At 73.0% G+C, this 55,984-nt stretch carries 53 protein-coding genes (2 of these 53 running past the window's edge); 35 read left to right on the top strand and 18 right to left on the bottom strand.

The genetic code is table 11. The annotated features are described in order from the left end of the window. A protein-coding gene (locus ACFWUY_RS14990; protein WP_384107341.1) for a C45 family autoproteolytic acyltransferase/hydolase crosses the window boundary here: on the top strand, positions 1 to 1,055 show its 3' portion. 28 nt of this gene lie to the left of the window's left edge; 1,055 of the gene's 1,083 nt are visible here — the last part of the coding sequence; its start codon lies off the left edge, out of view; its stop codon occupies positions 1,053 to 1,055. Between the two features lie 192 nt (positions 1,056 to 1,247). On the opposite strand, the gene ACFWUY_RS14985 is transcribed toward ACFWUY_RS14990, so the two are convergent. The 3 genes from ACFWUY_RS14985 to ACFWUY_RS14975 form a co-directional block, all read right to left on the bottom strand. After that, on the bottom strand, positions 1,248 to 1,931 hold the full coding sequence (locus ACFWUY_RS14985) for a gamma-glutamyl-gamma-aminobutyrate hydrolase family protein (protein WP_384107339.1): 684 nt from the start codon (positions 1,929 to 1,931) through the stop codon (positions 1,248 to 1,250). A 49-nt stretch (positions 1,932 to 1,980) separates the two neighbouring features. Beyond that, positions 1,981 to 3,474, bottom strand: coding sequence for an ethanolamine permease (gene eat, locus ACFWUY_RS14980; protein ID WP_384107337.1), 1,494 nt, complete (start codon positions 3,472 to 3,474; stop codon positions 1,981 to 1,983). 115 nt (positions 3,475 to 3,589) lie between these two features. Next, positions 3,590 to 4,318, bottom strand: coding sequence for a FadR/GntR family transcriptional regulator (locus ACFWUY_RS14975; RefSeq protein ID WP_384107335.1), 729 nt, complete (start codon positions 4,316 to 4,318; stop codon positions 3,590 to 3,592). Positions 4,319 to 4,408: 90 nt separating this feature from the next. Between ACFWUY_RS14975 and ACFWUY_RS14970 the strand changes: the two genes are divergently transcribed. The 4 genes from ACFWUY_RS14970 to ACFWUY_RS14955 all read left to right on the top strand — a co-directional run bounded on the left by ACFWUY_RS14970 (position 4,409) and on the right by ACFWUY_RS14955 (position 9,302). Beyond that, positions 4,409 to 5,773: a glutamine synthetase family protein gene (locus tag ACFWUY_RS14970; RefSeq protein WP_384107333.1), complete on the top strand. Its 1,365-nt coding sequence runs from the start codon at positions 4,409 to 4,411 to the stop codon at positions 5,771 to 5,773. A 43-nt stretch (positions 5,774 to 5,816) separates the two neighbouring features. After that, positions 5,817 to 7,172, top strand: coding sequence for an aldehyde dehydrogenase family protein (locus tag ACFWUY_RS14965; RefSeq protein ID WP_384107331.1), 1,356 nt, complete (start codon positions 5,817 to 5,819; stop codon positions 7,170 to 7,172). A gap of 5 nt (positions 7,173 to 7,177) precedes the next feature. After that, the gene (locus ACFWUY_RS14960) at positions 7,178 to 7,963 is read left to right on the top strand and encodes a 3-oxoacyl-ACP reductase (protein WP_384107329.1); all 786 of its coding nucleotides are present in this window, start codon (positions 7,178 to 7,180) and stop codon (positions 7,961 to 7,963) included. Between the two features lie 85 nt (positions 7,964 to 8,048). Further along, a complete protein-coding gene (locus ACFWUY_RS14955) occupies positions 8,049 to 9,302 on the top strand; it encodes a haloacid dehalogenase-like hydrolase (RefSeq protein ID WP_384107327.1) in 1,254 nt (417 codons plus the stop codon). 3 nt (positions 9,303 to 9,305) lie between these two features. Here ACFWUY_RS14955 and ACFWUY_RS14950 read toward each other — a convergent pair whose 3' ends face one another. Next, positions 9,306 to 10,508, bottom strand: a complete 1,203-nt coding sequence (locus ACFWUY_RS14950) for an amino acid deaminase/aldolase (RefSeq protein ID WP_384107325.1) — start codon at positions 10,506 to 10,508, stop codon at positions 9,306 to 9,308. A 670-nt stretch (positions 10,509 to 11,178) separates the two neighbouring features. Here ACFWUY_RS14950 and ACFWUY_RS14945 point away from each other — a divergent pair. Genes ACFWUY_RS14945 through ACFWUY_RS14935 form a run of 3 tightly spaced genes read left to right on the top strand, consistent with a single transcriptional unit; the run spans position 11,179 to position 14,231 of the window. Next, on the top strand, positions 11,179 to 12,291 hold the full coding sequence (locus ACFWUY_RS14945) for a hypothetical protein (protein ID WP_384107323.1): 1,113 nt from the start codon (positions 11,179 to 11,181) through the stop codon (positions 12,289 to 12,291). Beyond that, the gene (gene mycP, locus ACFWUY_RS14940) at positions 12,288 to 13,454 is read left to right on the top strand and encodes a type VII secretion-associated serine protease mycosin (RefSeq protein ID WP_384107321.1); all 1,167 of its coding nucleotides are present in this window, start codon (positions 12,288 to 12,290) and stop codon (positions 13,452 to 13,454) included. The genes ACFWUY_RS14945 and mycP overlap by 4 nt, the downstream gene beginning before the upstream one ends. 45 nt (positions 13,455 to 13,499) lie before the next feature. Beyond that, positions 13,500 to 14,231 (top strand): SseB family protein, encoded by a 732-nt coding sequence (locus ACFWUY_RS14935; protein ID WP_384107319.1) that lies wholly within the window; start codon positions 13,500 to 13,502, stop codon positions 14,229 to 14,231. Between the two features lie 8 nt (positions 14,232 to 14,239). On the opposite strand, the gene ACFWUY_RS14930 is transcribed toward ACFWUY_RS14935, so the two are convergent. After that, positions 14,240 to 14,626 (bottom strand): DUF1844 domain-containing protein, encoded by a 387-nt coding sequence (locus tag ACFWUY_RS14930; protein WP_384107317.1) that lies wholly within the window; start codon positions 14,624 to 14,626, stop codon positions 14,240 to 14,242. Between the two features lie 354 nt (positions 14,627 to 14,980). On the opposite strand from ACFWUY_RS14930, the gene infC reads away from it, so the two are divergent. From infC to ACFWUY_RS14880, 10 genes are all read left to right on the top strand, one after another. Beyond that, the gene (gene infC / locus ACFWUY_RS14925) at positions 14,981 to 15,652 is read left to right on the top strand and encodes a translation initiation factor IF-3 (RefSeq protein ID WP_384107410.1); all 672 of its coding nucleotides are present in this window, start codon (positions 14,981 to 14,983) and stop codon (positions 15,650 to 15,652) included. A 123-nt stretch (positions 15,653 to 15,775) separates the two neighbouring features. Beyond that, positions 15,776 to 15,970 carry a 50S ribosomal protein L35 gene (gene rpmI / locus ACFWUY_RS14920; protein ID WP_015032399.1) on the top strand — a complete coding sequence of 65 codons (195 nt, stop codon included), beginning with the start codon at positions 15,776 to 15,778 and terminating at the stop codon, positions 15,968 to 15,970. 106 nt (positions 15,971 to 16,076) lie between these two features. Further along, positions 16,077 to 16,463 (top strand): 50S ribosomal protein L20, encoded by a 387-nt coding sequence (gene rplT, locus ACFWUY_RS14915; protein WP_052577579.1) that lies wholly within the window; start codon positions 16,077 to 16,079, stop codon positions 16,461 to 16,463. Positions 16,464 to 16,636: 173 nt separating this feature from the next. Continuing rightward, entirely contained in the window at positions 16,637 to 17,476 is an 840-nt protein-coding gene (locus ACFWUY_RS14910; RefSeq protein ID WP_384107314.1) for a TrmH family RNA methyltransferase, read from the top strand. A gap of 81 nt (positions 17,477 to 17,557) precedes the next feature. Then, positions 17,558 to 18,739, top strand: coding sequence for an ATP-binding protein (locus ACFWUY_RS14905; protein ID WP_384107312.1), 1,182 nt, complete (start codon positions 17,558 to 17,560; stop codon positions 18,737 to 18,739). A 156-nt stretch (positions 18,740 to 18,895) separates the two neighbouring features. Beyond that, the gene (pheS, locus tag ACFWUY_RS14900; protein WP_384107310.1) at positions 18,896 to 20,023 is read left to right on the top strand and encodes a phenylalanine--tRNA ligase subunit alpha; all 1,128 of its coding nucleotides are present in this window, start codon (positions 18,896 to 18,898) and stop codon (positions 20,021 to 20,023) included. Further along, positions 20,023 to 22,551, top strand: coding sequence for a phenylalanine--tRNA ligase subunit beta (pheT, locus tag ACFWUY_RS14895; protein WP_384107308.1), 2,529 nt, complete (start codon positions 20,023 to 20,025; stop codon positions 22,549 to 22,551). The genes pheS and pheT overlap by 1 nt, the downstream gene beginning before the upstream one ends. Before the next feature lie 284 nt (positions 22,552 to 22,835). Continuing rightward, a complete protein-coding gene (locus ACFWUY_RS14890) occupies positions 22,836 to 23,903 on the top strand; it encodes a PP2C family protein-serine/threonine phosphatase (RefSeq protein WP_384107306.1) in 1,068 nt (355 codons plus the stop codon). 318 nt (positions 23,904 to 24,221) lie between these two features. Then, positions 24,222 to 25,562 carry a transcriptional regulator gene (locus ACFWUY_RS14885; protein WP_384107304.1) on the top strand — a complete coding sequence of 447 codons (1,341 nt, stop codon included), beginning with the start codon at positions 24,222 to 24,224 and terminating at the stop codon, positions 25,560 to 25,562. Positions 25,563 to 25,624: 62 nt separating this feature from the next. Further along, complete coding sequence (locus tag ACFWUY_RS14880) at positions 25,625 to 26,155, top strand: NUDIX hydrolase (protein ID WP_384107302.1); 531 nt, start codon at positions 25,625 to 25,627, stop codon at positions 26,153 to 26,155. 105 nt (positions 26,156 to 26,260) lie between these two features. Here the strand turns inward: ACFWUY_RS14880 and ACFWUY_RS14875 are convergent, their stop codons facing one another. After that, positions 26,261 to 27,121 (bottom strand): 3-hydroxybutyryl-CoA dehydrogenase, encoded by an 861-nt coding sequence (locus ACFWUY_RS14875; RefSeq protein ID WP_384107300.1) that lies wholly within the window; start codon positions 27,119 to 27,121, stop codon positions 26,261 to 26,263. Between the two features lie 198 nt (positions 27,122 to 27,319). Here ACFWUY_RS14875 and ACFWUY_RS14870 point away from each other — a divergent pair, with 198 nt between their 5' ends. After that, on the top strand, positions 27,320 to 28,570 hold the full coding sequence (locus tag ACFWUY_RS14870) for a glycoside hydrolase family 10 protein (RefSeq protein WP_384107298.1): 1,251 nt from the start codon (positions 27,320 to 27,322) through the stop codon (positions 28,568 to 28,570). Here ACFWUY_RS14870 and ACFWUY_RS14865 read toward each other — a convergent pair. Further along, positions 28,546 to 28,749, bottom strand: a complete 204-nt coding sequence (locus tag ACFWUY_RS14865; protein WP_030551747.1) for a DUF1918 domain-containing protein — start codon at positions 28,747 to 28,749, stop codon at positions 28,546 to 28,548. The two genes, ACFWUY_RS14870 and ACFWUY_RS14865, sit on opposite strands and share 25 nt — an antisense overlap. 83 nt (positions 28,750 to 28,832) lie before the next feature. After that, positions 28,833 to 29,840: a DMT family transporter gene (locus ACFWUY_RS14860; protein ID WP_384107296.1), complete on the bottom strand. Its 1,008-nt coding sequence runs from the start codon at positions 29,838 to 29,840 to the stop codon at positions 28,833 to 28,835. On the opposite strand from ACFWUY_RS14860, the gene ACFWUY_RS14855 reads away from it, so the two are divergent. From ACFWUY_RS14855 to ACFWUY_RS14840, 4 genes are all read left to right on the top strand, one after another. Beyond that, complete coding sequence (locus tag ACFWUY_RS14855) at positions 29,839 to 31,275, top strand: PLP-dependent aminotransferase family protein (RefSeq protein ID WP_384107294.1); 1,437 nt, start codon at positions 29,839 to 29,841, stop codon at positions 31,273 to 31,275. The genes ACFWUY_RS14860 and ACFWUY_RS14855 overlap by 2 nt on opposite strands. 103 nt (positions 31,276 to 31,378) lie before the next feature. Beyond that, complete coding sequence (locus tag ACFWUY_RS14850) at positions 31,379 to 31,831, top strand: GNAT family N-acetyltransferase (protein WP_384107292.1); 453 nt, start codon at positions 31,379 to 31,381, stop codon at positions 31,829 to 31,831. A gap of 69 nt (positions 31,832 to 31,900) precedes the next feature. Next, complete coding sequence (locus tag ACFWUY_RS14845; RefSeq protein WP_384107290.1) at positions 31,901 to 32,476, top strand: histidine phosphatase family protein; 576 nt, start codon at positions 31,901 to 31,903, stop codon at positions 32,474 to 32,476. 155 nt (positions 32,477 to 32,631) lie between these two features. Next, positions 32,632 to 33,795, top strand: coding sequence for a methyltransferase (locus tag ACFWUY_RS14840; RefSeq protein ID WP_384107288.1), 1,164 nt, complete (start codon positions 32,632 to 32,634; stop codon positions 33,793 to 33,795). Between the two features lie 79 nt (positions 33,796 to 33,874). On the opposite strand, the gene ACFWUY_RS14835 is transcribed toward ACFWUY_RS14840, so the two are convergent. From ACFWUY_RS14835 to argG, 5 genes are all read right to left on the bottom strand, one after another. Further along, on the bottom strand, positions 33,875 to 34,279 hold the full coding sequence (locus ACFWUY_RS14835; protein WP_384107286.1) for a VOC family protein: 405 nt from the start codon (positions 34,277 to 34,279) through the stop codon (positions 33,875 to 33,877). Positions 34,280 to 34,424: 145 nt separating this feature from the next. Then, the gene (locus ACFWUY_RS14830; RefSeq protein WP_384107284.1) at positions 34,425 to 36,023 is read right to left on the bottom strand and encodes an ABC-F family ATP-binding cassette domain-containing protein; all 1,599 of its coding nucleotides are present in this window, start codon (positions 36,021 to 36,023) and stop codon (positions 34,425 to 34,427) included. A 151-nt stretch (positions 36,024 to 36,174) separates the two neighbouring features. Beyond that, complete coding sequence (locus ACFWUY_RS14825) at positions 36,175 to 37,050, bottom strand: sigma factor-like helix-turn-helix DNA-binding protein (protein WP_384107282.1); 876 nt, start codon at positions 37,048 to 37,050, stop codon at positions 36,175 to 36,177. 83 nt (positions 37,051 to 37,133) lie between these two features. Further along, a complete protein-coding gene (locus tag ACFWUY_RS14820) occupies positions 37,134 to 37,733 on the bottom strand; it encodes a hypothetical protein (RefSeq protein ID WP_384107280.1) in 600 nt (199 codons plus the stop codon). Between the two features lie 147 nt (positions 37,734 to 37,880). Further along, positions 37,881 to 39,326 (bottom strand): argininosuccinate synthase, encoded by a 1,446-nt coding sequence (gene argG / locus ACFWUY_RS14815; protein WP_384107278.1) that lies wholly within the window; start codon positions 39,324 to 39,326, stop codon positions 37,881 to 37,883. Positions 39,327 to 39,443: 117 nt separating this feature from the next. Here argG and ACFWUY_RS14810 point away from each other — a divergent pair, with 117 nt between their 5' ends. The 6 genes from ACFWUY_RS14810 (at position 39,444) to ACFWUY_RS14785 (ending at position 45,474) form a co-directional block, all read left to right on the top strand. Continuing rightward, on the top strand, positions 39,444 to 40,277 hold the full coding sequence (locus ACFWUY_RS14810) for a hypothetical protein (RefSeq protein WP_384107276.1): 834 nt from the start codon (positions 39,444 to 39,446) through the stop codon (positions 40,275 to 40,277). A gap of 306 nt (positions 40,278 to 40,583) precedes the next feature. After that, on the top strand, positions 40,584 to 41,612 hold the full coding sequence (argC, locus tag ACFWUY_RS14805) for an N-acetyl-gamma-glutamyl-phosphate reductase (protein ID WP_384107274.1): 1,029 nt from the start codon (positions 40,584 to 40,586) through the stop codon (positions 41,610 to 41,612). Beyond that, positions 41,609 to 42,775: a bifunctional glutamate N-acetyltransferase/amino-acid acetyltransferase ArgJ gene (argJ, locus tag ACFWUY_RS14800; RefSeq protein ID WP_384107272.1), complete on the top strand. Its 1,167-nt coding sequence runs from the start codon at positions 41,609 to 41,611 to the stop codon at positions 42,773 to 42,775. Before argC ends, argJ begins: the two co-directional genes overlap by 4 nt. After that, a complete protein-coding gene (gene argB, locus ACFWUY_RS14795) occupies positions 42,772 to 43,707 on the top strand; it encodes an acetylglutamate kinase (RefSeq protein ID WP_384107270.1) in 936 nt (311 codons plus the stop codon). Before argJ ends, argB begins: the two co-directional genes overlap by 4 nt. Positions 43,708 to 43,721: 14 nt before the next feature. Continuing rightward, the gene (locus ACFWUY_RS14790; protein ID WP_384107267.1) at positions 43,722 to 44,936 is read left to right on the top strand and encodes an acetylornithine transaminase; all 1,215 of its coding nucleotides are present in this window, start codon (positions 43,722 to 43,724) and stop codon (positions 44,934 to 44,936) included. A gap of 7 nt (positions 44,937 to 44,943) precedes the next feature. Beyond that, positions 44,944 to 45,474, top strand: coding sequence for an arginine repressor (locus ACFWUY_RS14785; RefSeq protein WP_384107263.1), 531 nt, complete (start codon positions 44,944 to 44,946; stop codon positions 45,472 to 45,474). Positions 45,475 to 45,602: 128 nt separating this feature from the next. Here the strand turns inward: ACFWUY_RS14785 and ACFWUY_RS14780 are convergent, their stop codons facing one another. Then, the gene (locus tag ACFWUY_RS14780; protein WP_384107259.1) at positions 45,603 to 46,202 is read right to left on the bottom strand and encodes a pyridoxamine 5'-phosphate oxidase family protein; all 600 of its coding nucleotides are present in this window, start codon (positions 46,200 to 46,202) and stop codon (positions 45,603 to 45,605) included. 62 nt (positions 46,203 to 46,264) lie between these two features. Beyond that, a complete protein-coding gene (locus tag ACFWUY_RS14775; RefSeq protein WP_384107257.1) occupies positions 46,265 to 48,193 on the bottom strand; it encodes a hypothetical protein in 1,929 nt (642 codons plus the stop codon). 161 nt (positions 48,194 to 48,354) lie between these two features. Between ACFWUY_RS14775 and argH the strand changes: the two genes are divergently transcribed. Beyond that, positions 48,355 to 49,782, top strand: coding sequence for an argininosuccinate lyase (gene argH / locus ACFWUY_RS14770; protein ID WP_384107255.1), 1,428 nt, complete (start codon positions 48,355 to 48,357; stop codon positions 49,780 to 49,782). A 23-nt stretch (positions 49,783 to 49,805) separates the two neighbouring features. Here argH and ACFWUY_RS14765 read toward each other — a convergent pair whose 3' ends face one another. After that, positions 49,806 to 50,318 (bottom strand): HAD domain-containing protein, encoded by a 513-nt coding sequence (locus tag ACFWUY_RS14765; RefSeq protein WP_384107253.1) that lies wholly within the window; start codon positions 50,316 to 50,318, stop codon positions 49,806 to 49,808. An 84-nt stretch (positions 50,319 to 50,402) separates the two neighbouring features. On the opposite strand from ACFWUY_RS14765, the gene ACFWUY_RS14760 reads away from it, so the two are divergent. Beyond that, complete coding sequence (locus ACFWUY_RS14760) at positions 50,403 to 50,954, top strand: TetR/AcrR family transcriptional regulator (RefSeq protein ID WP_384107250.1); 552 nt, start codon at positions 50,403 to 50,405, stop codon at positions 50,952 to 50,954. Next, on the top strand, positions 50,951 to 52,498 hold the full coding sequence (locus tag ACFWUY_RS14755; protein WP_384107248.1) for an MFS transporter: 1,548 nt from the start codon (positions 50,951 to 50,953) through the stop codon (positions 52,496 to 52,498). The genes ACFWUY_RS14760 and ACFWUY_RS14755 overlap by 4 nt, the downstream gene beginning before the upstream one ends. Positions 52,499 to 52,567: 69 nt before the next feature. Here the strand turns inward: ACFWUY_RS14755 and ACFWUY_RS14750 are convergent, their stop codons facing one another. Continuing rightward, positions 52,568 to 53,239, bottom strand: a complete 672-nt coding sequence (locus tag ACFWUY_RS14750; protein ID WP_030204643.1) for a lysophospholipid acyltransferase family protein — start codon at positions 53,237 to 53,239, stop codon at positions 52,568 to 52,570. A gap of 220 nt (positions 53,240 to 53,459) precedes the next feature. Here ACFWUY_RS14750 and ACFWUY_RS14745 point away from each other — a divergent pair, with 220 nt between their 5' ends. The 3 genes from ACFWUY_RS14745 (at position 53,460) to ACFWUY_RS14735 (ending at position 55,847) form a co-directional block, all read left to right on the top strand. Further along, positions 53,460 to 54,632: a glycerophosphodiester phosphodiesterase gene (locus ACFWUY_RS14745; RefSeq protein ID WP_384107246.1), complete on the top strand. Its 1,173-nt coding sequence runs from the start codon at positions 53,460 to 53,462 to the stop codon at positions 54,630 to 54,632. A 107-nt stretch (positions 54,633 to 54,739) separates the two neighbouring features. After that, positions 54,740 to 55,324, top strand: a complete 585-nt coding sequence (locus ACFWUY_RS14740; protein ID WP_384107243.1) for a sigma-70 family RNA polymerase sigma factor — start codon at positions 54,740 to 54,742, stop codon at positions 55,322 to 55,324. A gap of 37 nt (positions 55,325 to 55,361) precedes the next feature. Continuing rightward, positions 55,362 to 55,847 carry a GNAT family N-acetyltransferase gene (locus ACFWUY_RS14735; RefSeq protein ID WP_384107240.1) on the top strand — a complete coding sequence of 162 codons (486 nt, stop codon included), beginning with the start codon at positions 55,362 to 55,364 and terminating at the stop codon, positions 55,845 to 55,847. A 1-nt stretch (position 55,848) separates the two neighbouring features. On the opposite strand, the gene ACFWUY_RS14730 is transcribed toward ACFWUY_RS14735, so the two are convergent. Then, positions 55,849 to 55,984: the 3' end of a hypothetical protein gene (locus ACFWUY_RS14730; RefSeq protein WP_384107238.1), read on the bottom strand. Its footprint extends 293 nt past the window's final position; 136 of the gene's 429 nt are visible here — the last part of the coding sequence; the start codon falls outside the window, past its right edge; its stop codon occupies positions 55,849 to 55,851.

Below are 55,984 nucleotides of genomic sequence, written 5' to 3'. Positions count from 1 at the left end.
CCGGGGACACGCCCCGGCGACGCGGCGAGGACCGGGGCCGGCAGGCCCGCGCCGGCATCGCGCGCGCGTGGCGGGTGTACGAGGAACTCTTCACGACCGTCGCCGCCGGAAACGCCCGGTCGCTCGACGTGCCCGCGCTCGCCCTCCGCACCGTCGACACGACCCGTGCCTGGGCGCCGGAACTCGTCGAGGAGATGGAGGGAGTCGCCGAGGGCGCGGGGCTGCCGTTCTGGACGGTCGCCGCGCTCAACGCGCGCACCGAGATCCTCGCCGAGGCCGGCGCGCCCCGCACGGGCGAATGCTCCACCCTCGTCCACGGCGGCACCCGGACCACCGGCGGCCAGTGCTGGGACTGGCACGACGAACTCGCCGACGCCTGGCACCTCCAGACCGTCACCGGAGACGTCCACGGCTTCGCCGGGATCACCGAGCACGGCATCCTCGCGAAGATCGGTGTCAACGAGGCCGGTGTGGGCGTGCTCTTCAACATCCTCGGCCACGCGGAGGACGCGACCGGCGGAGTCCCCGTCCACCTGGTGGCCCGTCAGGTCCTCGGCACGGCGGGGTCCTTCGCGGAGGCGGTCGGGATGCTGACGGGAGCCCCCGTCTCGGCCTCCACGGTCATCACCGTGGTGACCGCGGACCGGGCCGCTTCGGTGGAACTCGCCCCGGCCGGCTCGGCCGTGGTCGAACCGGACGACCGGGGCTGGCTGGTCCGTACGAACCACTTCCTCGCCCCCGCCCTCACCGTCGGCGAGCTGCGCGGCCGCCGGGAGCCGGAGACGTACGACCGCCACCGGCTGCTCGCGGAACGGGTCCTCGGGCACACCGGCCCGCTCGGCCCCGACGCGCTCGTGAACCTGCTCGCCGCCCACCGCGACGACGGGGCCGAGGTCTGCTGCCACGCCCCCGCCGAAGGAGACCTGGGCAGCCGCTGGGCGACCCTCGCCACGGTCGCGGTCGATCCGGCCGAGCGGCGCCTCATGGTGCACGACGGCGGCCCCTGCACGGCGGGCCCGGAGACCTGGACCCGGATCGAGGCACCGGGACGCTGACGCCGGCCGGCCGGGAGGCGCCCCCGGCCGGGCCCAGGCCCAGGGCAGTGCCAGGGCCAGGCCCAGGGCAGTGCCAGGGCCAGGCCCAGGGCAGGACCAGGATCAAATACCAGGCCAGGACCAGGTCAAAGTCGCCCGCCGTAGGCCCGGTGCCGCACAGGGGGCCGCCACCCCCCCGGCGTACCCCCGTCACTATCGGCGGGCCGCCGCCTCCACGAGGCCCCGCATCACCCGTGGGTCCTCGCCCATCTCCGGATGCCACTGGACGCCGAGGGCCCACGCCGGGGCGGCCAGTTCCACCGCCTCCACCGTGCCGTCCTCCGCGTACGCCGAGGCGGCGAGCCCCGTGCCGAGCCGGTCCACGGCCTGGTGGTGGTAGGTCGGGACCTCGGTGAGTTCGGGCACCAGGGAGGCGTACCGGCTCCCCGGCACCGGCTTCACCGCGTGCCGGCCGATCACCCCGACCGCCTCCACGTGCCCGTCCAGGTGCTGGACGAGCGTCCCGCCAAGGGCCACGTTGAGGAGCTGCATGCCCCGGCAGATGCCGAGCAGCGGGGTCCCGGAGGCGAGGGCGGCGTCGATCAGGGCGAGCTCCCAGGAGTCCCGCTCCCTGGCGGGCGGGCCGGTACGGGGGTCGGGCTCGGCCCCGTACCGTACGGGCTCGACGTCCGCCCCGCCCGCGACGACGAGGCCGTCGAGCCGGGCCACGACCGCCGCGGCGGCGGCCGGCCGGTCCGGCGGCAGCATCGCCGCGAGCCCCCCGCTCTCCTGGACGAGCCTCGGGTACGGCGCGGGAAGCAGCGCGGCCCGCATCTCCCACACCCCCCACCGGGCCTGGTCGAGGTAGGTGGTCACGCCGATGAGCGGCTTGGTCACGAAAACGTCCTCCAGAGGTGCGGAGCATCGGTGGGTCGGTCGCGTCGGATCAGCCGCGTTCGAGTTCGGCCTCGGCCGCGGCGAGCGCCGCGAACTCCTCCTCGGGCGCGGAGGCCACCAGATGATGTCGACTGTAGAACGCGAAGTAGGCGAGGGCGATCACGTACACCCCGAGGGCCATGAAGGCCGCCGTCCGGTCCACCAGGAAGGTCGCGACCAGGGCCGACAGGGCCAGGACGAAGGCCACGGAGGAGGTCACGATCCCGCCGGGCGTGCGGTACGGCCGGTGGAGCCCCGGTTCGCGGCGCCGCAGCACGATGTGGGAGAGCGCCATCAGGGCGTACGAGATGGTGGCGCCGAACACGGCGATGTTGAGCATCCGGGCCCCGTCCCCGGTCCCGGCCGCCAGCGCGAAGCCGATCGCGCCCGGGACGAGCAGCCCCAGGTACGGCGACTTCCGGCGGCTGGTGAGGGAGAGGAAGCGGGGCAGGTAGCCGGCCCGGGAGAGGGCGAAGAGCTGGCGCGATCCCGCGTAGATGAGGGAGAAGAAGGAGGCGACCAGACCGGCGAGGCCCGCGTAGTTCACGAAGCGGCTGAGCGCCGTCGGGTCGCCGTCGCCCTGGAGCGCCACCACGAGGGGGTTGCCCGCCTCCTGGACGGCGGCCGAACCGCGCGCTCCGGTGGCGGCGAGGAAGGTCATGACGGCGAGCAGCACCAGGACGCCCATGGAGATCGCGAGCGCCCTCGGCATCGACCGCACCGGGTCCTTCGCCTCCTCGGCGGCGAGCGGCACGCCCTCCACGCCGAGGAAGAACCACATGCCGAAGGGGAACGCGGCCCAGATCCCGAGCAGGCCGAACGGCAGCCAGGAGTTGGATCCGAAGGCCTCGCCGTCGACCGGGATGTCGTTCAGCCCGCCGACGTGGAAGTCGGTGAGGGCGCCGAGCGCGAAGACGACGAGCGCGGCGACCGCGATCGCCGTCACGACGAGGCTGAAGCGCAGGGCCTCGCCCACGCCCCACAGGTGGATGCCGATGAAGAGCGCGAAGCAGACGAGGTAGACGGGCCGGCCGGACTCCAGGCCGAAGAGGCCGAGGGACTCGACGTAGTCGCCGATGAAGATCGAGATGGCGGCGGGCGCGAGGATGTACTCGATGAGGATCGCGGTGCCGGTGAGGAAGCCGCCCCAGGTGCCGAGCGCCCTCCGGGCGAAGCCGTAGCCGCCGCCCGCCGTGGGCAGGATGGCGGAGAGCTCGGCGAGCGCGAAGACCAGACAGGCGTACATCGCGCCCATCAGGACGGTGGCGACGGCGAGTCCGCCGAAGCCGCCCTTCGAGAGGCCGATGTTCCAGCCGGAGAAGTCCCCGGAGACGACGTAGGCGACGCCGAGCCCGGTGAGCAGCAGCCAGCCGGCGCTGCCCCGGCGCAGCGCCCGGCGCTCCAGGTAGTCGTCCTTCGGTGGGGCGGTGTCCCCGGACGCGCCCCCGGATGTGCTCCCGGGCTTGCCTCCGGGTGTGCTCCCGGTCGTGTCTTCGAGCGTCATGGCAGCGGCTCCCCGCGACGGGCCCAATGGATTGGTCCCATACCTTTGCGGTGGTCGACCGGGATGCGCAACCCCTGTGCGTTACTTTCGGGTTACGCGCGGCGGAAGGCGTTCCTCAGGTCAGGAACCCCCGCAGCAGCGCCGCCGTCCCCGCGCAGTGCTCCCGCATCACCTCGCGCGCCGCGTCCGCGTCCCCGTCGAGGACCGCCTCGAGGACGGCGGTGTGCTGGTGCTGGGAGTGCTCCAGATTGCGTACGAGCAGGGGGATGCAGTCCAGGAGGTCGTTCACCGTCGCCCGGACGGCCGCGTACTGGGCCGTCAGCGTCGGCGAGCCGGAGAGCTCGGCGAGCGTGAGGTGCAGCAGGGTGTCCTGGCGGCGGTAGTCGGCGAGGGGCGCGTCGTGCGTGGCGGCCACGGCGGCCCGCAGCCGCTCGGCGCCGGCCGCGTCGAGACCGTGGGCCGCGCAGAGGCCGGCGGCCCCCACCTCCAGTACCTCCCGGAAGCGCAGGGTGTCCTCCATGTCGACCGAGGCGATCCGGCGGCGCAGCTCGTCCTCGTCGGCCGTCTGGGTGCGGGGCAGCACGAACGTTCCGCCGTACCGGCCGCGCCGGCTCTCCACGAGCCCCTGCTCCTGGAGGACCTTCAGGACCTCGCGCAGGGTCACCCGGCTGATCCCCATCCGGTCGGCCAGCTCCCGCTCGGCGGGCAGCCGCTCTCCGCCGGGCACGAGTCCGAGCCGTACCACCTGGAGGATCTGCTCCAGGGCCTCCTCGAAGCCGTTGCCCGCCCGCACCGGCCGCAGCACGGGCGTCAGCCGGTCCGCCGATTCACTCGTACTGGCCACGTTCTCGTTTCCCCTTCTCAAGGACCTTCCCAAGTAATGGTCTTCCGCAATACCTTATGACTTCCGGCAGGCCGAAGGAGGAGCAATCCCGTGGCAGACCGCACACCCCCGCTCACCGTCGAGGAGCTCCGTGCCCTCGTCGCGAGCGGCGAGATCGACACCGTCGTCCTGGGCTTCCCCGACATGCAGGGGCGGCTCCAGGGCAAGCGGTTCGCCGCCCCGTTCTTCCTGGACGAGGTACTCGGCCACGGCACCGAGGGCTGCAACTACCTGCTGGCCGTCGACACCGAGATGAACACCGTCGACGGCTACGACATGTCCTCCTGGGACCGCGGCTACGGCGACTTCGCCATGCACCCCGACCTCACCACCCTCCGCCGCCTCCCCTGGAACGAGGCCACCGCCATGGTGACGGCGGACCTCGCCTGGGCCGACGGCACGCCCGTCGTCGCCGCGCCCCGCCAGATCCTCCGCCGCCAGCTGGAGCGCCTCGCGGAACTCGGCCTCACCGCCCACGTCGGCACCGAACTCGAGTTCATCGTCTTCAAGGACAGCTACGAACAGGCCTGGGACGCGAACTACCGCGGCCTCACCCCCGTCAACCAGTACAACATCGACTACTCCGTCCTCGGAACCGGACGCGTCGAACCCCTCCTGCGCCGCATCCGCAACGAGATGACCGGCGCCGGACTCATCGTCGAGTCCGCCAAGGGCGAGTGCAACCCGGGCCAGCACGAGATCGCCTTCAAGTACGACGAGGCCCTCGTCACCTGCGACCGGCACGCCGTCTACAAGACGGGCGCCAAGGAGATCGCCGCCCAGGAGGGCTACTCGCTCACCTTCATGGCGAAGTACAACGAGCGCGAGGGCAACTCCTGCCACATCCACCTCTCCCTCCAGAACGCCGAGGGACAGAACGTGATGGCGGGCGACGACGAGCACGGCATGTCCGAGACCATGCGGCACTTCCTCGCCGGACAGCTCGCCGCCCTCCGCGACTTCTCCCTCCTCTACGCCCCCAACATCAACTCCTACAAGCGGTTCCAGCCCGGCTCCTTCGCCCCCACCGCCGTCGCCTGGGGCCACGACAACCGCACCTGCTCGCTCCGGGTCGTCGGCCACGGCCGCTCCACCCGCTTCGAGAACCGCCTCCCCGGCGGTGACGTCAACCCGTACCTGGCCGTCGCGGGACTGGTCGCCGCCGGACTGCACGGCATCGAGCAGCGCCTCGAACTCCCCCCGCCGTGCACGGGGAACGCGTACACCGCCGAGTACGCGCACGTGCCCACCACCCTGCGGGAGGCCGCCGAACTCTGGGAGACCAGCGAGGTCGCCAAGGCCGCCTTCGGCCCCGAGGTCGTCGCCCACTACCGCAACATGGCCCGCGTCGAACTCGACGCCTTCGACGCCGCGGTGACCGACTGGGAACTGCGCCGCTCCTTCGAACGCCTGTGATCCGTACGCCTGTGATCCGTACGTCTCCGAGAGGGATGAGTTGTTGCTCCAGGTACTGAACCCGGCGACGGAGGAACTCGTCGCCACCGTCCCGGCCGCCACCCCCGCCGACGTCGACGCCGCCGTCGCACGGGCCGCCACCGCCCAGCGCGGCTGGGCCGCAGCGGCGCCCGCCGACCGGGCCCGGCTGCTCCGCCGCTTCGCCTCCGTCGTCGACGACCACATCGAGGAACTCGCCCGCCTGGAGGTCGCCGAGGCCGGCCACACCCTCGGCAACGCCCGCTGGGAGGCCGGCAACGTCCGCGACCTGCTCGACTTCGCCGCCGGGGGAGTGGAGCGCCTCAACGGGCGCCAGATCCCGGTGGCCGGCGGCCTCGACATCACCATCCTCGAACCGCTCGGGGTCGTCGGCGTCATCGCCCCCTGGAACTTCCCCATGCCGATCGCCGCCTGGGCCACCGCACCGGCCCTCGCCGCCGGCAACGCCGTCCTCCTCAAGCCCGCCGAGACCACCCCGCTCACCGCGCTCCGCCTCGCCGAACTCGCCCTCGCAGCCGGTCTGCCCGAAGGCCTCTTCCAGGTCCTGCCCGGCACAGGACCGGTCGCCGGGAACGCCCTCGTCGAACACCCCGGCGTCGCCAAGATCGTCTTCACCGGCTCCACGAAGGTCGGAAAGTCGATCATGGCCAAGTGCGCAGGCCAGGTGAAGCGGGTCACCCTCGAACTCGGCGGCAAGAGCCCCAACATCGTCTTCGCCGACGCGGACATCGAGGCCGCGGCGGCCGCCGCCCCGATGGCCTTCCTCGACAACAGCGGCCAGGACTGCTGCGCCCGCACCCGCATCCTCGTCCAGCGGAGCGCGTACGACCGCTTCCTGGAGCTCCTCACCCCCGCGATCGAGGAGATCGTCGTCGGCGACCCCTCCGACGAGCGCACCCAGATGGGCCCGCTCATCTCCCGCGCCCAGCTCGACCGCGTCCGCTCCTACGTCACCGACGACCTCACCGGCATCCGGGGCAAGGCCCCCGAAGGCCCCGGCTTCTGGTTCCCCCCGACCGTCCTCACCGGCGTGCCCGAGGACGCGCCCTGCGCGGTCGAGGAGATCTTCGGACCCGTCGCCGTCGTCCTCCCCTTCGAGGACGAGGCCGACGCGATCCGCCTCGCCAACGCCACCGAGTACGGCCTGTCCGGCTCGATCTGGACCCGGGACGTCGGCCGCGCCCTGCGCGCCTCCCGCGCCGTCCGCGCCGGCAACCTCTCGGTCAACTCCCACTCCAGCGTCCGCTACTGGACCCCGTTCGGCGGCTACCAGCAGTCCGGCCTCGGCCGCGAACTCGGCCCCGACGCCCTGACCGCCTTCACCGAAACCAAGAACGTCTTCATCAGCACGGAGGCCTGAACCGCATGACCACTGAAGAGATCGTCTGCCGCCGCCTGGTCGGCCGTACCGCCGTCATCACCGGAGCCGGCAGCGGCATCGGCCTCGCCACCGCCCGCCGCCTCGCCTCCGAGGGCGCGAACGTCGTCTGCGGCGACATCGACGAGGAGGCCGGAAAGGCCGCGGCCGAGGAGGTCGGCGGCACCTTCGTGAAGGTCGACGTCACCGACCCGGAGGAGGTCGAGGCACTGTTCCGCACCGCCTTCGAGACCTACGGCTCCGTCGACATCGCCTTCAACAACGCCGGCATCTCGCCCCCCGACGACGACTCCATCCTGGAGACCGGACTCGAGGCCTGGAAGCGCGTCCAGGACGTCAACCTGACCTCCGTCTACCTGTGCTGCAAGGCCGCCCTGCCCTACATGCGCCGCCAGGGCAGGGGCTCCATCATCAACACCGCCTCCTTCGTCGCCCTCATGGGCGCGGCCACCAGCCAGATCTCGTACACCGCGTCCAAGGGCGGCGTCCTCGCCATGTCCCGCGAGCTGGGCGTCCAGTTCGCCCGCGAGGGCATCCGCGTCAACGCCCTCTGCCCCGGGCCGGTCAACACCCCGCTCCTCCAGGAGCTGTTCGCCAAGGACCCCGAGCGGGCCGCGCGCCGCCTCGTCCACATCCCCGTCGGCCGCTTCGCCGAGGCCGAGGAGATCGCCGCCGCCGTCGCGTTCCTCGCGAGCGACGACTCCTCCTTCGTCAACGCCAGCGACTTCGTGGTCGACGGAGGCATCGCGGGCGCGTACGTGACGCCGCTCTAACCCCTCCCGCTCCTCCTCCCACACCCCCCGGCAGCCGGGCGTCGCAAGGCGCCCGGCTGTTCCGCGTACAGACCAGGAGAGTGACGTGACCACGAACCACCGACTCCGCACGTCCGCGGCCACCGCCGCCCTCGCGCTCGCCGCGACGGGCCTCGTCGCCACCGTCCCGGCCGAGGCGGAACCCCGCGCCTGCCCGACCCTGAAGGTCTCCGAAGGCTGGTACGGCGACAACAAGACCCGGCTCGACGCGCTGATCGCCGACCACTGCCGGGACAAGGGGAAGAAGCCCGTCGCGGTCTTCGACTGGGACAACACCGTCATCAAGAACGACGTCGGCGACGCCACCTTCTACTGGCTCCTCCGCAACGACCGCATACGCCCGCCCCGGCACGGCGACTGGTCCACCACCAGCCGGTACCTCACGCCCAGGGCGGCCGCGGCACTGGGCGAGGCCTGCCCCACCGGCGTCCGCACCCTCCCTACCGCCACCGACACCCGCTGCGCCGACGAGGTCCTCTCCGTCTACGGCACGGGTGCCACCACCGGTGGCGCGGCGGCCTTCGCCGGCTTCGACCACCGCCGCATGGAACCCCAGTACGCCTGGCTCGCCCAGCTCCTGCACGGCTGGACCACCCGCCAGGTCGAGTCCTTCGCCGCCGCCGCCCGCGCCGAGAACCTCGCCGCCCCGCAGGGCGCCACCCAGAGGGTGGGCACGTCCCGGGTCACCGGCTGGATCCGCCACTACCCCCAGCAGCGCGACCTGATCCGCACCCTCCAGGACGCCGGCTTCGACGTCTGGATCGTCTCCGCCTCGCCCGAACCCGTCGTCGACGTCTGGGCGAAGGGCGTCGGCGTCGCCCCCTCCCGCGCGATCGGCATCCGCAACACCACCGAGCACGGCCGCCTCACCGCCCACCTCAAGGGCTGCGGCACCGTACGCGACGGCGAGGACCGGATGATCACCTACATCGACGGCAAGCGCTGCTGGATCAACCAGGAGATCCTCGGCGTCCACGGCTCCGCCGCCGAGCGCGTACAACCCGCCTCCCGGCGCCAGGTCCTCGCCGCGGGCGACTCCGACACCGACGTCTCCTTCCTGCGGGACGCCACCGGCCTGCGCCTGGTCCTCAACCGCAACAAGGACGAACTCATGTGCCGGGCGTACGAGAACGGCGACGGTCGCTGGCTCGTCAACCCCATGTTCATCGAGCCGAAGAAGCGGAAGACGACCCCGTACCCCTGCGCCACCACGGGATACACGGCGGCCGACGGCACGGCGGAGCCGGTCCGCCGCCCCGACGGCAGCGTGATCCCGGACCAGACGGACTCCGTCCACTGACCGCTAGAGGAAGGTCCGTCCCTCGCCCCGGTACGTCGGCACGGTCGCCGTGATCCGGTCACCCTCGACCAGGTGGAGGCTCTCGAACCGCTCGCACAGCTCGCCGGCCTTCGCGTGCCGGAACCACACCTTGTCGCCGATCCGCAGATCGTCGGCCGGCGAGCCGAGCAGCGGGGTCTGCACCTCGCCCGGGCCCTCCTGCGGGTCGTACCGCAGGCCCTCCGGCAGATACGGCACGGGCAGCCGGTCCCGGCCCGCCACCCCGGACGCCGGATAGCCGCCCCCGAGCACCGTCACCACCCCGACGCCCGGACGGCGGACGACGGGCTGCGCGAACAGCGCGGCGGGCCGGCCGCTGAACGACGTGTAGTTGTCGAAGAGCCGCGGCACGAAAAGCCCCGAACCCGCGGCGATCTCCGTCACCGCGTCCTCGGCGGCCGTGTGCTGCACGCTCCCGGTGCCGCCGCCGTTCACGAACTCCAGGTCCGGCGCCACCGCCCGCACGGCCCGCACCACGGCCGCCCTGCGCTCCGCCAGCTCCCTGCGGGCCGCCGCCTGCATCAGCCGGACCGCCCGCGACCGCAGCGGCCGGCCCGCGACCGCGTCCCCGACCCCCGCGACATGCCCCTCGTACGCCATGATCCCGACCAGCCGGAAACCGGGGCGCCGCACCACCGAGCGGGCCAGCTCGGCCAACTGGGCGGGCTCCCGCAGCGGAGAGCGCCGCGCCCCGACCCGTATCCGCCCCCCGAGCAGACGCAGCGCCGTGTCCAGCTCCAGGCAGACCCGGACCTCCTCCGACCCGCCCGCGCGAGCGGCGTCGATCAGATCCAGCTGCGCCACGTCGTCGACCATCACCGTCACGGCGGCGGCGAGCTTCGGGTCCCGCGCCAGCTCGCCGAACCCGGAACGGTCCGCCGACGGATACGCGAGCAGGACGTCCTCGAACCCGGCGCGCGCCAGCCACAGCGACTCGTCGAGCGTGAACGACATGATCCCCGCGAAACCCTCCCGCGCGAGCACCCGCTCCAGGAGCGCCCGGCACCGCACGGACTTGCTCGCCACCCGTACGGGCTTGCCCCCGGCCCGGCGCACGAGGTCCGCCGCGTTGGCGTCGAAGGCCTCCAGGTCGACGATCGCCACGGGCGCGTCGAGATGAGCGGTGGCCCGGTCGTAACGGGCCCGGTCGGCGGCACGGGGAGTCATGGCCCGAGCTTGCCAGACGGGTTTACGGGTGGGTAGCCCCTGGGTTCCCGTGCCGGGGGGAACAGCCCGTAGAGTGACGGGCATTGTCGACACGAGCGGGGGAACGGGGATGACCGGCGAGCAGCGCTCCGGCACACCTTCCCGCATCACGGACGCCCTCCTCCCGGCCCCCGCCACCCCCGAACCGCCGGCGGTGGAGACCACCGCCCGCCTCCGGGTGATCCGCCCGACCGGGACGACCCCGGGCGCGGCACGCGGCGGGACCGGTCCGGCGACGCCGGTTTCCACGGGCGTGCCCCGTCCGGCGCCCGGGACAGCGACGTCTCCGGCGCCCGGCTCCGGCCCCCGGGGTTCCGCGGGCTCGCCGCCTCCGGCGCCGAGTCCGGACACCTCGACACCCGCGACTCCGCCGCGCCCGGCGTCCGGCCCTGCGGCTTCCGCGCCCGCGACTCCGCCGCGTCCGGCGTCGGGCTCGGGCGTCTCGGTGTCCGGGGCTCAGCCGCGTCCGGCGTCCGGCCCGGTGGCTCCGGCGTCTGCCGCCGCGCCGCCTCCGGCGCACGGCACGCCGCCTCGGCCGACATCGGCTCCCGCGGGTTCGGTGCCGCCCGTCGCTTCCTCGCGGCCCGCGGCGAGCCCGGCGGCTTCCGCGTCCGCCGCCCCCTCCCGGCCGGTGTCCGGTGGCGCTACGGCTCCGGCCCGTCCCGTCCCCGGCCAATCGGCTCCGGCCCGTCCCGTCCCCGGTCAGTCGGCTCCGGACCGGCCCATTCCCGGTCAGTCGGCTCCGGACCGGCCCATTCCCGGTCAGTCGGCTCCGGACCGGCCCATTCCCGGTCAGTCGGCTCCGGACCGGCCGACGGCCCGCCCCGCCACTCCGGCGCACGTCTGGCAGCCGCCCGGCGCCGCCGCGCCGCCGCACGCCCGGCCCCCCGTCCCGCCCTACGGCCACACCTACGGCTACGGCGGCGCCCTCCCGGCCGAGACGCCCGCCGAGACCACCACGCGCCTTCGGCCCATACGGGAACGGCGTACCGGGCGGACCGTCGCCGTCGCCGTCTGCGCCGTGCTCGGCGTCGGGCTCATCGGCGGCGCCCTCACCGGCATGTGGCTGGCCGCCGCCGGGCACGGGGAGCGCGCCGAACCCGCCGGGTACACCGAGGCGATGGACCTCTGGCGCAACGCCCCCGTCGACGCCCTCTTCCCCCGCACCCTCACGGACTCCGCCGCGGGACCCGGCGCCGCCGCACGCACCTGGACCCGGATCGTCGTCGCCCCGGACGCCGCCTGCTCGCCCGCGGTCCTCGCCAAGGGCCTGCTCGCCACCCTCCGACCGCTCGGCTGCGAGCGCGTCCTGCGCGCCACCTACACCGACGCCACCGCCAGCAGCGTCATCACCGTCGGCCTCGTCTTCACCCGCGCCGACGTCACCGCGCAGCGCACCCTCAACCAGAGCCACCTCACCATCCGCCTCGGTGAGGACGTACCCCCCGCCCTCTCCGGCCCCGGCACCGTCGCCGCCCGGTTCGGCGCCGCACAGCGCGCCAGCTGGTGGCTGAACGCCCCCGCCGACCTCCCCGTCGTCGTCACCGCCGTCTCCGGCTTCGCCGACGGCCGGGCCGTCGAGGACCCGCAGCCCGCCGACCGGGCCATGGCCCGGGGCCGTACCGACGCGACCGCGCAATCCGGCCTCGGCCACGAGGCCAAGGGCATCACGAGGCGCTTCGAGTGGCTGCTGCGCACGACCGCCGCCGTCGCCGCGGCGGAGAAGGAGGAGAACGCCCGGTGACCCGCCTCCGCACCCCCGTGGCCGTCCTCCTCGCCACCGCCTTCTCCGTCCTGCCCGCCACCACGACACCCGCCCACGCCGACACGATCCGCGCCCGCCAGTGGGGCCTCGAAGCGCTCCACACCACGGAGGCCTGGCGCACCACCAAGGGCGAGGGCATCACCGTCGCCGTCCTCGACACCGGTGTCGACGCCGAACACCCGGACCTCGAGGGTTCGGTCCTCACGGGGCGCGACCTCGTCGGCTTCGGCGCGGCCAGGGGCGACCGCGCCTGGGCCCGGCACGGCACCGCCATGGCCGGGATCATCGCCGGACACGGCCATGGATACGACGGCGGGGACGGCGTCCTCGGCATCGCCCCCGGCGCGAAGATCCTCCCCGTCCGGGTCATCCTCGAAAGCACCGACAAGGCCCGCGACAAGGCCCGCAAGACCCGCGGCACCGCCCTCGCCGAAGGCATCCGCTGGGCCGCCGACCACGGCGCCGACGTCATCAACCTCTCCCTCGGCGACGACTCCAAGTCCGCGCATCCCGACGCGGGCGAGGACGCCGCCGTCCAGTACGCGCTCGCGAAGGGCGTCTCCGTCGTCGCCTCCGCCGGCAACGGCGGCGAGAAGGGCGACCACATCTCGTACCCCGCCGCGTACCCCGGCGTCATCGCCGTCACCGCCGTCGACCGCTACGGCACCCACGCCTCCTTCTCCACCCGCCGCTGGTACGCCACCGTCAGCGCCCCCGGCGTCGACATCGCCATCGCCGACCCCGACCGCCGCTACTACGAGGGCTGGGGCACCAGCGCCGCCGCCGCGTTCGCCTCCGGAGCCGTCGCCCTCGTCCGCTCCGCCCATCCCGGCCTCGGCCCGGCCCAGATCAAGCGGCTGCTCATCGACACCGCCCGCAACCGGCCCAAGGGCGGCCGCAGCGACGCCAAGGGGTACGGGACGGTCGACCCGGCCGCCGCGATCGAGGCGGGCGCCCGGATCGAGGGCGGCGACCCCAGGACCACCACCAGCGGCTACCGGGGTCAGTACTTCGGCCCCGGTCCGCTCCCCGCCGTCGAGGAGAGCCGCCCCATCGGCCTGCTCGCCCCCCTCGCGGGCGGGCTCGGCGCCCTGCTGCTCCTGACCGCGGTCGTCCTGCGGCGCGCCCACCGGGCCTCGTAGGGGGTGGCGGGCCGGACGTCCCGGCGCGCCGGTTAGGCTCGGTGCGTGGCGCTCAAGAACATCCCGGACCCCGGTTTCTCCGACGACGACGGCACCGCCGACCCGCGGCTCGCCGCGGCCCTCGCGGCCTGGGCCGAGGACAGGACCGCCCACGGCCCGGTCCTCGACGCGCTGCGCGGCGCCCGGCTCCTCGTCCCCGTGGTCGCCGTCCTCGGCGAGGTCGAGACCGACGAGAACGGCCTGCGGCGCGAGAAGACCAGCGACATGGCGGTCCCCACCCTCACGGCCGGTGACCGGCGCGCCCTGCCCGCGTTCACCTCGATCGCCTCGCTCGCCCTGTGGGACCCGGAGGCCCGGCCCGTGGCCGTCCCGCTCCACCAGGCCCTCCAGGCCGCCGCGCACGAGAAGGCCGACACGGTCGTCCTGGACCTCGCGGGCCCCGTGCCGTACCAGCTGACCGGCCCGGCCCTGCTCGCCCTCGCCGAGGGCCGTACCAGCGCGGACCCGCTCGACGACCCCGCCGTACGGGACGCGGTGCGGGCCGCCGTCGCCGCCGAGCCCGCGGTGCTCCGCGCCCACCTGGGCCCCGGCGCCGCCGACGGCACGCTCGCCCTGGTCCTCGCCGAGGACACCTCCCCGGCGGAGGCCGCCCAGCGCGTGGCCCGCGCGCTGGCCGCCGACGAAACACTGAGGGCCCGCCTGGTGCGCGGCCTCGACCTGGCACTCCTGCCGGCCACGGCCACGCCTCCGGGCGAGCCCTTCTACGCGAAGCGGTAAAGCGGGTTCTAGCCGTAAATCGGCCCCGTGTACTTCTCGCCCGGTCCCTGGCCCGGCTCGTCCGGGATCAGGGAGGCCTCGCGGAAGGCGAGCTGGAGGGACTTCAGGCCGTCCCGCAGGGGAGCCGCGTGGAAGGAGGAGACCTCCGTCGCGCCGGCGTCGAGGAGACCCGCGAGCGCGTGCACCAGCTTGCGGGCCTCGTCGAGGTCCTTGTACTTGTCGCCCTCCTCGGTGAGCCCGAGCTTCACCGCGGCGGCGCTCATCAGGTTGACGGCGACCGTCACGATCACCTCGACCGCGGGGACCTCCGCGATGTCGCGGGTCATGGCGTCGAAGTCGGGGGACTCCGGGGGAACTGGGGAGTCCACGGACTCGTTCTGGGGCGTCTCGCTCATGCCTCATACGATATGCCGGTCCTCGGTTAGCGGAGACCGCCGGGTCCTGCTAACCTTGTGTAACGACCGGCTGGACACGTGTGTGCCCGGCCCACAAGTGGAGGCTCCGAACTCCCACCTGACCACCCTCGCGGGTGGCGGGTCACCGGTCAGGTGGCGCCCATCGTTCCGTACGGACGATGGAGCCGCCCGATGTGCGCCCCGCGGTTGACCGCGGCGGTGTTCCGGTATTCCCCTGGAGCCCCGCCTGTGTCCCGTCCGGGGCATTTTTCATGTACCGGCTCGGTTGGTCTCAGAAACAGACGTTGCGCGTCCGTCCGCCAGGCGGTCGCGTGGTGCTACCGAGGAGGATCCATCAGCGCCGAGCCCCGCATCAACGACAGGATTCGCGTTCCCGAGGTGCGACTTGTCGGACCCAGCGGCGAGCAGGTCGGGATTGTTCCGCTTGCCAAGGCCCTGGAGCTCGCACAGGAGTACGACCTCGACCTGGTCGAGGTCGCGGCGAACGCCCGTCCGCCCGTGTGCAAGCTCATGGACTACGGGAAGTTCAAGTACGAGTCGGCCATGAAGGCCCGTGAGGCGCGCAAGAACCAGGCGCACACGGTCATCAAGGAGATGAAGCTCCGGCCGAAGATCGACCCGCACGACTACGACACCAAGAAGGGTCACGTCGTCCGGTTCCTCAAGCAGGGTGACAAGGTCAAGATCACGATCATGTTCCGTGGTCGTGAGCAGTCCCGTCCCGAGCTTGGTTTCCGGCTGCTGCAGCGGCTGGCGTCGGACGTCGAGGAGCTTGGCTTCATCGAGTCCAACCCGAAGCAGGACGGCCGGAACATGATCATGGTTCTCGGCCCGCACAAGAAGAAGACCGAGGCCATGGCCGAGGCGCGTGAGGCCCAGGCCGCACGCAAGGCCGAGCGCCAGGGCGTCACCTCCGAGGAGACGTCCGAGGTCGAGGCTCCCGAGGCCGAGGCCCCGGTCGCCGAGGCCGAGGGCGACGCTCCGGCCGAGAACCCCGAGGCGTGACCCGACGGGCTGCCATCCAGGCAGCCCCGGGCCCCGCCCGGACCCACCAGACGAAGAACTGACGCTCCCGGATGTCCGGTCCCCGCACCGGGGGGAGCGCCACTGACGAGGAGATACGGCGCGATGCCGAAGAACAAGACGCACTCCGGTGCCAAGAAGCGCTTCAAGGTCACCGGCTCCGGCAAGATCCTGCGCGAGCGCGCCGGCAAGCGCCACCTGCTCGAGCACAAGTCGTCCAAGCTGACGCGTCGCCTCACCGGCAACGCCGAGATGGCCCCGGGCGACGCGGCCAAGATCAAGAAGATGCTGGGCATCTGATCTGATCACCCGCCCTCGGCGACGGGGGCTTCCGGCCAGGTCCGGGATCCATTCGTTTTTCGGGTCGTGTGAGTCCAACCGCGACCCCGCTACAAGGAGTTAACAAGTGGCACGCGTCAAGCGGGCAGTCAACGCCCACAAGAAGCGCCGGGCAATCCTCGAGGCGGCCTCCGGCTACCGCGGTCAGCGTTCGCGCCTGTACCGCAAGGCCAAGGAGCAGGTCACCCACTCGCTGGTCTACAACTACAACGACCGCAAGAAGCGCAAGGGCGACTTCCGCCGTCTGTGGATCCAGCGCATCAACGCCGCTGCCCGCCAGAACGGCATGACGTACAACCGCCTCATCCAGGGTCTGAACGCCGCCAACATCGAGGTGGACCGCAAGATCCTCGCCGAGCTGGCCGTCAACGACGCCAACGCGTTCGCCGCGCTGGTCGAGGTCGCGCAGAAGGCCCTGCCGGCCGACGTCAACGCCCCGAAGGCCGCTGCCTGATCTTCCAGGCCGCAGTACCTCTGCCCGGACCCGCAGGCGCGCTCGCGCCTGCGGGTCCGGGTGCGTCGGCCCCCGCAGCACGCGGACCCGCACCACCCGGGCCCGCAGCACCAGGATCGCGTCGTACCCGGATCCCGTAGTCCCCGGCCCCGAAGAGAGAACCGCCGCACCTCATGGTCACCCCCGAGCTGATCTCCCCGCGTTCCCCGCGCGTCGTCGCCGCCCGGCGGCTCGCCAAGCGCAACTTCCGGGGCAAGGACCGCCTCTTCATCGCCGAGGGCCCGCAGGCCGTCCGCGAGGCCGTCGAGCACCGCGGCTCCACCGGCGAGCCGACGCTCGTCGAGCTCTTCACCACCGTCGAGGCCGCCGAGCGCCACGCCCCGATCATCGAGGCGGCCCTCGCCGCGGGCGCCCGCGTCCACCACGCCTCCGACGCCGTCCTCGCCGAGGTCTCCCAGACCGTCACCCCGCAGGGGATCGTCGGCGTCTGCCGGTTCCTCGACTCGCCGTTCGAGGACATCGTCGCCGCCCGGCCCAAGCTGGTCGCCGTCCTCGCCCACGTGCGCGACCCCGGGAACGCCGGTACCGTGCTGCGCTGCGCCGACGCGGCCGGCGCCGACGCGGTCGTCCTCACCGACGCCTCCGTCGACCTCTACAACCCGAAGTCGGTACGGGCCTCCGTCGGGTCCCTGTTCCACCTGCCGGTCGCCGTCGGCGTCCCCGTCGAGCAGGCGGTCGCCGGACTGAAGGCCGCGGGCGTACGGATCCTCGCCGCCGACGGCGCGGGCCAGGACGACCTCGACGCCGAACTGGACGCCGGCACCATGGGCGGACCCACCGCCTGGATCTTCGGCAACGAGGCCTGGGGACTGCCCGAGGAGACCCGGGCCCTCGCCGACGCCGTCGTCCGCGTCCCGATCCACGGCAAGGCCGAGAGCCTCAACCTCGCCACGGCCGCCGCGGTCTGCCTGTACGCCTCCGCCCGCGCCCAGCGCCCCCGAACCTCCGCCTGAAGGGTCCATTCCGCCCTCCCCGCCCAGTAGAGTGACGCACTCGGGGGCCCACTGCGCTACACGGAGAGGTGGGGTACGGGGATGACGGTCGGCACGGACAGTCCCGCACAGGCACGGAGCGCCGCGCCGCACGCCCCGGAACCACCGGAGCCCGGAACCGCCGCCCCGGAACCACCGGAGCCCGCCGACCCGGCCGGGACCGCCGGTTTCGCCGGGCTCGACCCCGACGACCTTCCCGACGGTCTCGTCGTCGCCGACGAGACCGGCCGGGTCGTCTGCTTCAACGCCGCCGCCAGCCGTATCACCGCCGTCCCCGGCGAGCGCGCCCTCGGCCTCCCCCTCGACCGGGCGCTGCCCCTCGAAGACCTCAAGGGCCGCCGCTGGTGGACCCTGACCGACCCGTACGGCGGGCTCGCCATCCGCAGAGGCCAGCCCGAGCGCAACCTGTTGCTGCCCGGCGGACGCGAGGTCCTCGTCTCCGCCACGTACGTCCGCGAGCGCCCCACGGGACCGGTCCGCCGGGTCGTGGTCTCGCTGCGCGGCACCGAGGCACGCCGTCGCACCGAGCGCAGCCACGCCGAGCTCATCGCCACCGTCGCCCACGAACTGCGGTCCCCGCTCACCTCCGTGAAGGGCTTCACCGCCACCCTCCTCGGCAAGTGGGAGCGGTTCAACGACGAGCAGAAGCGCCTGATGCTGGAGACCGTCGACGCCGACGCCGGCCGCATCAAACGGCTCATCGCCGAACTCCTCGACATCTCCCGGATCGACTCGGGCCGGCTCGAAGTGCGCCGCCAGCCCGTCGACATCGCCGCCGCCGTCGGCCGTCACGTCCAGGTGCACACCACCGCAGGCCAGCCCCCGGACCGTTTCTTCGTACGGATCAGGCCGGATCTGCCCGCACTCTGGGCGGACCCCGACAAGATCGACCAGATCCTCGGCAACCTCCTCGAAAATGCGGTGCGCCACGGAGAAGGAACCGTCACCATCGAAGTGGCACCCGCCAGGACGGGCGACGACGGAGAAGAGGGGACGGAGGTCACCGTGAGCGACGAGGGCCCCGGTATCCCCGAAGAGTCGATGAGCCGTGTCTTCACCCGCTTCTGGCGGGGCAGCAAGCGCGGCGGCACCGGCCTCGGCCTGTACATCGTCAAGGGCGTCGTCGAGGCCCACGGCGGCACCATCACCGTCGGAAGGGGCCCCCGGGGCGGGGCCGAGTTCCGATTTATCCTGCCCGTCGGCACCCCGGCCCATCTCCTCTGACGTCTCACCTGACGAGACCGGAAGAGATCAGGAGCCGTCCGGCCTGCCCACGGGCTCATTCGCGTCCCCCCACCCCGTTAGACTCGTTCTTTGGCACGTTTGCGCCCTTGACGTCGAGCGGGGCCGCCCAGCCAGCCAACGGAAGCACGGGAAGAGATGTCCGCACCCAATAAGTCGTACGACCCGGTTGAGGTCGAGGCACTGAAACCGGAAGAGATCGAGCGCATGCGGGACGAGGCGCTCGCCGCCTTCGCCGCCGCGGGCGACCTCGACGCGCTCGCGCAGGCGAAGACCGCGCACACCGGTGGCACCTCGCCGCTGGCGCTCGCCAACCGGGAGATCGGCGCCCTGCCTCCGCAGGCCAAGGCCGCCGCCGGAAAGCTCGTGGGCCAGGCCCGCGGCGTCGTCTCCAAGGCGCTCGCCGCCCGCCAGACCGAGCTGGAGGCCGAGCGTGACGCCCGGGTCCTCGTCGAGGAGGCCGTCGACGTCACCCTGCCGTACGACCGCGTCCCGGCCGGTGCCCGCCACCCGCTGACCACGCTCATGGAGCGCGTCGCCGACGTGTTCGTCTCCATGGGGTACGAGGTCGCCGAGGGTCCCGAGGTCGAGGCGGAGTGGTTCAACTTCGACGCCCTCAACTTCGTACCGGACCACCCGGCGCGCCAGATGCAGGACACCTTCTTCGTCGAGGGCCCCGAGGGAACGACGGGCGACGAGTCCGGCGTCGTGCTCCGTACGCACACCTCGCCGGTCCAGGCCCGCACCCTCATCGACCGGGAGCCCCCGGTCTACGTGGTGTGCCCCGGCCGCGTCTACCGCACCGACGAGCTCGACGCCACGCACACCCCGGTCTTCCACCAGATCGAGCTGCTCGCCGTCGACGAGGGCCTGACCATGGCCGACCTCAAGGGCACCCTCGACCACATGGTCCAGGCGCTCTTCGGCCCGGACATGAAGACCCGGCTCCGTCCGAACTTCTTCCCGTTCACCGAGCCGTCCGCCGAGATGGACATGCTCTGCTACGTCTGCCGCGGCGAGTCCGTCGGCAACCCGGACCGCCCCTGCCGCACCTGCGGCAGCGAGGGCTGGATCGAGCTGGGCGGCTGCGGCATGGTCAACCCGAAGGTGCTCGTCGCCTGCGGTGTGGACCCCGAGAAGTACAGCGGATTCGCCTTCGGGTTCGGCATCGAGCGGATGCTGATGTTCCGCCACAACGTCGACGACATGCGAGACATGGTCGAGGGTGACGTCCGGTTCACCCGGCCGTTCGGGATGGAGATCTGATGCGGGTCCCGCTTTCTTGGCTGCGGGAGTACGTCGACCTGCCGGCGACGGAGACCGGCCGTGACGTCCAGGCCAAACTCGTCTCCGCGGGCCTCGAGGTCGAGACCGTCGAGCGGCTCGGCGCCGGCCTGACCGGCCCGCTGGTGGTCGGCAAGGTCCTCACCATCGAGGAGCTGACGGACTTCAAGAAGCCCATCCGCTTCTGCACCGTCGACGTCGGCTCGGCCAACGGCACCGGCGAGCCCCAGGAGATCATCTGCGGCGCCCGGAACTTCGCCGCGGGCGACAAGGTCGTCGTGGCCCTGCCCGGCGCCGTGCTCCCCGGTGACTTCCGGATCGCCGAGCGCAAGACGTACGGCCGGGTCTCCCGGGGCATGATCTGCTCCGGCGACGAACTGGGCATGGGCGACGACGGTACGCACGGCATCATCGTGCTGCCGCCGGAGCACGAGGTCGGCACCGACGCCACGGTCCTCCTGGAGCTGTTCGACGAGGTCCTCGACATCGCCGTCACCCCGGACCGCGGCTACTGCCTCTCGATGCGCGGTGTCGCCCGCGAGGCGGCCACCGCCTACGGCCTGCCGCTGCGCGACCCGGCGCTGCTCGACGTGCCCGCGCCCAACTCGTACGGCTACCCGGTCCAGGTCACCGACCCGATCGGCTGCGACCGCTTCACCGCGCGCACCGTCGTCGGCCTGGCGCCCGAGGCCCGCTCCCCGATCTGGCTCCAGCGCCGCCTGCAGAAGGCCGGCATGCGCCCGATCTCGCTGGCCGTGGACGTCACCAACTACGTGATGCTGGAACTCGGTCAGCCGCTGCACGCCTACGACCGCGGACGGCTCGACGGGCCCATCGGGGTCCGCCGCGCCGAGGCCGGCGAGAAGATCACCACCCTCGACGGCACCGTGCGCGTCCTGGACGCCGCGGACCTCGTCATCACCGACAACCGCGGTCCGATCGGCATCGCGGGCGTCATGGGCGGCGCCAACACGGAGATCGCCGACCCGGTGACCGACCCCGAGACCGGTCTCGTCACCGGCACCTCCGAGGTCGTCATCGAGGCCGCGCACTTCGACGCGATCTCGATCGCCCGCACGGCCCGCCGGCACAAGCTGTCCTCGGAGGCGTCCAAGCGCTTCGAGCGCGGCGTCGACCCGCAGGCCGCCGCCGCTGCCGCGCAGCGCACCGTCGACCTGCTCGTCCTGCTCGCGGGCGGCACGGCCGAGGCCGGCGTCACCGAGATCAGCGCCCCGTCCGCGCCGCGCACGATCACCATGCCGGCGAACCACCCGGACAGGGTCGCGGGCGTCGACTACGGCCGTGAGACCGTCGTCCGCCGCCTCCAGGAGGTCGGCTGCGACGTCTACGGCCAGGACGAGCTCGTCGTCACCGTGCCGTCGTGGCGTCCCGACCTGAGCGAGCCGAACGACCTCGCCGAAGAGGTCATCCGTCTCGAGGGCTACGAGAACCTGCCCTCCACGCTGCCGAAGCCCCCGGCCGGCCGTGGCCTCACCGAGCGCCAGCGCGTCCACCGCCGGGTGGGCCGCGCCCTCGCCGGAGCCGGTTACGTCGAGGCGCTGAGCTACCCGTTCATCGGCGAGCAGGCCCTCGACAACCTCGGTCTCGACGCGGACGACGCCCGTCGCCGCCTCGTGAAGCTGGTCAACCCGCTCTCGGACGAGGAGCCCGCGCTCCGTACGACGCTGCTCCCGGGCCTGCTCGGTGCGCTCCGTCGCAACGACAGCCGTGGCAGCCACGACCTGGCGCTCTTCGAGACCGGTCTGGTCTTCCGGCCGGAGGGACAGCCCGGCGTCGCCGTCCGGCTGCCCGTCGACCGCCGCCCCACCGACGAGGAGATCGCCGAGGTCAACGCCGCGCTGCCCGCGCAGCCGCGCCGCGCCGCCGTCGTCCTCACCGGTGCGCGCGAGCAGGCCGGCTGGTGGGGCAAGGGCCGTCCGTCCGACTGGGCGGACGCGGTCGAGGCCGGCCGGACCGTGGCCGCCGAGGCCGGGGTCGAGCTGATCATCAGCGCCGACCAGCACGCCCCGTGGCACCCGGGCCGCTGCGCCGCCTTCCACGTCGAGGTGGACGGCGAGAAGGTCCTCGTCGGTCACGCCGGCGAACTCCACCCGCGCGTGGTGAAGGCCTTCGGTCTGCCGGCCCGCAGCTGCGCGATGGAGATCGACCTGGACCTGCTCGAGAAGGCGAACGAGGGCCCGCTCAAGGCCCCCCGCATCTCCTCCTTCCCGGTCGCCACCCAGGACGTCGCCCTGGTCGTCGCCCAGGACGTCCCGGCCGCCGAGGTCCAGGCCGCCCTGACCGAGGGCGCGGGTGAACTCCTGGAGTCCATCCGGCTGTTCGACGTCTACACCGGCGACCAGCTCGGCGAGGGCACCAAGTCCCTCGCGTACGCCCTGAAGTTCCGCGCCCCGGACCGCACCCTCACGGTCGACGAGGCCACCGCGGCCCGCGACGCGGCCGTGGCCCTGGCCTCGGAGCGCACGGGCGCCGTCCTGCGCGGCGCCTGACGCACGGAGAGCATGAGAAGGAGGGCCGCCCCGGGATTTCCCGGGGCGGCCCTCCGCCGTTTCCGGACCCGCGACGGGGCACGCGCGTACGGGACCCGATGACCCGTGCGCGTGGCGGAGCCCTGGCGAAGGGCGGCGCGTCGGGGGTGCTCACTCCTTCGGGTGAGATCGCCGGGGGCTGTTCCCCGGTGGCCCGTGCGGTCGGCAGAATCGACGCGGCCGCAGGGGCGGACCTGTGGGCCGCAGGGCCTTCGGGCGCTGTCGGGGCTCGGGAAGGGCCGTGCATGATCCGTACGAGGTCGTTGGTCTCCGATGGCTCCCGGCGCCGCCGGCTGGCCCCGCTCGCTCTTCCCACCGCCTGGGGCGCGGTGGCCGTGGCGTGGAAGTTCGGCTGTCCGCTGGCCCGGCAGCCCGGGATGCCGATGAGGATCGCCACCAGCGTCGTCTTCCTCACCGTCGGCATCGGTCTGGTCCTCGGTCTGCGGCGTGGGCTCGTGCGCGAGCTGGCGCGGGTGCGGGCCGTCGCGGTCGCCACCCAGCGGGTGCTGCTGCGCCCGCCGCCCGCCCGGCTCGACGGCCTGGCGCTTGCCGCGGGGCAGCTGTCCGCCTCGCGGGGCGCGTCCGTCGGCGGGGACCTGTACGGGGCGGTGGCCACTCCGTACGGGGTGCGGATCGTCATGGGGGACGTCCGGGGGCACGGCCTCGCCGCGCTCGGCGCGGTGGTGGCGGTGCTCGGCAGCTTCCGCGAGGCCGCCCACGACGAACCCGAACTCGGCGGCGTGCTGCGGCGGCTCGAGCGTGCCCTCGACCGGCACCTGCGGGAGCGGGCGAGGGACGAGCACCCGGCGCGGACCGGGACGGATCCCGAGCATCCGGCGGCGGAGGAGTTCGTGACCCTGCTGCTCGTCGAGATCGGTTCCGACGGGCGGCTCTCGGTGTTCAACTGCGGTCACCCCGGCCCGTACCGCCTCGGTCCGGTGGCGGAACGGCTTCCGGTCGGCGACCCGCTTCCCCCGCTCGGGGTGCTGCCCCTGCCCGCCGTGCTCGTGCCGTACACGGCGGCCAGGCTGGCGCCGGGCGAGACGCTGGTCCTGCACACCGACGGCGCGGAGGAGGCCCGGGACCACCGGGGGCGGTTCTTCGCGCTCGACGCCGCGCTCGCCGCGATGCCCGGTGAGTCGCCCGCGGCCCTCGTCCGCCGGGTCCACACGGCCCTGCTGCACCACACGGGCGGCCGGCTCGCGGACGACGTCGCGCTGCTCGTCGTGCGCAACGACCGTGTCCGGGTTCCGGCGCAGCCCGCCGAACCCGGGCTGCGCCGCCCCCGGCCCGCCTCCTCCTCCCACTGTTGAGCGGAGGGGGACGGGACCGGCGACGCCCGCCCCGCCACGGAGTGTCGGGCAGATCAGCGGGGCGGGCGACGCGGACCGGGCGGCCGCACTGTTGAGGGGGGAGCCGGCGGCCCGGTCGTCGCCTTGCGGCGAGAAGCACAGTCAACCGGCAGGGGGACGAGCGCGGCAGAGCGCGCGGACCGGAAGAACGGGTACTTCGTTCACACCCCGTGCGAACCGTCCCGCGCGGAGGCGGCCGGGAGGGGCCGACTCCGACTGGTTCGACCCGTACGAAATCGGCCACCGCTACGCTGAGTTCACCGAGCGACCGGAGCGGCCATGCAGCCCAACACCCTGCTCGACGCCCTGCTCGACGAAGCGGGCGTCTCCAACGCCGGCCTCGCCGCCCACGTGAACCGGGCCGGCCGGGCCAGGGGTCTCGCCCTGCGCTACGAACACACCGCCGTGGCCCGCTGGTTGAAGGGCCAGCGGCCGCGCGGCCAGGTGCCCGACCTGATCTGCGAGGTGCTCGCCGCGCGACTGCACCGGCAGGTGACCCTGGACGACATCGGGTTCGGGATGCCGGACGGGCCGCTGGACGCCGCCGGTTCGCCGCTCTCCGGGTTCGTGGAGCGGGCGGCCGCCCTCTGGCGCTCCGACGAGCAGCAGCGGCCGCACATAGTGGCCGCGCCGGCCGTGACCGGCACCCCGGCGGTGATGCCCGTGTGGGAGTGGGAGAACCCGCCGGAGGACGTCGACGTCTCCCGCACCGGGCGGACGACGGTCTCGGCGGCCGACATCGCCGTCCTGAGCGCCGCCCGGTCCCACTACGAGCAGATGTACCGCAAGGCCGGGGGCATCGCGACCAGGGCCCGGATCGTCGGTTTCCTCACCACGGAGACCGCGCCGCTGCTGCGCGGCTCGTACAGCGACGCCCTCGGACGGCGGCTGCACCGCGCCACCGGCGGGCTCGTGGCGGTGGCGGGGATCTGCGCGTACGACGCGGACGCGCACGGTCTCGCCCAGCGCTACTTCCACCAGGCGCTGCGGCTCGCCAAGGCGAGCGGGGACCGGGGCCTCGGCGCCTATGTGATCGCGCTCCTCGTCAACCAGTCGCTGTGCATGGGGGAGTACCGGCAGGCGGTCGCGTTCGCGGAGGCGGCGCTGCGGGCGGCGGGGCGGCGGATCACCCCGGCGCTCACGGCCGATCTGACGGCGATGCAGGCGAAGGCGTACGCGCATCTGGGCGACGGGGCGGCCGCGCTGGCGTGCATCCGGCGGGCCGAGGCGGCGGCGGAGCGGATCAGCCCGGGGGACGAGCCGGCCGAGACGGGTTACGTCCAGCCGGGTTTCGTCAACGTCCAGGTCGCCGAGGCCCTCCTCGGTCTGGGTGATCTCGCGGCGGCCCACGAGCACGCCTCGATGGCGGTGGGAACGCCCTCGCACGACCGGGGGCGGGTGCACCGGCTCGCCATGCTGTGTCAGATCGAGCTGCGGCAGGGGGAGGTCGACGGGGCGGCGCGCACGGCCGTGGAGATGACCGAGCGGGCGCGCGGGATGGAGTCGCGGCGGCTGCGGGACCGGCTGCGGGAGGTACGGGAGAGTCTCCTCGCGAGCGGGGGAGGGGACGCCCTGGACGCGGCGGCTCTGATCGACGGAGCTCTGCGCGTTCCCCTGTGAGCGTCCAACTGCTGCGATATTGCCATCAAACAAGCACCGTCCAGTCGGAAGGTGGCAAGAACGTGCAGTGGACGAAACTGAGCGAACGCTCTGTCTATGAGAACCGCTGGTTCCGGGTGAACCTCGCGGACGTCGAACTCCCGGACGGCCGCCACCTCGACCACTATCTGATCCGGCTCCGTCCGGTCGCCGTCGCGACCGCCGTCAACGAGGCCGACGAAGTACTGATGCTCTGGCGCCATCGCTTCATCACCGACAGCTGGGGCTGGGAGCTGGCCGCCGGTGTCGTCGAGGACGACGAGGACATCGAGACGGCCGCCGCCCGCGAGATGGAGGAGGAGACCGGCTGGCGGCCCGGCCCGCTGCGCCATCTCCTCACCGTCGAACCGTCCAACGGCCTGACCGACGCCCGTCACCACCTCTACTGGGCGGAGCGGGCCACGTACACGGGACCGCCCGAGGACGCCTTCGAGTCCTCCCGGCGGGCCTGGGTCCCGCTGAAACAGATCCCCGACATGATCGTCCGGGGCGAGATCCCGGCCGCCAACATGGCCGCCGGGCTGCTGATGCTCCACCACCTGCGCCTCGGCTGAGGAGGGCGGGAACGCCGGACGGCCCGTACCTGTGCGGGGGTGCGGGCCGTCCGGAGATCGAGGGGCCTGGAGATCAGGCGTACGGGAGATCAGGCGTACGGGAGATCAGGCGTACGGGTAGAAGCCCGAGCCCGTCTTCCGGCCGAGCCGGCCCGCGTCCACCATGCGCTGGAGCAGCGGGGGAGCGGCGTACAGCGGCTCCTTGTACTCCGCGTACATCGAGTCGGCGATCGAGGCGATCGTGTCGAGGCCGATCAGGTCCGAGAGCTTCAGCGGGCCCATCGGGTGGGCGCAGCCGAACTCCATGCCGTTGTCGATGTCGTCGCGGCTCGCGATGCCCGACTCGAACATCCGGATGGCCGAGAGCAGGTACGGCACGAGCAGCGCGTTGACGATGAAGCCGGAACGGTCCTGCGCGCGGATCGCGTGCTTGCCGAGCGTCTTCTCCGCGAAGGCCTGCGCCCGGCTGATCGTGCCCTCGGAGGTGGTGAGGGCCGGGATCAGCTCGACGAGCTTCTGCACCGGGGCCGGGTTGAAGAAGTGGATGCCGATGACCTGGTCGGGACGGGAGGTCGCCACGGCCAGCTTCACCAGCGGGATGGAGGAGGTGTTCGAGGCCAGGATGGCGTCCGGCCGGGTCATCACCTGGTCGAGGACCTGGAAGATCTCGGTCTTGACCTGCTCGTTCTCCACGACCGCCTCGATGACGAGGTCGCGGTCGGCGAACTCGCCCAGGTCGGTGGTGAAGCTGAGGCGGGCGAGCGTCGCGTCCCGCTCCTCCTCGCTGATCTTGCCGCGTTCGGCGGCCTTCGCCAGCGAGTTGTAGAGCCGTGTACGGCCGATCTCCAGCGCCTCGCCGGTGGTCTCGGCGACCCTCACGTCAAGGCCGCTCCGGGCACACACCTCTGCGATGCCCGCGCCCATCTGGCCGCAGCCCACCACTCCGACGCGCTCAATGTCGGCCATGGAGTCCGTCACCTCGTGCCTTTCGCTCTTCTCTGACGGCGGGGCCCGTGTGATTCCGATGCGTCCGCCTCGACCCCACGACGTTACCGCTCATTAACCGATGATCGATCGTCCGGGGTGCGGGCATGCTGTCCGGGTGGGTGTGAGGTATCCGACAGAGGAGGGGTACAAGTGCGGCCTATCGGCAGAAGAGGGTTCGTGGCCGGAGCGGCCGGAACGGTGCTCGCCGTGACGGGGGCGACAGGGCCCGCGACGGCCGGAGCCGGGGCGCCGGCACGGGGCGGACCGCGCAGGCCGGCGTTCCGCGGCATGTGGATCGCGACGGTCGCCAACCGCGACTGGCCCTCCCGCGCCGGCCTGACCGCCGAGGCACAGCGCGCCGAACTCCTCGCCCACCTGGACACGGCGGTCGAGCGCCGGCTCAACGCCGTGGTCCTCCAGGTCCGGCCGACAGCCGACGCGCTCTGGCCCTCGCCGTACGAACCGTGGGCGCAGTGCCTCACCGGGACGCAGGGCCGCGACCCCGGCTGGGACCCGCTGGGCACGGCCGTCGAGGAGGCCCACGGGCGGGGCCTCGAACTGCACGCCTGGTTCAACCCGTACCGAGTGGCGAATCACACGGACCCGAGCCGGCTCGTCGCCGGCCATCCGGCCCGGGTCCACCCCGAGTGGGTGCTGCCCTACGGAGGGAAGCTCTCCTACGACCCCGGCCTGCCCGAGGTCCGGAGCTTCGTCCAGGACGCGATGCTCGACGCGCTGCGGCGCTACGACATCGACGCCGTGCACTGGGACGACTACTTCTACCCGTACCCGGTGGCCGGGCAGGTCTTCGCCGACGACGAGGCGTACGCGAGGTACGGCGGGGACTTCCCCGACAAGGCGTCCTGGCGGCGGCACAACATCGACCTGCTGGTCTCGGGGACCGCGGCCCGGATCAAGGACATCAAGCCGCACGTGACCTTCGGGGTCAGCCCCTTCGGGGTCTGGCGGAACATCGCCACCGACCCGGAGGGCTCGGACACCAGCGCCGGGGTGCAGACCTACGACGACCTGTACGCCGACACCCGCAAGTGGATCCGGGAGGGCTGGATCGACTACGTCGTACCCCAGCTGTACTGGAACATCGGCCTGCCCGCCGCCGACTACGCCAAGCTGCTGCCGTGGTGGGACGCGGTGGTCCGGGACACCGGTGTCGGCCTCTACGTCGGCGAGGCGCTCTACAAGGCGGGCGACCCCGCCCAGCCCGCGGCGTGGCAGGACCCGGGGGAACTGTCACGCCACCTGGAGCTCGCCGCCGCATACCCGACGGTCGGCGGGCACTGCTTCTTCGCGGCGAAGGAGGTCATGACGGACCCGATCGGGGCGATGGCGGCCGTGGTGGCCGACCACTACCCGACCGGGGTCCGTCCGCCGGGGGAGGGGGGTCAGCGGGCCTCCGCCTCCGGGTGAGGGCGTACGACCGTGTCGGGACCCGGTGACATCAGGGCCTCGTGACCGTCGTCGTCGAACTTCACGCGGTACGGAGGCGTGCCGTTCTCCCCCAGTACCTGAAGCACCTCGGCCGTACGGTCGTGGTGACCGACGGTCCGGCCGTGCACCAGCAGTTTGTCGCCCACGCTCGCCTGCATCGGGGTGACCTCCTCGCGACCGGGCTTGTCCTACTCGGAGCCTACGTCTGTCATTGTGACCCGGGTCACCCTGATCCGTCGCGTCAGCTCTTCGCCCGCTGGGTGACGGCGATGCAGACGAGGACGGCCACCGCCGCGAGCGGGGCGGCCAGCGGCAGGGTCTCGTCGAGCAGGAACACCGACCAGAACAGGGTCAGGAGCGGCTGCGCGAGCTGGAGCTGGCTGGCCTTGGGGATGCCGATCGCCGCCATGCCGCGGTACCAGACGTACAGGCCGAAGAAGGTGGAACCGGCGGCCACCCAGACCAGGCCGATCACGCCGTGGGCGTTCAGGTGGACCGGCTCCAGGGACAGCGCCACGGCGGAGCCGACCGCCATCAGCGGCAGGCACAGGACCAGGGCCCAGCCGATGACCTGCCAGCCCGGCATGAGCCGGGCGAGCCGACCGCCCTCGGTGTAGCCCGCCGCGCACACGAGGAGCGCGCCGAAGAGGTACGCGTCGCCCTGCGACACGGCCCCGCCGCTCTGCTGGAGCGTGAAGACGATCACCACGAGGGCGCCCGCCACGGCGGCGCACCAGAACGTACGGGACGGGCGGCGCCCGGTCCGCACGGCGGCGAAGGCCGCCGTGGTGAGCGGCAGCAGGCCGACGACGACGGCGGCGTGCGAGGTGGTGGAGGTCTGCAGGGCCAGGGTCGTCAGGAGCGGGAAGCCGATGACGACACCGCCGGCGACGACGGCGAGGCCCGCCCAGTGGCGGCGCTCCGGCAGTGGTACGCGGCCGACGAGGAGGAAGGCGCCCGCGATGAGGGCGGCGAGCGTGGAGCGCACGGCCACCAGCGACCAGGGGCCGAAGCTCTCCAGGCCCCAGACGGTCGACGGGAACGTGAGCGAGAAGGACACGACGCCGAGGGCGGCGAGCAGCGTGCCGCGGGGGAGCGGGTCGGCGACGCCGCGCGGGGTGCTCCCGGGGGAGGCGCTCGCGCCGGTCCCGGCGGGGCTCGGGGCGGCGGGGCTTCCGGTCGGCGTGCTTCCCCCGGTGCCGGAGACCGCTATCGTCGTGGGGGCAGTAGCGCTATTCTGTGCTCTCATGAATGAGCGTAGCAGTGTCACCGAACTGGCGCATTCCCTCAGGGAGGAGCTGAACCGCTACTCGCCTGGTGGAAAGCTGCCGTCGAGCCGTGCGCTCGTCGAGCGCTATCGGGTCTCCCCGGTGACCGTCACCCGCGCGCTCGGCCAGCTCGCCGCCGAAGGGCTCGTGGTCACCCGCCCCGGCGCCGGCGCCTACCGCGCCGAGCCCCGTGCCGCCACCCCCGCCGCCGGGGACACCTCCTGGCAGGAGGTCACCCTCAGCGCCGACACCGCCACGGAACTCGTCCCCCGGGCCGTCGACGCCTCCGGCGTCCTCGTCACCCTCTCCGCGCCGCCGCCGGGAGTGGTCGAGTTCAACGGCGGCTACCTCCACGCCTCCCTCCAGCCGGAACGGGCCCTCGCCGCCGCCCTCGCCCGGGCCGGACGCCGCCCCGGCGCCTGGAGCAGACCCCCCACCGACGGCCTGCCCGAGCTGCGCGAGTGGTTCGCCCGCGAGATCGGCGGCAGCGTCACCGCCGCCGACCTCCTCATCACCGCCGGCGGCCAGTCCGCCATCACCACCGCCCTGCGCGCCCTCGCCCCGCCCGGCACCCCCGTCCTCGTCGAGTCGCCCACCTACCCGGGGATGCTCGCCGTCGCCCGCGCCGCCGGACTGCGCCCCGTACCCGTACCCGCCGACGCCGACGGCGTCCGCCCCGAGCTCCTCGAAGCCGCGTTCCGCGCCACCGGAGCCCGCGTCCTGGTCTGCCAGCCGCTCTTCCAGAACCCGACCGGGGCCGTGCTCGCGCCGGAGCGGCGCCGCGAGGTCGTCCGTATCGCCCGCGCCGCCGGAGCCTTCGTCGTCGAGGACGACTTCGCCCGCCGGCTCGTCCACGAGGACGCGCCGCCGCTCCCCGCCCCGCTCGTCGCCGACGACCCCGACGGCGTCGTCGTCCACGTCTGCTCGCTGACCAAGGCCACCTCGCCCAGCCTCCGGGTCGGTGCCCTCGCGGCCCGCGGCCCCGTCCTGGAACGCCTGCGCGCCATCCAGGTCGTCGACAGCTTCTTCGTTCCCCGGCCGCTCCAGGAGGCCGCGCTCGAACTCGTCGGATCGCCCGCCTGGCACCGTCATCTGCGGGCCGTCGCCCAGGAGCTCAAGAGTCGCCGGGACCTGCTGGCCGGCGCGGTCGCCCACCACCTTCCCGCGTTCGCCCTGCCCCATGTGCCCTACGGCGGGTACCACCTCTGGCTCCGCCTCCCCGACGCCGTCCCCGAAGCCGCCCTCCTCGCCGCCGCCCTGCGCGCCGGTGTCGCCGTCGCCCCCGGCCGCCCCTACTTCTGCGCCGAACCCCCGGCGGGGCACATCCGGCTGAGTTTCGCGGGTGTCGCGGGCCCCACCGAGATCGCGGAGGGCGTGCGACGCCTGCGGACGGCGGTCGACGAGCTCGCCGCCTGAACCCGGTGGCCGGGCGGAGCGGACCGCCCCGCCCGGCCCCGGACCGATTCCGGATGAGGCACATTCACCTGACAAGCCCCGGAGTCACTGGAAACCTGAGGACATGAGCGACAGCGCGACCACAGACACCACCGTCATGCACGGGACGTACGAGATCTCAGCCGACCCCGCGCGGATCGACGCCGCCCGCGTCCACCACTGGCTGTCCACGGACGCCTACTGGGCCCTCGGCCGACCTCGGGAGAAGCAGGACGCCGCCATCGCGGGATCGCTCAACCTCGGCGCCTACCACCGCGAGACCGGCGAGATGACCGCCTACGCGCGCGTCGTCACCGACTACGCCACCTTCGCCTGGCTCTGCGACGTCTACGTCGACCGTCCGGCCCGCGGCACCGGTCTCGGCACCGCGCTCGTCACCGCCGTCCGCGAGCACCTGGCACCGTACGGACTGCGCCGCATCATGCTCGCCACCGCCGACGCGCACGGCGTGTACGAGAAGGTCGGTTTCGCGCCACTACAGAATCCGGACAAGTGGATGGCTCTCGGGCAGCAGTGAGCCGGAGCCCCTCCGGCCCCGGAGAACGACCCCTTGACCAGCGGAGCCCCCGGCCTCACCATCGCGGCCATGAGTCTTCGGGTGACGCTCGTCACGGCGGCACGCAGCTCCTCCCTGCTCGCCGAACGGTTCGACGACGACCGGCCACTGGACGAGGCCGGCTGGTACGAGGTGCAGCTCGCCGCGCCGGCGCTCATCCCGCTCGGCGCGGCCGAACTGCGCTACTGCTCCCCGACCCCGCGCAGCCGCGCCACCGGCACCGCCCTCGGCTACGCGCCGCTCGCCCAGCCCGCGCTGCGCGACTGCGACATGGGCCGCTGGCGCGGCCTCACCCTCGCCGAGGTCGCCGCCCTCGAACCGGCCGCCGTCGACGCCTGGCTCACCGACGCCCGCACCGCCCCGCACGGCGGTGAACCGCTCCTCGCCTTCATCACCCGGATAGGGAACTGGCTCGACACCCGCCCCGCCGACGACGGCGCCATCGTCGCCGTCGCGGAACCCTCCGTCGTGCGCGCCGCCCTCGTGTACGCCCTGAAGGCACCGCCCGCCACCTACTGGAACGTCGACGTCCGCCCCCTCTCCACCGTCACCCTCGCCGGCCGCCCCGGCCTCTGGCACCTCCAGCTCGACACGGCCCTGCGCTGACCACCCCCTCGCCCACCTCACCCCTCCTCGGCCCCCCTCCCCCCTCCCCACCCCCGCCGCCTCTCTGCCGCCGCGAGCCGGACGGGACGCTCCGGACGGGCTCCGGCACGCGGCAGGAGGAGCCGACGGCCGCGACCGGCTAGCCTGAGAGCACGATGAACCGTTTGACCACGTCATGGGGCGCCTTCACGCTGACCCGCTTTCCCGAGGACCCGCGCGACCAGCTGCGCGCCTGGGACGCGGCCGACGAATACCTCCTGGGCCACCTGGCCGAGAGCGGTACCGACCTGTCCGGCACCGTCGCCGTCCTCGGCGACCGCTGGGGAGCCCTCGTCACCGCGCTACGGACCGCCGGCACCGGCGAGCTCGTCCAGATCACCGACTCGTACCTCGCCGGGCAGGCCACACGGGCCAACCTCGCCCGCGCCGGAGCCGCTCCGGACGCCGTCCGGCTGCTCACCACCCAGGACCCGCCACCCGAGCGGATCGACGTCCTCCTCGTCCGCGTCCCCAGGAACCTCGCGCTCCTGGAGGACCAGCTGCACCGGCTCGCCCCCGCCGTGCACGAGGGAACGGTGATCGTCGGCACCGGCATGGTCAAGGAGATCCACACCTCCACGCTCCGGCTCTTCGAGCGGATCCTCGGCCCCACCCGCACCTCGCTCGCGGTGAAGAAGGCCCGGCTGATCCACACCACACCCGACCCCGCGCCCGATCCGCGCCCGAACCCCTGGCCGTACCGGTACGACCTCCCGGCGGACACCCCCGCGCCCGGACTCCCCGGTCTGACCGTCACCAACCACGCCGGCGTCTTCTGCGCCGACCGCCTCGACATCGGCACCCGCTTCTTCCTCGCCAACCTCCCCGGCGGTCTCGGCCGGGCCCGCGTCGCCGACCTCGGCTGCGGCAACGGCGTGGTCGGTCTCGCCATCGCCCTCTCCGAACCCGACGCGGAACTGGTCTTCACCGACGAGTCGTACCAGGCCGTCGCCTCGGCCGAGGAGAACTTCCGTGCCCACGCGGGGCCCGGTCGCAAGGCCGAGTTCTTCGTCGGTGACGGGCTCTCCGACCTGCCCGACGGCTCGGTGGACCTCGTCCTCAACAACCCGCCGTTCCACAGCCACCAGGCCACCACCGACCGCACGGCCCGCCGCATGTTCGCGGACGCGCGGCGCGCGCTGCGGCCGGGCGGAGAGCTGTGGATCATCGGCAACCGGCACCTCGGCTACCACGTCACCCTCCGCCGGATCTTCGGCAACAGCGAACTCGTCGCGAGCGACGCGAAGTTCGTGGTCCTGAGGGCGGTGCGGACGGGTTAGGAGGTGACCGGCCGGCCGGCGGTGCCGCCGGAGGTCCGGGCGGGGTCCGGGCGGGGCTTCGGCCGCGCCCGGACCGAGGTCATCTTTCCCAGGTCCGGGCGCACAGCACGAGCCGGTACCCGTCGGGATCGGCGACGGTGACGCCGAACTCGTCCCAGTACGGGTTGTGCGAGGCCACCCGCGTCCCGCCGGTGGCCAGCAGCCGCTCCACCTGCTCCTCCTCGACGGGTGCCCCGAGGTAGACGACGAACAGGTCGTCGACGGTCGGGGCGGGCTCCAGCGGATGCTCGGGACCGCGGGTCAGCTCGAAGTGCCGGCTCCCGTCCGGCGGGCCGACCATGAGCAGGTCGTGCTCGCCGGACACCCGCTCGGTGCTCCGCCACAGCACGTCGAGCCCGAGACCTTCGACGTAGAACCGCTCGGCGGCGGTCAGATCCCGCGAGGGGCGGGCGATCCGTACCCGGGTCCGCGCATTGATGATCATGCCTCAAGGCTAGGCGGCGCCACGGCCGCCCGCCCTCCGGGATCTCCCTCACTTCCCACCGACTCGACCCTGACACGAGGGTCGGGGAACTCCCGCTCGCCCCCGGCCGACCGTCACGCCGGACCGACCGGCTTCCGACCCGCCGTCACGCCGGACCGACCAGCTCCCGGTACTCCTCGCTCCACAGGTCCTCGTCCGCGTCCGGCAGCAGCAGGACCCGCTCGGGACGCAGCGCGTCGATGGCGTCCTCGTCGTGCGTGACCATCACGATCGCGCCCGGATACGTGCCCACGGCCGCCAGGACCTCCGCGCGGGACGCGGGGTCCAGATTGTTCGTGGGCTCGTCGAGGAGCAGCACGTTCGCGCCCGAGTGGACGAGGGCGGCCAGCGCGAGCCGCGTCTTCTCGCCGCCGGAGAGCACCCCGGCCCGCTTGTCCACGTCGTCGCCCCGGAACAGGAAGGCGCCAAGCACCGCCCGTACCTCACCGTCCGTCAGGTGCGGAGCCGCGCCGGCGAGGTTCTCCCCGACCGTACGGCCCGGGTCGAGCGTGTCGTGCTCCTGGGCGAAGTAGCCGAGCCGCAGACCGTGTCCGCGGACCACCCGCCCGCCGTCAGGGGCCTCCTCCCCGGCGAGGAGCCGCAACAGGGTCGTCTTTCCCGCACCGTTGGGACCGAGCACCACCAGGCGGCTGCCCCGGTCGACGGCGAGGTCCACTCCGTCGAGCACCGGCCGCTCCCCGTACGCCTTGGTGAGCGAGACCGCGCCGAGCGGCGTCCGGCCGCAGGGCGCGGGCTCGGGCAGCCGGATGCGGGCGACCCGTTCGGCCTGCCGCACCGGGTCGAGTCCGGCGAGCATCCGGTCGGCGCGGCGCGCCATGCTGCGGGCCGTCGTCGCCGTGGCCGCCCTGGACTTCATCCGGTCCGCCTGCGCGTGCAGCGAGGCGGCCTTGCGCTCGGCGTTGGCGCGTTCGCGTACCCGGCGCCGCTCGTCGGCCTCCCGATGGGCGAGGTACACGTCCCAGCCGGTGTTGTGGACGTCGAGCGCGGCCCGGTGCGGGTCGAGGTGGAAGACCCGGTTGACGGTGTCGGCGAGGAGCCGCACGTCGTGGCTGATCAGCACCAGACCGCCCCGGTGGGCGGCGAGACGGCCGCGCAGCCATGCGACCGAGTCGGCGTCCAGGTGGTTGGTCGGCTCGTCGAGCAGCAGGGTGTCGGCCCGGCCGTGCCCGGCGAAGAGGATCCTGGCCAGCTCGACCCGGCGCTTCTGGCCGCCGGACAGCCGGCCGACCGGCCGGTCCATGACCTCGGCGGGCAGGCCGAGGCCCGCGGCGACGCGGGCGGCCTCCGCCTCGGCCGCGTAGCCGCCGCCCGCCTCGAACGCGGCCTCCGCCCGGTCGTACGCGGCGAGCGCCCGCGCGTCGGAAGCCTCACCGAGCCGGCGGGCGGCCTCGGCCAGCCGCCGGACCACCCGGTCGAGGCCGCGTGCGGAGAGGATCCGGTCGGTGACGGTCACGGCGGGGTCGGCGGCCCGCGAATCCTGGGCGAGATGGCCGACCGGGCCGGTGCGGGTGACGGTGCCGGCGGCAGGGGCGCGCAATCCGGCGAGGGTGTCGAGCAGGGTGGTCTTGCCGGCGCCGTTGCGGCCGACGAGGCCGATCCGGTCGCCGGGGGCGACGTGGAAGGAGACGCCGGACAGCAGGAGCCGGGCGCCGACGCGCACGTCGGCACCACGAACGGTGATCATGGGGAAACGCTCCGAAAAGGCTTGAGGGCACACGGGTGGCGTGGGTGCGGGTCCTCAGCTAGGAAATTCGGGGCGTGGACATGCCGTCGAGGCTAACCGACACGGTCGCCCGACCGCACGGGACTTTCGGCCCCGCCCGTTCCGCCGTCCGTCAGAAGTCGGGAAAGGCCAGGTCGAGCGCCCGTAGCCTCTCCTCCCCCGTGGTGAAGGAGAGGGCGACGATCCGGTCCTGACGAAGGGTGAACGCCACCGCCGAGACCGGTCGTCCGGCGACGAAGGCGACCGCCCCGACGGCCCCGTCGACGAGCGCGGGCCGGGACACGTCCGCGAACCGCGCGAAGGCGCCCGCGCCTTCGGCGACGGCCGGGGCGCCGTGCACCGGGCCGCGCTCGGACCAGGCGACCACGTCCGGGTCGAGCACGGCGGCGAGCGTGCGGGCGTCACGCGCGCGTGCGGCCGTCAGGAACCGGTCCACCACCGCCCGCTGCCGCCCCGCGTCTCCTTCGGTACGGGACGGCCCGACGCCCCGGAGCTGCTGCCGCGCCCGCCGGGCGAGCCGGGTGACCTCCTCGGGGGAGCGGCCGGTGATCCGCGCCGTCTCGTGGGACGGCAGCCCGAACACGTCGTGCAGGACGTAGACGAGCCGCTCGTCCGCCCCGAGGGACTCCAGTACGACGAACAGCGCGAGCCACACGGCCTCGACTCCGGCCCTGCCGGCCCCGCCGGCCGCGTCAGCCCCACCGGTGTCACTCGGACCACCAGCCCCGGAAGTAGCTGCAACCCCACCCGCCCCACCGGTCGTTCGCCGCTCCTGGAGTCCCCGCACACACTCCCGTCCCACCAGCACCGTCAGCCATGCCGACACCGCTGTTGCCCCGCCGTCCCGCCCCAGCCCTGCCCGTACCGCCCCGAGCGTCTCCTCGGCCTCGGCCCGCGAGCCCAGCATGCGCAGGGCAAGACGCCGCAAGCGCTCCTCGTGGGCGTCGAAGCGCCCGGTCAGGGCGGTCAGGAAGGTGTCGTCGGACATGGCGCCTCACTCCTCGTCGGTTCCGTCACCGCGTTGACGTGAGGGCCCGCCGGGATGTGACAGAAAAGGTCACGCCGCCGGAATCAGCCCCGTACGAGCTCCCGGGCCACGCTCAGCCGGACCCCCGCGGGGGCCGCGTCCACCTCCGCGGCCCTCGGCGCGGTGAGAACGATGCCGGCCTCGACCCGTGCGCTCTGCTTCAGCCTCCGGTGACGGAGATGGGGGGGCGGGTGCGTGGAGTCCACCTGGTGTCCGCGCCGCTCCGCGACCCGGCGAAGCCGCTCGTACTCGTGCTCGGGGATCGAGACGGCATGGGCGGCGAGGCGCTCCCACAGCCCCTCGGCCGGATCCTCGCGGCGCGCTCCACCGATCCGCGTCCGCGCCGCCACGGCCTCCCTGCCGAGTTCTCCGGCGACGCCTTCGAGGACGAGGAGCCGGTCCATGAGGCCGGCCGCCGCCTCCGTGCCCGCCGCACGGGCAGCGGCCGAGTCGGCGAGGTACTCGGCGCGCTGCGAGTCACGGAGGGTCAGGTGCTCCAGGAGGACGAGCAGGCCGTCGACGAGCAGGCGGGGCGGAGCGGTCACGAGGGCGCCGAACTCGTGGCCGAGGAGCGCGATGCGCTCCTGCGGGGTGAGGATCTGCCACAGGCCGAGACCGACACGGCTCCGCCCTGTTCCGATCACGCCGTCTCCACGAGCGGAGCTCCGCGCATCGTTCACGGGGCCGGGGCCCGCGGCGGCAAGGGTCCCGTGGAACGGAAAGGCCGGCCCGACGCGCGGGGCGTCGAACCGGCCTTCCGGGGTGCCGGGCCTGCCGCTCGGCGGGGTGGTTCAGTCCGTGCCGAACTCCATCGCGGCACGGTCCAGCATCTCGTCGTCCTCGGAGACCTCGCCGCGGGACGCGATGGCCTCCGCGCCGCCCTCCGGCATGGAGCCGATCAGGCCGGTCGCGGCCGCCTGGGCGGCGCCGATGGAGGGGCTGCCGGCACCGATCAGGCCGAGGCTCGCGTACTGCTCCAGCTTGGCGCGGGAGTCGGCGATGTCCAGGTTCCGCATGGTGAGCTGACCGATCCGGTCCACCGGGCCGAACGCCGAGTCCTCGGTGCGCTCCATGGACAGCTTGTCCGGGTGGTAGCTGAACGCCGGGCCCGTGGTGTCGAGGATCGAGTAGTCCTCGCCGCGCCGCAGCCGCAGCGTCACCTCGCCGGTGACGGCCGCGCCGACCCAGCGCTGCAGGGACTCACGGACCATCAGCGCCTGCGGGTCCAGCCACCGGCCCTCGTACATCAGCCGGCCGAGGCGCCGACCCTCGTTGTGGTACTGGGCGAGGGTGTCCTCGTTGTGGATCGCGTTGACGAGACGCTCGTACGCCGCGTGCAGCAGGGCCATGCCGGGCGCTTCGTAGATGCCGCGGCTCTTGGCCTCGATGATCCGGTTCTCGATCTGGTCCGACATGCCCATGCCGTGGCGGCCGCCGATGGCGTTCGCCTCCATGACCAGGTCGACGGGGGAGGAGAACACCTTGCCGTTGATCGTCACCGGGCGGCCCTGCTCGAAGCCGATCGTGACGTCCTCGGTGGCGATCTCGACCGACGGGTCCCAGAACTTGACGCCCATGATCGGATCGACGGTCTCGACACCCGTGTCCAGGTGCTCCAGGGTCTTGGCCTCGTGGGTGGCGCCCCAGATGTTGGCGTCGGTGGAGTACGCCTTCTCGGTGCTGTCCCGGTAGGGCAGCTCGTGGGCGAGCAGCCACTCCGACATCTCCTTGCGGCCGCCCAGCTCGGTCACGAAGTCCGCGTCCAGCCAGGGCTTGTAGATCCGCAGGTGCGGGTTGGCGAGGAGACCGTAGCGGTAGAACCGCTCGATGTCGTTGCCCTTGAAGGTCGAGCCGTCGCCCCAGATCTGGACGTCGTCCTCGAGCATCGCCCGGACGAGCAGGGTGCCGGTGACGGCACGGCCGAGGGGCGTGGTGTTGAAGTAGGCGCGGCCGCCGGAGCGGATGTGGAACGCCCCGCAGGTGAGCGCGGCAAGACCCTCCTCGACCAGCGCCGCGCGGCAGTCGACCAGGCGCGCGATCTCGGCACCGTAGGTCTTGGCGCGGCCGGGCACCGAGGCGATGTCGGGCTCGTCGTACTGGCCGATGTCGGCGGTGTAGGTGCACGGGATGGCGCCCTTGTCGCGCATCCATGCGACCGCGACGGAGGTGTCGAGGCCGCCGGAGAAGGCGATGCCGACGCGCTCGCCGGCGGGCAGGGAGGTGAGGACCTTGGACATAGGAAGAGTATGCATCATCTCGCATGGTCATGCAAAGGGGGTGATGGAAGAGGGTGGTGGAAGGGAGCGCTGTCCGGTGGCGTCGGGGCGAGGTGGGGCGTCCCGTACGGTTGGTCCGTGGTGATCGAATGGGGCGAGCCGCGCAGGCTCGGAGTCCCGGCCCCGGAGGCGCGGCTGCGCTTCGAGGCGGGACCGCGGAAGGCCGGGGGCGCGCCGCCGCCCAGGCTGCTCGTCGTCGACGGGGAACCCGCCTTCGAGCTCAGCCTCTGGTGCGGAACGTGTCCGCTGCTGTTCCGTCGGCTGGAGACCGGCAGGGAGAAGTTGTCGCTGGACGGCATGCGGGAGCGGCTCGCCGGCGCGCTCACCGATCCGGACGACGGCGGTGTGCTCGACGCGTTCGGCGCGTTGCTGCCGGAGGGCGAGTACCTGCCGATGCTGCTCCGCGTGGAGCCCCGTGCGGTCGTGCCCGGCCGGGACGGCGACTACTTCGGCGACGAGCAGGTGGCCACGTGGGGGCTCGACCGGTTCTGGGGGCTCCCGGAGAACCCGCGCACGCCGTACTACCGGACCTTCGAGGCGGAGGTCGACGCGGCCGCTCACCTCTACGAGTTCGTCGTGCCGATGGTCCCCCCGACCTGGAACGAGAGGGGGCGTGTCGAGGAGTACGCCGAACTCATGCGCCGGGGAACGGTACCGACGGCCGTGGCGGTCTCGACCCTTGACGTGTGCGAGCCGGCCGTCGGCCCGGGGGACGACCACTACCGGCACTGGGGCCTGACGCACTTCCTCCTCGACGGCCACCACAAGCTGGAGGCCGCGGCCGCGTCCGGCCGTCCGGTGCGGCTCCTCTCGCTCCTGGCGCTGGGTGAGGGCCTGGCCGGCCCCGAGGACCGTGACAGGCTGCCGGCCCTGCGTGCGCGACCCCGCTCGGCCAGGGCGACCGCCACCTGAGCCGGCGCTCCGGCCGTGCTGCTCGTCGGCGGCCGGTTCGGGGAAGTCCCGCGGCCGCGTCACGAGCGGGCGGACCCGGGACCGCCGGTCATGGCGATGGAGCCCGGCGACGGGCTCCGGTTCCCTCGGCCGGGGTGCCTCCCGGGCCCCGCCTTCTCGGCCTCCGCCCTTGCGGGCCGACCGGGCGCCAGGGCGCCAGGGGGGTCACCTGGAGTGCCAAGTCCCCTCGCCGTAGGGCGCACCGCATGTCGTTGCATAAAACTGCGGAGCGACGTATAGTCATGCCATCCATGAGGAGGGTTTTCGATGACGGTACGAGTAGCAGTGGCGGGTGCGAGCGGATACGCGGGCGGAGAGCTCCTGCGCCTCCTCCTCGCCCACCCCCACGTGGAGATCGGCGCCCTGACCGGCCACTCCAACGCCGGTCAGCGGCTCGGGGCGCTCCAGCCCCATCTGCTGCCGCTCGCCGACCGCGTCCTCGTCCCCACGACCGCCGACGAGCTCACCGGGCACGACGTGGTCTTCCTCGCGCTGCCGCACGGGCAGTCCGCCGCCGTCGCCGAGCAGCTCGGTCCCGACGTCCTCGTCGTCGACATGGGTGCCGACTTCCGGCTCGAGGAGCCCGCCGACTGGGAGACGTACTACGGCTCCCCGCACGCCGGCACCTGGCCCTACGGGCTCCCCGAACTCCCGGGTGCCCGCGCCGCGCTCGAAGGGTCCAAGCGCGTCGCGGTGCCCGGCTGCTACCCGACCGCCGTCTCGCTCGCGCTCTTCCCCGCGTACGAGAACGGTCTCGCCGAGCCCGAGGCCGTGATCGTCGCCGCCTCCGGTACCTCCGGCGCCGGCAAGGCGGCCAAGCCGCACCTCCTCGGCAGTGAGGTCATGGGCAGCATGTCGCCGTACGGCGTCGGCGGCGGCCACCGGCACACCCCCGAGATGATCCAGAACCTCAGCGGCCCCGCGGGGGAGCGGGTCACCGTCTCCTTCACGCCGACCCTGGCGCCGATGCCCCGCGGCATCCTCGCCACCTGCACGGCCGCCGCGAAGCCGGGCGTCACCGCCGAGACCGTGCGGGCCGCCTACGAGAAGGCCTTCGCGGACGAGCCGTTCGTCCACCTGCTCCCCGAGGGACAGTGGCCGGCGACGGCGTCCGTCTACGGTTCCAACGCCGTTCAGGTACAGGTCGCGTACGACGCGGCGGCGAACCGGATCATCGCGATCAGCGCCATCGACAATCTCACCAAGGGCACCGCCGGCGGCGCGGTGCAGAGCATGAACATCGCCCTCGGTCTCCCCGAGAGCACCGGACTTTCCACGATTGGAGTCGCTCCGTGAGCGTCACCGCAGCGAAGGGATTCACGGCGGCGGGCATCGCCGCCGGGATCAAGCAGAACGGCAACCCGGACCTGGCCCTCGTGGTCAACACCGGGCCCCGCCGCGCCGCCGCGGGAGTCTTCACCTCCAACCGCGTCAAGGCCGCCCCCGTCGTCTGGTCCCAGCAGGTCCTCGCCGACGGCGAGCTGACCGCCGTCGTCCTCAACTCCGGCGGTGCCAACGCCTGCACAGGACCGAAGGGCTTCCAGGACACCCACGCCACCGCCGAGAAGGTCGCCGAGGTCCTCAGCGCGAAGGGCACCGAGGTCGGCGCCGGTGAGGTCGCCGTCGCCTCCACCGGCCTCATCGGCGTCCTGCTCCCCATGGACAAGCTCCTCCCCGGCGTCGAGAAGGCCGCGGCCGAACTCTCCGAGCACGGCGGCGAGAAGGCCGCCATCGCCATCAAGACCACCGACACCGTCCACAAGACCTCCGTGGTCACCGGGGACGGCTGGACGGTCGGCGGCATGGCGAAGGGCGCCGGCATGCTCGCCCCCGGCCTCGCCACCATGCTCGTCGTCCTCACCACCGACGCGGACGTCGACGCCAAGGGCCTCGACGACGCGCTCCGGGGCGCCACCCGCGTCACCTTCGACCGGGTCGACTCCGACGGCTGCATGTCCACCAACGACACCGTCCTCCTCCTCGCCTCCGGCGCCTCCGGCGTCACCCCCGCGCGGGACGCGTTCACCGAGGCCGTCCGGGCCGTCTGCGACGACCTCGCCCGCCAGCTCATCGGTGACGCCGAGGGCGCGAGCAAGGACATACGCATCGAGGTGGTCAACGCGGCCACCGAGGACGACGCCGTCGAGGTGGGCCGTTCCATCGCCCGTAACAACCTCCTCAAGTGCGCCATCCACGGCGAGGACCCCAACTGGGGCCGGGTGCTCTCCGCGATCGGCACCACGAAGGCCGCCTTCGAGCCCGACGAGCTCAACGTCGCCATCAACGGCGTATGGGTGTGCAGGAACGGCTCCGTGGGCGACGACCGCGACCTCGTCGACATGCGGTACCGGGAGGTCACCATCACCGCCGACCTCGCCGCCGGCTCCGAGTCCGCCGTCATCTGGGCGAACGACCTCACCGCCGACTACGTCCACGAGAACAGCGCGTACTCCTCATGAGCGACCCCAAGAACCCCGCGAACACGCCGGCCGAGAGCACGACCCGCAAGCACAAGGCCCTCCCCAAGGCGCAGATCCTCATCGAGGCCCTGCCCTGGCTCACCCGCCACAACGGCAAGACCGTCGTCATCAAGTTCGGCGGCAACGCCATGATCGACGAGGACCTCAAGGCCGCCTTCGCGCAGGACGTCGTCTTCCTGCGCCAGGCCGGCCTCAAGCCGGTCGTCGTGCACGGCGGGGGTCCCCAGATCAGCGCCGCCCTCGACCGGCACGGCATCGTCAGCGAGTTCAAGGCGGGCCTGCGGGTCACCACCGAGGACGCCATGGACGTCGTGCGGATGGTCCTCGCCGGACAGGTCCAGCGTGAGCTCGTCGGGCTGCTCAACCAGCACGGCCCGCTCGCCGTCGGCCTCACCGGCGAGGACGCCCACACGATCACCGCCACCAAGCACCGGCCGGTCATCGGCGGCGAGCGGATCGACATCGGCCGGGTCGGTGAGATCACCTCCATCGACACCGGCGCCATCCAGGCGCTCCTGGAGGACGGCCGGATCCCGGTCATCTCCTCGATCGCCCGCTCCCAGGACGACGGACATGTCTACAACGTCAATGCTGATACGGCGGCTGCGGCACTCGCTGCGGCGCTGGGCGCCGAGACGCTGATGGTCCTGACCGACGTCGAGGGCCTCTACGAGGACTGGCCGAACAGTGACGAGGTCATCAGCCGGCTCACCGCGAGCCAGCTGGAGAAGCTGCTGCCCGAGCTCTCCAGCGGCATGGTCCCCAAGATGGAGGGCTGCCTGCACGCCGTACGGAACGGGGTCACCACGGCCCGCGTGATCGACGGCCGGGTCCAGCACTCCATCCTGCTGGAGATCTTCACCGACGAGGGCATCGGCACGATGGTCGTGCCGGACGGACAGGGGAACTGATGACAGGGGGACTGATGAGCGGCACCACGGAGCCCGGCAACGAGCAGCTGACCCAGCGGTGGCAGGGCTCGCTGATGAACAACTACGGCACCCCCCGGCTGCCCCTCGTCCGCGGCGAGGGCGCCAGGGTCTGGGACGCCGACGGCACCGAGTACCTGGACTTCGTCGGCGGCATCGCCGTCAACGCCCTCGGCCACGCCCACCCGGCGGTCGTCGAGGCCGTCACCCGGCAGATCCAGAGCCTCGGCCACGTCTCCAACCTCTTCGTCGCCGAGCCGCCCGTGGCCCTCGCCGAGAGGCTCATCGCCCTCTCCGGCCGGCCCGGCAAGGTCTTCTTCTGCAACTCGGGCGCCGAGGCCAACGAGGCCGCGTTCAAGATCGGCCGGCTCACCGGCCGGTCCCACATGGTCGCCACCGACGGCGGCTTCCACGGCCGGACCATGGGCTCCCTCGCGCTCACCGGCCAGCCGGCCAAGCAGACGCCGTTCCTGCCGCTGCCCGGCGACGTCACCCACGTCCCGTACGGGGACGTGGAAGCGCTCCGTGCCGCGGTCACCGAGGACACCGCCCTCGTGATCATCGAGCCGATCCAGGGCGAGAACGGCGTCGTCGTCCCGCCCGCCGGCTACCTCGGGGCCGCCCGGGAGATCACCCGCGCCACCGGCACCCTCCTCGTCCTCGACGAGGTGCAGACCGGCATCGGCCGCTGCGGCCACTGGTTCGAGTACCAGGCCCACGAAGGCGTCGAGCCCGACGTCGTCACCCTCGCCAAGGGCCTCGGCGGCGGCCTCCCGCTCGGCGCGACCCTCGCCTTCGGTCCCGCGGCCGACCTCTTCGCACCCGGCCACCACGGCACCACCTTCGGCGGCAACCCGGTCGCCTGCGCCGCCGGTCTCGCCGTCCTCGACACCCTCGGGGCCGACGCGGCCCTCGACCACGTGAAGGCGGTCGGGGAGCGGCTGCGGCAGGGAATCGAGGGTCTGGGGCACCCGTTGGTCTCCCACGTCCGTGGTGCGGGCCTCCTGCTGGGTATCGTGCTCACGGAGTCCCTCGCACCCCAGGTGCAGCAGGCGGCTCAGGACGCCGGCCTCCTGGTGAACGCGCCCGCCCCCGATGTCGTACGGATCATGCCTCCGCTGGTCCTCACCGACGCCGAGGCGGACGCCTTCCTCCAGGCGCTGCCCGGGGTCCTCGACGTGGCGAACGGGCAAGGACGAACCGGAGAATGAGACGACGATGACCGACGCGCAGGAGAACGAGCACGGAGGGCCGTCGGTTCCGCAGACCCGCACCGCTCGCCACCGCAGGATCGTCGACATCCTCAACCGGCAGCCGGTGCGCTCGCAGAGCCAGCTCGCCAAGCTCCTCAGCGACGACGGGCTGAGCGTCACCCAGGCGACGCTCTCCCGCGACCTCGACGAGCTGGGCGCGGTGAAGATCCGCAACACCGGCGGCGAGCTGATCTACGCGGTGCCCAGCGAGGGCGGTTTCCGCACCCCGCAGGCCCCGCTGGGCGAGTCCGCCAAGGAGGAGCGCATGCGGCGCCTCTCCGGCGAACTGCTGATCTCCGCCGAGGCGTCCGCGAACCTGGTGGTCCTGCGGACCCCGCCGGGCGCCGCCCAGTTCCTCGCGTCGGCCATCGACCAGGCCGAACTCCAGGCCATCCTCGGCACGATCGCGGGTGACGACACCCTGCTGCTCATCAGCCGCGACCCGGTGGGCGGCCAGGCGCTCGCGGACCACCTGCTGAAGCTGGCGCAGAAGTAGGCCGCGACGTCGGTGGCGCGTGATCGCCGTCGGACCGCCCCGCGTTCCGACGGCGATGCGCGGCCGGCGCGGAATCCGTCCGGGCGCGGCGCCAGGTCCTCGCGGTGAGGGTTACCTCGCGGTGAGGGTTACGAGGCGGGCAGCGGAGGCAGCGGAAGCGGCAGCGCGGGCAGTCCGTCGAGGCTGGTGGCGATGTGCTCCTTGCGGGCGCAGTACGCGTTGAACTCGTCGTCCGTCTTCCGGTTGAAGTACTCGGCGTGCATCGTCCGGTCCTCCTGGTACTCCATCAGCGGGACGGCGAACCCGCACGCGTCGCTGATTCGCCGCGCGTGCACCAGGACGATCGCCCGCGCGCTGCCCTGCCCCTCGACGGCCTCCGCGGGGAACCGCGCGAACAACTCCCCCCACCGCGGGTCGTCCCGCAGCACGGCCTCCCCGGTCCCGTGCACCCGCACGACGGTCGGCGGCCCGGAGAAAGCGGTCCACATGAGGGTGATCCGCCCGTTGCCGGGCTCCCGCAGGTGCGCGACCGTCTCGGCACCGCTGCCGCCGAAGTCGACGTAGGCGAGGGTCAGTTCGTCGAGTACGACGAGGGTGCCGCGACGCCCCTTGGGGGAGAGGTTGACGTGTCCGTCACCGGAGAGGGGAGCGGTGGCGGTGAAGAAGACCGGCTGGTCCTCGATGAAGGCGCGGAGCCGTCCATCGATGCGTTCGTATGTTTTTCCCATGACTCTGATCCTCCCGCAGGGCCGTACCGGCGCGCGTGCCCCATCCACCGGTCGCGTCCGCCTCAGCGCCGCCGTTCCGTGTTGCGTCTCCGTATCTCCGCCAGCCAGTGGGCGAGTTCGACGGCGTGCCGTTCGCTCAGTGCGCGGATCTCGTCCGCGTGCGGGCCGGTGACCTCCGCCCGCCTCCACAGGCCTCGCACGGCCCTGTCGCGTGCCATCGCCCGTACGGCACCGTCCGCGTCGTCGAACATGCGCAGAGCCACGAGCAGCGACTCCGGCTCCCCACGACGCAGGATCAGGGCGAGTCCGGCGGCACGCCGGGCCCGCGGGCTGCCGGGGGCGACCATGTCGAGCAGCAGGGGCAGGGGGATGTCGTGCCGCGTCCCGAGCAGTGCGTCCGCCGCCGCCCGCGCCACCTTCGGTGACGGGTCGTCGAGGAACGGCAGGGCCTCGGGCCAGTCGAGACCGTGCCTCCGCGACAGATGCGCCAGCGCCCCGGCCCGTACGTCCTCGTACGGGAGGGAGAGGAGGTCGCGCAGCGCGCCGGGACTGTCGCGCACGGAGCTCAGGGCCGTGGCCCGCACCGACGGGTGCGGGTCGTCGGCGAACGCCGCCGGTTCGTCGCCGGGCAGCGCGCCCAGCATGCGGAGCGCGGCGAGCGCCCGCGCGCGCACCGTCCCCCGGGGATGGCGGGTCAGGGGGCGCAGCAGCGGGACGTCGTCCGGCTCTCCTTGCTCGGCGAGCCCGGTGACCGCCCCGGGGGTGACGGCCGACGGGTCCGCGCATACGCTCCGGTACGAGGTGTGCGGCTCGCCGCCCGCCGCCCGGAACTCCCGGCACGCGGCCGCGCGCACGCGCGCGTACGCGTCGGTGAGGTGCCGCTCCAGCTCGTCGCCCCGGCCGGCGGGCCGCAGCCGTCCGACGGCGGCCGCCCGTACGACCGCGTCCCGGGCGGTCAGCAGCCGGTCGAGGTACGGGTCGCCGTCGGGACCGGCCGTCAGGGCCGTCACGGTGCGCCGCCGGATCACCGCGTCGTGGTGCGTGAGGGCGAGCCGTACCGAGTCCTCGGGGCGGAGGAGGCCCGCCTCCTGGGCGTCGGCCAGCGCCGCGTGGCGCAGGGAGGGGTCCCGGCAGGCGTCGAGGAAGGTGAGGAAGCGGTCGCGCGCGTCCTTCAGCGCCGGTCCGTCGCCCGCCCGCGCGGCCCGGACCGCGATCCGGACCGCCGTGCGCACCGCGTGCACCCGGACACCCGTGTCGCCGTCCCGCTCCGCGATCGCGTACGCCTCCGCCGGCCGGATCAGGCCCGCCGCGGCCCCGGCCCGCAGTGCGGCGACCCGGAACTCCGGACGGCGGCTCGCCATCAGCTCGTCCACCGCCCGCGCGGGCGTCCCGCCCACCCGGGCGAGGACCGTCTCGCGGACCCACCCTCCGTACCGACGCAGGTCCAGGACGAGGGCGAGCGGCGCCAGCGCCCGCACGGCGTCCTCGTCGGCCTCCGCGAGGGCGCGGTCGAGAACCGTTCGAGCGAGCTCACGGACCGTCGTGTCCGTGTCGGCGCAGCGGATCAGGACGAGGGGCAGGGCGGAGGCGGGCATTGCACCGTCCTCGGCGAGCCGGAGCGCGGCGAGGCGGATCCTGGGGTCGTCGTGGCAGAGACCCATCGCGATCTCGGACTCGGTGGGCGGCGCGCTCCAGCACACACCTGCCGCCGTCCCCGTCCCCGCGCCGGCCTCGTGCCAGTGCGGTGACCTCCTCCAGTCCGAGATCTCGCGGTCGTCGAACCAGTGGAAGCCGACGCGCAGGCTGCCCTGCCTCGACCAGCGGTTGTCCGTTCTCCAGGCGTACACCCACACGCTCTCGTCCAGCGCGATCCAGTCCTCCGCGCGTCCCGCTCCCGCGGCCGAGGCGATGCCCTTCCCGTGCAGCAGTCGTTCTCCGGGGGAGTAGTACTGCGTCGGGAGCGGCGGAGGCAGCGGTTCGAGCGTTGTCATGCGCGGGACTGTAGCTCCGTCATGCGGCCGCCACCTGCGAATATCCGGTCCGCCAAGCCCTGGATTGACGAAACATGCGGCACTCTGCATACTCATGCAAAGGGGTGTGGTCGCAGGCGGCCCATGGACGACCACCCACGTTCGACTGAGGAGCAACAGCTGTGAGCAGCAACAACGGTGACGTCCGGCTCTGGGGCGGACGGTTCGCCGACGGTCCCGCCGAGGCCCTGGCGAAGCTGTCCGCGTCGGTCCACTTCGACTGGCGGCTCGCGCCCTACGACATCGCCGGTTCCCGTGCCCACGCGCGCGTGCTGCACAAGGCCGGGCTGCTCACCGAGGACGAGCTGACCCGCATGCTCGCCGGTCTCGACCTCCTGGAGGCCGACGTCGCCGACGGCTCCTTCGTCGGCACCATCGCCGACGAGGACGTCCACACCGCCCTGGAGCGGGGCCTCCTGGAGCGCCTCGGCCCGGACCTCGGCGGCAAGCTGCGCGCCGGCCGGTCCCGCAACGACCAGGTCGCCACCCTCTTCCGGATGTACCTGCGCGACCACGCCCGGATCATCGGCGGCCTCGTCGCCGACCTCCAGGACGCCCTGGTCGGCCTCGCCGAGGCACACCCGGACGTCGCCATGCCCGGCCGTACGCACCTCCAGCACGCCCAGCCGGTGCTCTTCGCCCACCACGTCCTGGCCCACGCCCAGTCCCTCTCCCGGGACGCCGAGCGGCTGCGCCAGTGGGACACCCGGACGGCGGTCTCCCCGTACGGCTCCGGCGCCCTCGCCGGTTCCTCGCTCGGGCTCGACCCGGAGGCGGTCGCCAAGGACCTCGGCTTCGAGCGCGGCTCGGTCGGCAACTCCATCGACGGCACGGCCTCCCGCGACTTCGTCGCCGAGTTCGCCTTCATCACCGCGATGATCGGGATCAACCTCTCCCGGATCGCGGAGGAGATCATCATCTGGAACACGAAGGAGTTCTCCTTCGTGACCCTCCACGACGCCTTCTCCACCGGCTCGTCGATCATGCCGCAGAAGAAGAACCCGGACATCGCCGAGCTGGCCCGTGGCAAGTCCGGCCGCCTCATCGGCAACCTCTCCGGCCTCCTCGCCACCCTCAAGGCGCTCCCGCTCGCCTACAACCGGGACCTCCAGGAGGACAAGGAGCCGGTCTTCGACTCCTGCGACCAGCTGGAGGTCCTGCTGCCCGCCTTCACCGGCATGATGGCCACGCTCACCGTCAACCGGGAGCGCATGGAGGAGCTGGCCCCGGCCGGCTTCTCGCTCGCGACGGACATCGCGGAGTGGCTGGTCAAGCAGGGCGTGCCGTTCCGGGTGGCGCACGAGGTGGCCGGCGAGTGCGTGAAGGTCGCCGAGTCGGAGGGCAAGGAGCTGGACGAACTCACGGACGAGCAGTTCGCCAAGATCTCCGAGCACCTCACCCCCGAGGTCCGCACGGTCCTCAACGTCCCGGGCGCCCTCGCCTCCCGCGACGGCCGCGGCGGCACCGCCCCCTCGGCGGTCGCCACCCAGCTCGTCGAGGTCAAGGCGGACCTGGTGATCCAGCACGCCTGGGCCACCGCCAAGCACTGACCGACCCGTAGTCCCACGTAGTCCTACAGCGCCGCCGCCCACTCCGCGAGCGCGTCGAAGTCCGGTCGGATCAGTCCGATCCGGGGGTCGACGTGCAGCAACAGGGCGGCGGCGAGGTGGTTCCGCTCCACGTACTCGTGGTCGTACGGGGTGATGTCGTCGTCGATCCAGGCGAACGGCCGCCCCTCCGCGTACTCCAGGATGTACTGCGTCTTCCAGAAGGTCCCGCGAGGGGCCTTCCCGTGCATCTGGGGCCAGTCGATGAACGGCAGCTCGGGCAGTCCCAGGTGGGGCCCTATCCAGTCGTTCGCCTCGCCCTTCCAGGTCGTCGCCCACACCAGCTCGTACGCCTCCGCCAGCGCGAGCAGCTCGTCCCCGTGCTCCGGATTCAGCCACACGCGCAGGGGCTTCGCGTCGAACAGCCAGCCGCTCGGCCGCATCCGGTGCGTCGTGTACCCCTCCGGGCGCCGCTCGCGCTGCGCCGCGTACGGATTCAGCGGCCCGTCGACGTCGATCAGCAACAGTGGCTTCGTCATGTTCACAGCATTCCGCTCCCGCCTCGGTGAGGCGTCGAATTATCTTTTGAGACGTTGATGTCTCACCCGGTGTATGGTTGTCTCATGTCAGTCGATCGCACCCAGGTGCTCCGCGCCGCCGCCGCCCTGCTCTCCCGCAAGGCGACCGCCACCATGGACGAGGTCGCGCGGGCCGCCGGGATCGGACGGGCGACCCTGCACCGGCAGTTCGCCGGGCGGGACGCCCTGGTGCGGGCGCTCGAAGAGCTCGGGCTCCAGGAGCTGGAGGCGGCCCTCGACCGGGCCGGGCTCGACGAAGGACCCGAGGACGAGGCCGTACGCCGGCTCGTCGCCGAGGTGGAGCACGTCGCACCCCTGCTGTCGTTCCTCGTCACCGAGAACCAGCTCTTCGAGGGCGACCAGCTCAACGAGGGCTGGGCCCGCCTCGACGCCCGGGTCTCCGCGCTCTTCCGGCGCGGACAGGAGAACGGCGTCTTCCGGATCGATCTGACCCCCGCCTGGCTCACCGAGGCCTTCTACGGGCTCGTCGGTTCCGGCGCCTGGGCCGTGCAGGACGGCCGGGTCGCCGCCAAGGACTTCCAGTACATGATCGCCGAGCTGCTGCTCGGCGGAGCGCGCAGGAGCGTGGAGAAGTGACCACCAGTACCGTCAGGACCCCCGGCCATACCGAGGGCGTGCGCCGCCCCGGCCGGTGGCTCGCCCTCTCCGTCCTCGTCCTGGCCGTCCTCCTCGTGGCGGTCGACGCCACGGTGCTCGGCCTCGCCACCCCCTTCCTCTCCGAGGACCTCGAGCCCTCCGGTACCCAGCTCCTCTGGATCGGCGACGTCTACTCCTTCGTCATCGCCGGACTCCTGGTCTCCATGGGCAGCCTCGGCGACCGCATCGGCCGCAAGAAGCTGCTCCTGATCGGCGCCACCGCCTTCGGCGCCGTCTCCGTGCTGAACGCCTACGCGACCAGCCCCGAGACGATGATCGTGGCCCGCGCGCTCCTCGGCGTCGCCGGCGCGACCCTGATGCCGTCCACCCTGGCGCTCATCCGCAACCTCTTCCACGACCCGCGCGAGCGCAGCCTCGCCATCGGCATCTGGGGTGCCATGGCCTCGGCCGGCGCCGCCGTCGGACCGGTCGTCGGCGGGTTCCTCCTGGAGCACTTCTGGTGGGGCTCGGTCTTCCTCATCAACCTGCCCGTCATGGCCGTTCTCGTCTTCGTCGGAATCAAGCTGATCCCCGAGTCGAAGAACCCGAACCCCGGCCCCTGGGACCTGCCCAGCGTCGCGCTCTCCCTCGTCGGCCTGATCGGCGTCGTGTACGCGATCAAGGAGCTGGCCTCCCACGGCCCCTCCCTCGACGCGGGCCTGGCCGCCCTGGCCGGTGCCGCCGCCCTGGCCTGGTTCGTCCGCAGGCAGCTGACCCTGCCCGCGCCGCTCCTGGACATGCGCCTGTTCCGCCACCGCGGCTTCTCGGGCGCCGTCCTCGCCGACCTGCTGACCATCCTCGGCCTCTCCGGCCTGGTGTTCTTCCTGTCCCAGTTCTTCCAGCTGGTCCAGGGCCGTCAGCCGCTGGAGGCCGGGCTCGCCGAACTGCCCGCCGCCGTCGGCGCGGTCACGGCCGGTCTGATCGCCGGCGTGGTGGCCCGCCGCTTCTCCGTACGGTCCGTGGTGGCCGGCGGTCTCGCGGCGGTCGGCCTCTCCCTCGCCGTCCTGACGACGCTCGACCAGCACACCGGCTACCCGCTGCTCGGCGCCGCCCTGCTCGTCGTCGGCGTGGGCGCCGGCTTCGCCTTCACCGTCACCGCCGACGTGATCCTCTCCAGCGTCCCCAAGGAACAGGCCGGATCGGCCTCGGCCGTCTCCGAGACCGCGTACGAACTGGGCGCCGCGCTCGGCATCGCCGTGCTCGGCTCGATCGTGACCGGCGTCTACCGGGACTTCGCCACCCCGGCCGGTGTCCCCTCCGGCATCGCGTCCGCCGCCCACGAGTCGCTCGGCGGCGCCGTCGAGGCCTCCGGCGGCCTCGCCCCTGACACGGCGACGGCCCTGGTGTCGGCCGCGCAGGAGGCCTTCGTCGACGGCCTGCGGATCGCGGCCGGCGTCGGCGCGGCGGTCCTCCTCGCGACGGCGGTCGCGGCCTGGTTCCTGCTCAGGGGCCAGAAGCTGGAGGACGGCGCCGTCGAGCACTGACGGCCCCGCGAAGACGACGGTGCCCCGGACAGCTGTGCTGTCCGGGGCACCGTCACGACCTGTGGAGGACTACGCGGCCTTCGCCTTGGTGGCGTACATGTCCACGTACTCCTGGCCCGAGAGCCGCATGACCTCGGCCATCACCGAGTCCGTCACCGCCCGCAGCACATAGCGGTCGCGGTCCATCCCGTCGTACCGCGAGAACTCCATGGCCTCGCCGAAGCGGACCGTCACCTTGCCCGGACGCGGGAAGCCCGCCCCGCCCGGCTGGATCTTGTCGGTGCCGATCATCGCGAACGGCACCACCGGCGCCCCCGTCATCAGGGTGAGCCGCGCGATGCCCGTACGGCCCCGGTAGAGCCGGCCGTCGGGGGAGCGGGTGCCCTCCGGGTAGATCGAGAAGACCTTGCCCTCCTCCAGGACCCGGCGGCCGGTCATCAGCGCCGCCACACCACCGCGGCCGCCGTCCCGGTCCACCGGGATCATGCCGACGCTGGTGAAGAACCAGGCCATCGCCCGGCCCTTGAGGCCCTTGCCCGTCACGTACTCGTCCTTGCCGATGAAGTAGACCGGACGGTCCAGGCAGATCGGCATGATCATCGAGTCGATGAAGGTCAGGTGGTTGCCCGCGAGGATGACGGGACCGGTCCCCGGGATGTTCTCGGCGCCCTCCACGCGGGGGCGGAACATCAGGCGCATGACCGGCCCGAGCACTGCCTTGATGATCGCGAGACGGGACAACGGTTCCTCCGGTGGGACGCGGGTCAGTCGAGCTGACGGTGCAGCTGGCGACGATACTCGCGGGTCACCTCCGTACGCACATCGGGTTCACCGAATGGATACGCAGTGTTGACGTGTGTTTCCGCCATGTTCGGCCGAGGTCTGCCGGGTGGAGGGGGTTGGTGCCTAGCGTCGGGGGCACCCGTCGACAGGAACGGGACATGACACAGGAGGACACCTCATGACCCAGGGCGAACGCCGGACCCCGGCACGGCGCACGGTTCTCGGAGCGGCGGGCGCCACCGTCCTCGGCGCCTCCACGGCCCTCGCGGCCGGTACGGGCACGGCGCAGGCCGCCGGGTCGGGGACCGCCGGTGCGGCGCACGGACACGGCCGCGGCTACCGCTCCCTCCCCGTCCCCACCGTCATCGCCCACCGCGGCGCCAGCGGCTACCGCCCCGAGCACACCCTCGGCTCCTACCGGCACGCCCTCGACCTCGGCGCCCACGTCATCGAGCAGGACCTCGTCCCCACCAAGGACGGGCACCTCGTCTGCCGCCACGAGAACGACATCACCGGCACCACCGACGTCGCCGACCACCCCGAGTTCGCGTCCCGGAAGACGACCAAGAGCGTCGACGGCACCTCGTACACCGGCTGGTTCACCGAGGACTTCACGCTCGCCGAGCTCAAGACCCTGCGGGCCAAGGAGCGCATCCCCGGCACCCGCCAGGAGAACACCCTCTACGACGGCCGTTGGACGGTGCCGACCTTCGAGGAGGTGCTGCGCTGGGCCGAGGAGGAGGGCCGCCGCCGGGGCCGCGAGATCTGGCTCCACGTCGAGACCAAGCACCCCACCTACTTCCGTTCCCTCGGCCTCGGCCTCGAGGAGCGGCTCGCCAAACTCCTGCGCCGGTACGGCCGCCACCGCGCGAACTCCCCGGTCTTCCTCCAGTCCTTCGAGCCCAGCAGCGTCCAGCGGCTCGCGAAGCTGGTGGACGCGCCCGGCGTGGTCCTGCTCTCCGGCGCGAGCAGCCGCCCCTGGGACTTCGTGCGGGCGGGCGACCCGCGCACGGTCGCCGACCTGGTCACGCCCGAGGGCCTGCGCTGGATCGCCTCGTACGCGAAGGGCATCGGCCCCACCCTCGACCTGGTGATCCCCAAGGACGCGAGCGGCCGGCTCGGCGACCCGACGACCCTGGTGCGCGACGCGCACGCTGAGGGCCTGATCCTCCACCCGTACACCCACCGCAACGAGAACGCCTTCCTGCCCGCGGACTTCCGCAGGGGCACGGACCCGGCGGCGTACGGCGACTCCTTCGGCGCCCTCAAGCGGTACCTGGAGACGGGGATCGACGGCATCTTCTCCGACAACCCGGACACCGCGCTGCTCGGTGCGGCGGACCTCGGCTGACGGGCGACGACCGTGCGGGCCCGGCGACCGGGCCCGCACACCCTCCTCCCGGGTGGTTTACGCGCCGCACCGCAACCGCACCCGCGCACCCCGGCATCGTGCCGGTCATGACCACCCCCGAACCCCTCCCCGCGCCCGCGTCCCCGACGCACACGGACGCCACCCCCGGCCTCCTCGCCGCCCTCGCCCCGCTGCTCGCCGCCGAGTCCGACGCCGAGGCACCGGGCGCCGGCGTCGAACCCGGCGACCTCGAACAGGCCGTCTGGCTGCGTCTCCTCGAACAGCTCCAGGAGACGGGCGCCGCCCCCGAGCGGCCCGCCGAATGGCTGCGCCGGGCCGTCCGCGCCGAGGCCCGCCGGGCCCGCAGGGCCGGCGACCGCGAACGCCCCTACCGCGACGAGCCCGCCCACGACCCCGGCGGCTCCGGGCCCCACGGCTCCCCCGAGCACTCGCTCCTCGACGCCGAGGGCCGCCGTACGCTGCGCGCCGCCGTCACCCGGACGCCCGGCCGCTGTCCCCGGGTGCTGGCCGCGATGCTCGATCCCCAGGACCCCACCTACCGGGAAATCGCAGGAGAGTTGGGTATCTCACAGGGCAGTCTGGGGCCGACGCGTTCCCGTTGCCTGGGATGCCTGCGCAGAATGCTGGCTGCGGAGGTTCCCGCCCCCGGTCGACGGGGAAGGGTGCGGTAAACCGATGATCGACCAGATGAGCGGGAGGCGTGCACACATGGGCCTGAGCGTGACCATCTCAGCAGCGGACGCGCGGGACGCGGAGCACATCCTGAAGCTGCAGTACCTCTGCTACCAGAGCGAGGCGGAGCTGTACGGGGACTGGTCCATCGAACCGCTCACCCAGTCGCTCGACGAGCTGCGCGCCGAACTCGACGAGGGCCACGGCCTGGTGGCCCGGCTCGGTGACGAGGTCGTCGCCTCCGTGCGGGCCCGCCTCGACGAGGACGGCACGGTACGGATCGCCAAGCTCATCGTCCACCCCCGCATGCGGCGGCACGGACTCGGCGGCCGGCTCCTCGACGGCATCGAGCGCCACTTCGCCGCCGGCACCGCCCTGACGGAGCCCAAGCGCTTCCAGCTCTTCACCGGCCACCGCAGCGAGGGCAATCTGCGCCTCTACCGCAGGAAGGGGTACGCGCAGGTCGCCACCCGCGAGCTCGGCCCCCGGCTCACCCTGGTGACCCTGGAGAAGGCTGCCTAGTTCACCCGGCCGTCCGCGACCTGCGCAGCCACCAGATGCCGGTCAGCGGCAGCAGCACCGGGATGAAGAGGTAGCCGTAGCCGTAGTCCGACCAGACCGTCGCGTCGGGGAAGGCGGACGGATCGACCAGCGTCCAG

It is taken from the genome of Streptomyces sp. NPDC058664, assembly GCF_042716635.1.
Classification (GTDB): domain Bacteria; phylum Actinomycetota; class Actinomycetes; order Streptomycetales; family Streptomycetaceae; genus Streptomyces.
This window is presented reverse-complemented; position numbering and strand designations above follow the sequence as displayed.

What these genes read in the sequence shown, in the direction of transcription:
- ACFWUY_RS14860 (WP_384107296.1), bottom strand. Translation starts at nt 29,840, where the DNA reads ATGAGAGCACAGAATAGCGCTACTGCCCCCACGACGATAGCGGTCTCC.
- ACFWUY_RS14890 (WP_384107306.1), top strand. Translation starts at nt 22,836, where the DNA reads ATGATCCGTACGAGGTCGTTGGTCTCCGATGGCTCCCGGCGCCGCCGG.
- ACFWUY_RS14855 (WP_384107294.1), top strand. Translation starts at nt 29,839, where the DNA reads ATGAATGAGCGTAGCAGTGTCACCGAACTGGCGCATTCCCTCAGGGAG.
- argG (WP_384107278.1), bottom strand. Translation starts at nt 39,326, where the DNA reads ATGTCCAAGGTCCTCACCTCCCTGCCCGCCGGCGAGCGCGTCGGCATC.
- ACFWUY_RS14905 (WP_384107312.1), top strand. Translation starts at nt 17,558, where the DNA reads ATGACGGTCGGCACGGACAGTCCCGCACAGGCACGGAGCGCCGCGCCG.
- ACFWUY_RS14885 (WP_384107304.1), top strand. Translation starts at nt 24,222, where the DNA reads ATGCAGCCCAACACCCTGCTCGACGCCCTGCTCGACGAAGCGGGCGTC.
- ACFWUY_RS14780 (WP_384107259.1), bottom strand. Translation starts at nt 46,202, where the DNA reads ATGGGAAAAACATACGAACGCATCGATGGACGGCTCCGCGCCTTCATC.
- ACFWUY_RS14835 (WP_384107286.1), bottom strand. Translation starts at nt 34,279, where the DNA reads ATGATCATCAATGCGCGGACCCGGGTACGGATCGCCCGCCCCTCGCGG.
- ACFWUY_RS14825 (WP_384107282.1), bottom strand. Translation starts at nt 37,050, where the DNA reads ATGTCCGACGACACCTTCCTGACCGCCCTGACCGGGCGCTTCGACGCC.
- ACFWUY_RS14775 (WP_384107257.1), bottom strand. Translation starts at nt 48,193, where the DNA reads ATGACAACGCTCGAACCGCTGCCTCCGCCGCTCCCGACGCAGTACTAC.
- ACFWUY_RS14850 (WP_384107292.1), top strand. Translation starts at nt 31,379, where the DNA reads ATGAGCGACAGCGCGACCACAGACACCACCGTCATGCACGGGACGTAC.
- pheS (WP_384107310.1), top strand. Translation starts at nt 18,896, where the DNA reads ATGTCCGCACCCAATAAGTCGTACGACCCGGTTGAGGTCGAGGCACTG.
- rpmI (WP_015032399.1), top strand. Translation starts at nt 15,776, where the DNA reads ATGCCGAAGAACAAGACGCACTCCGGTGCCAAGAAGCGCTTCAAGGTC.
- ACFWUY_RS14735 (WP_384107240.1), top strand. Translation starts at nt 55,362, where the DNA reads ATGGGCCTGAGCGTGACCATCTCAGCAGCGGACGCGCGGGACGCGGAG.
- ACFWUY_RS14765 (WP_384107253.1), bottom strand. Translation starts at nt 50,318, where the DNA reads ATGACGAAGCCACTGTTGCTGATCGACGTCGACGGGCCGCTGAATCCG.
- ACFWUY_RS14740 (WP_384107243.1), top strand. Translation starts at nt 54,740, where the DNA reads ATGACCACCCCCGAACCCCTCCCCGCGCCCGCGTCCCCGACGCACACG.
- ACFWUY_RS14875 (WP_384107300.1), bottom strand. Translation starts at nt 27,121, where the DNA reads ATGGCCGACATTGAGCGCGTCGGAGTGGTGGGCTGCGGCCAGATGGGC.
- ACFWUY_RS14830 (WP_384107284.1), bottom strand. Translation starts at nt 36,023, where the DNA reads ATGATCACCGTTCGTGGTGCCGACGTGCGCGTCGGCGCCCGGCTCCTG.
- ACFWUY_RS14760 (WP_384107250.1), top strand. Translation starts at nt 50,403, where the DNA reads ATGTCAGTCGATCGCACCCAGGTGCTCCGCGCCGCCGCCGCCCTGCTC.
- argB (WP_384107270.1), top strand. Translation starts at nt 42,772, where the DNA reads ATGAGCGACCCCAAGAACCCCGCGAACACGCCGGCCGAGAGCACGACC.
- ACFWUY_RS14785 (WP_384107263.1), top strand. Translation starts at nt 44,944, where the DNA reads ATGACCGACGCGCAGGAGAACGAGCACGGAGGGCCGTCGGTTCCGCAG.
- ACFWUY_RS14840 (WP_384107288.1), top strand. Translation starts at nt 32,632, where the DNA reads ATGAACCGTTTGACCACGTCATGGGGCGCCTTCACGCTGACCCGCTTT.
- pheT (WP_384107308.1), top strand. Translation starts at nt 20,023, where the DNA reads ATGCGGGTCCCGCTTTCTTGGCTGCGGGAGTACGTCGACCTGCCGGCG.
- ACFWUY_RS14960 (WP_384107329.1), top strand. Translation starts at nt 7,178, where the DNA reads ATGACCACTGAAGAGATCGTCTGCCGCCGCCTGGTCGGCCGTACCGCC.
- ACFWUY_RS14865 (WP_030551747.1), bottom strand. Translation starts at nt 28,749, where the DNA reads ATGCAGGCGAGCGTGGGCGACAAACTGCTGGTGCACGGCCGGACCGTC.
- ACFWUY_RS14950 (WP_384107325.1), bottom strand. Translation starts at nt 10,508, where the DNA reads ATGACTCCCCGTGCCGCCGACCGGGCCCGTTACGACCGGGCCACCGCT.
- ACFWUY_RS14745 (WP_384107246.1), top strand. Translation starts at nt 53,460, where the DNA reads ATGACCCAGGGCGAACGCCGGACCCCGGCACGGCGCACGGTTCTCGGA.
- ACFWUY_RS14930 (WP_384107317.1), bottom strand. Translation starts at nt 14,626, where the DNA reads ATGAGCGAGACGCCCCAGAACGAGTCCGTGGACTCCCCAGTTCCCCCG.
- argC (WP_384107274.1), top strand. Translation starts at nt 40,584, where the DNA reads ATGACGGTACGAGTAGCAGTGGCGGGTGCGAGCGGATACGCGGGCGGA.
- ACFWUY_RS14910 (WP_384107314.1), top strand. Translation starts at nt 16,637, where the DNA reads ATGGTCACCCCCGAGCTGATCTCCCCGCGTTCCCCGCGCGTCGTCGCC.
- ACFWUY_RS14845 (WP_384107290.1), top strand. Translation starts at nt 31,901, where the DNA reads ATGAGTCTTCGGGTGACGCTCGTCACGGCGGCACGCAGCTCCTCCCTG.
- eat (WP_384107337.1), bottom strand. Translation starts at nt 3,474, where the DNA reads ATGACGCTCGAAGACACGACCGGGAGCACACCCGGAGGCAAGCCCGGG.
- ACFWUY_RS14790 (WP_384107267.1), top strand. Translation starts at nt 43,722, where the DNA reads ATGAGCGGCACCACGGAGCCCGGCAACGAGCAGCTGACCCAGCGGTGG.